The sequence below is a fragment of the Burkholderia puraquae genome, from assembly GCF_002099195.1.
GTDB classification, from domain to species: Bacteria; Pseudomonadota; Gammaproteobacteria; order Burkholderiales; family Burkholderiaceae; genus Burkholderia; species Burkholderia puraquae.
This window is the reverse complement of record NZ_NBYX01000005.1, coordinates 1-57,671: the sequence shown is the minus strand read 5'-3', so window position 1 is coordinate 57,671 and position 57,671 is coordinate 1. Positions and strand designations below refer to the sequence as shown.

Genomic DNA, 57,671 nt, shown 5'->3' with positions numbered 1-57,671 from the left:
CGGACTGCGCCGTGATGGCCGCCATGCACGTTCGCCGCAAGCGTCACGCGCTTGCGCGATGCCTTCGCACGCGGCGCATCGGCCGCGGCGACCTTGGCGGATTTGTCGGAGGTGGCCTTGGCCGACTTCTTCTTCGCGGACGAAGCAGGAGCCACGGCCTTTTTCTTGGCGGCTTGTTGGGTCTTCGCAGTGGCGGCAAAGGCGTCAGCGGGCGCGACGGACGCAGTGGTCGCCAGCAAGGCGACAGCGACCGACACAGCCGTGCCGAGCGTCATGCTCTGCAACAATCTGCGCGGTGAAAACGATTCGGCTTTCATTGGGGTCTGGACAAAGCGGGCGGGAGGTTTCCGCAAGTGTAGTTAAAGCTGAAAAAAAGAGCAATATTAGGCACTTACCGATCGTCGTTAAACCGGAGTGTAAGGGTCGGCCAACCTCTGACCAATGAACCCTCCCGCTCCCATCGAAAAAATTCATGGGATGCGCTGCCCGACAGTACCCGTCTCCCGATTACCACACGGTTAATTGAGATAACGTCACTTCGGAGGCAATTTAAAGCGGGGAAACTACGTATCCGGCGCTCGGGGTGCCAGGGGCGCCGGTCTCGGCCGTGGCGGCGGCACGTCGCCACGGTAACGCGCATCGAAACGGCGCGTTTTCGACAGGAACAGAAGGATAACGTTCCATAGGCCTGTCAGGTTTACCTGTGCATGATCATGGTGCGCCGCGCCTGCCCCGCAGCCGTGCGCACCATGTGGGAACCTCGCCTGAAACCGATTCCGAACAGCCACGATAACTCATTGTTTTATCGATAATTTGTCGCAATTGTGCAACGCACAAAAAATACTTGACATCCGTTTTCTCTGCCCTAAAATAAGCCTCATTGCTGCGTTGCACAAAGCACGCGCATCCGAGGTTCCCCAGCGTAGTGCCCTTTATCCTGCGATCGACGCGATCGCTTTTCAGGAGCTTGACATGTCCTTGCTGACCCCCGAGCAAATCGCCGCCGCACAGAAAGCCAACCTCGAAAGCCTGTTCGGTCTGACGACCAAGGCGTTCGAAGGCGTCGAAAAGCTGATCGAACTCAACCTGCAGGTCGTGAAGTCGACGCTGGCCGAGGGCCAGGAAAACGCCCAGCGCCTGCTGTCGGTGAAGGACGCACAGGAACTGATCGCGCTGCAAGCCAGCCTGTCGCAGCCGGTCGCGGAAAAGGTGCTGTCGTACGGCCGTCACCTGTACGAAATCGCATCGTCGACGCAAGCCGAGTTCGCGAAGGTTGCCGAAGCGCAATTCGAAGAGCAGAACAAGAAGGTCCAGGCACTCGTCGACAACGTCGCGAAGAACGCCCCGGCCGGTTCGGAAACGGCTGTCGCCGCACTGAAGTCGGCACTGAACGCTGCGAACACCACGTACGAAACGGTTCAGAAGGCAGCGAAGCAAGCCGTCGAAATCGCCGAAACGAACTTCAACGCTGCTGCTGCCGTCGCCACGAAGGCTGCGACCGCCGCCGCCGCACGCCGTACGAGCAAGCCGGCCGCGTAAGCGTCCCCTGCTCCTGAAAGAGCCGCGCACAGCGCGGCTTTTTCGTTTTCTGGCGCCGGAACACGCGCGAACCGGCACCGCTGCTCGCCCGTCTCGAACGGTTGTTTGACCGCCGCGCGGGCCGCGAACAAAAGAAAACGCCGCCACCCGGATACCCGAGTGGCGGCGCTTTTTCATGGCCGGCGCGAGACCGGCCGTGCACGCTGCGTTACTTCTTGCGCTGCGGCGGCAGGTCCGTACAGACGCCTTCGTACAGCTCGGCGGCCATGCCGACCGATTCGCCGAGCGTCGGGTGCGGATGGATCGTCTTGCCGATGTCTTCCGCGTCCGCGCCCATTTCGACGGCGAGGCACACTTCGCTGATCAGGTCGCCCGCGTTCAGGCCGACGATGCCGCCGCCGATCACGCGATGGGTTTCCTCGTCGAAGATCAGCTTCGTGAAGCCTTCGTCGCGGCCGTTCGCGATCGCGCGGCCCGAAGCGGCCCACGGGAACACGGCCTTGCCGTACTTGATGCCTTCGGCCTTGCACTGGTCTTCCGTCTTGCCGGCCCAGGCCACTTCCGGATCGGTGTAGGCCACCGACGGAATCTGCAGCGCGTCGAAGTACGACTTCTCGCCGTGCGCGGCTTCCGCTGCGACGTGGCCTTCGTGCACGGCCTTGTGCGCGAGCATCGGCTGGCCGACGATATCGCCGATCGCGAAGATATGCGGCACGTTCGTGCGCATCTGCTTGTCGACGTCGATGAAGCCGCGATCCGTCACGGCCACACCGGCCTTGTCGGCGCCGATCTTCTTGCCGTTCGGGCTGCGGCCCACCGCGACGAGCACGAGGTCGTAGCGCTGCGGCTCCGCCGGCGCCTTCTCGCCCTCGAACGTCACGTAGATGCCGTCTTCCTTCGCTTCCGCGCCGACCGTCTTGGTCTTCAGCATCACGTTGCCGAAGCGCTTCGCGTTGTACTTTTCCCAGACCTTCACGAGATCGCGGTCCGCGCCGTTCATCAGGACGTCGAGCATTTCGACGACGTCGATCTCGGCGCCGAGCGTCGCGTACACCGTCGCCATTTCGAGACCGATGATGCCGCCGCCGATCACGAGCATCCGCTTCGGCTGCTGGCGCAGTTCGAGCGCGCCGGTCGAATCGACGATGCGCGGGTCTTCCGGCAGGAACGGCAGCTTCACCGATTGCGAACCGGCCGCGATGATCGCCTGCTTGAAGCGGACGACCTTCTTGCCGTTCTCGCCCTGCACTTCCATGTGATACGGATCGACGAACGACCCGACACCCGTGACGACTTCGACCTTGCGTGCCTTCGCCATGCCGGCGAGGCCCGTCGTCAGTTTCTTGACGACGCCGCCCTTGAAGTCGCGCAGCTTGTCGAGATCGACCTCCGGCTTGCCGAACGTGATGCCGTGAGACGCGAGCGCCGCGGCTTCGTCGATGACGAGTGCCGTGTGCAGCAGCGCCTTCGACGGAATGCAACCGACGTTCAGGCACACGCCGCCGAGCGTCGAGTAGCGTTCGACCAGCACCGTCTTCATGCCGAGGTCGGCTGAGCGGAACGCGGCCGAGTAGCCGCCGGGGCCGGCGCCGAGCACGAGCATGTCGCATTCGATGTCGGCGGCACCTGCGTAGCTGCCGGCTTGCGGCGCGGGCGCCGGAGCGGCTGCGGCCGGTGCCGGCGCAGCTGCTGCGGGCTTGGCCGGTTCCGCTGCTTTCGCGGGAGCGGCGGCGCCTGCTGCTGCTTCGACGATAGCGATGACGGTGCCTTGCGAGACTTTCTCGCCGGCCTTGACCTTGACTTCCTTGACGGTGCCGGCGACGTCGCTGGGCACTTCCATGGAGGCTTTATCGGATTCGAGCGTGATGAGCGTTTGCTCTTTTTCGATCACGTCGCCCGGCTTCACGTTGACTTCGATGACATCGACGCCGCTGAAATCGCCGATATCCGGAACCTTGACTTCGATGAGACTCATTACTGTCCCCTTCTTGATTGACTGCAGACAGAGGGGGAGGAACTCGCAGAAGAAACCCGCAACGACGGCCTGGCAAAAGAACGCGAACCTGGGCAGGACCACCTTTGCCGTCCGCCCAAGGACGCGCCTTTCTTTTGGTTACTTTTCTTTGGAAGACGACCCGAAGGTAGCCCCCGTGGGACAAAGAAAAGTGACCGCCGCCCCACGCAGGGGCGACGCTAATAGACCGTTAGCGCAACAGGTTCAACGAAAAGGCGTGGACAACCGAACAGAAACCCACGCCCCCGCGAGCCATCTCCCCGCTCATCAAAGAATGATGCGACGGAAATCGGCGAGCAACGCGCCGAGATACGCATTGAACCGCGCAGCTTCCGCGCCATCGATCACGCGATGGTCGTACGACAGCGACAGCGGCAGCGTGAGCCGCGGCACGAACTGCTTGCCGTCCCACACCGGCTTCATCTGGCCGCGCGACAACCCGAGGATCGCCACTTCCGGCGCGTTGATGATCGGCGTGAAGTTCGTGCCGCCGATCCCGCCGAGCGACGAGATCGAGAAGCAACCGCCCTGCATCTGGTCCGGCTTCAGCTTGCCGTCGCGTGCGGCCTTCGACAGCTCGGCCATTTCCTTCGCGATATCGACGAGCCCCTTCTTGTCCGCATCGCGGATCACCGGCACGACGAGGCCGTTCGGCGTGTCCGCGGCAAAACCGACGTGGTAGTACTGCTTGAACACCAGGTTGTCGCCGTCGAGGCTCGCGTTGAAGGTCGGGAATTTCTTCAGCGCAGCGACGACCGCCTTGATCACGAACGCAAGCATCGTGAACTTCACGCCCGCCTTCTCGTGCTCCTTGTTCAACTGCACGCGCAGTGCTTCGAGCTCGGTGATGTCCGCTTCGTCGTTGTTCGTGACGTGCGGGATCATCACCCAGTTGCGATGCAGGTTCGCGCCCGAGATCTTCTTGATGCGCGACAGCGGCTTCGCCTCGAACGGGCCAAACTTCGAGAAGTCGACCTTCGGCCACGGCAGCAGGTTCAGCTCGCCGCCGCCTGCCGGCGCGGCTGCCGCGGCCGGTGCTGCGCGCTGGCCGGTCATCACGCCCTTCACGAAACCCGTGACGTCTTCCTTCGTAATGCGGCCCTTCGGACCCGAGCCCTGCACGCGTGCCACTTCGACGCCGAGTTCGCGCGCGAACTTGCGCACCGACGGCGATGCGTGGCTGGCGCGGTATTCGCCCGACGGTGCAGCGGCCGGAGCCGGCGCAGCAGCAGCCGGTGCCGGTGCGGCCTTCGCGGGTGCGGCGGCGGGTGCCGGCGCCGGAGCGGCAGCGGCCGGAGCCGGTGCGCTCGCCTGCGGTGCGGCAGCCGCTGCGCCTGCAGCGTCGAGCAGCACGATCAGCGTGCCTTCCGACACCGAATCGCCCACCTTGACCTTGATTTCCTTCACGACGCCGGCTGCCGGGCTCGGCACGTCCATCGTCGCCTTGTCCGACTCGAGCGTGACGAGCGACTGCTCCTTCTCGACCGTGTCGCCGACCTTCACGCCGATCTCGATCACCGGCACGTCCTTGTAGTCGCCGATGTCGGGGACCTTCACCTCGAGCGTGCCACCGGTAGCTGCCGGTGCGGCCGCCGGTGCAGCAGCAGCCGGTGCCGGCGCTGCCGCCGGAGCCGGTGCGGCGGCGGGCGCTGCCGCGCCGTTCGCCTGCGCCGCGGCGCCGCCTTCGAGCAGGATGATCAGCGAGCCTTCCGACACGGAATCGCCCACCTTGACCTTGATTTCCTTCACGACGCCCGCTACCGGGCTCGGCACGTCCATCGTCGCCTTGTCCGACTCGAGCGTGACGAGCGACTGCTCGGGTTCGACGGTATCGCCGACCTTCACGCCGATCTCGATCACCGGCACGTCCTTGTAATCGCCGATATCCGGCACCTTCACTTCGATCGCTTGACTCATCTGTTTCTGTCTCCATGGCCGCGCGCGCTCCTCGCGGGAGCGACGCGCGGCATCACACGGCGTGTGCGTTAAACGGTCATCGGGTTGGGCTTCGACGGATCGAGGTTGTACTTGGCGATCGCGTCCGCGACCACCTTGCGCTCGATCGTGCCCTCGTCGGCCAGCGCGTTGAGCGCGGCGACGGTAACCCAGTGACGGTCGACTTCGAAGAAGTGACGCAGCTTCTCGCGGGTATCCGAGCGGCCGAAGCCGTCGGTGCCCAGCACGACGAAGCGGCGATCGATCTGGCCGCGGATCTGGTCGACCAGCGCACGGACATAGTCGGTCGATGCGATGACCGGGCCCTGCGTGTCCTTCAGGCACTTCTGCACGTGCGACAGACGACGCTCCTCGGTCGGATGGAGCAGGTTCCAGCGCTCGACCTGGTGGCCTTCGCGCGCGAGCTCGGTGAAGCTCGGCACGCTCCACAGGTCGGCGGCGACGCCCCAGTCGTTCTTCAGCAGGTCGGCGGCAGCGATCACTTCGTTGAAGATCGTGCCTGCGCCGAGCAGCTGGACGCGCGGCGCCTTCTTGTCGGCGTCGGCCTTCTTGAACGCGTACATGCCCTTGATGATGTCGGCCGCCACGTGCTCGCCCTGCGGAATCGCCGGGTGCTCGTAGTTCTCGTTCATCACCGTGATGTAGTAGTACACGTCTTCCTGGTCCGCCACCATGCGGCGCAGGCCATCCTGGACGATCACGGCGAGCTCGTAGCCGAAGGTCGGGTCGTAGCTCACGCAGTTCGGTACCGATGCCGCCCACAGCAGCGAGTGGCCGTCTTCGTGCTGCAGGCCTTCGCCGTTCAGCGTCGTGCGGCCCGCGGTGCCGCCGAGCAGGAAGCCGCGCGAACGCATGTCGCCCGCGGCCCATGCCAGGTCGCCGATCCGCTGGAAGCCGAACATCGAATAGAAGATGTAGAACGGCACCATGATCTCGCCGTGCGTCGAGTACGACGTCGCCGCTGCGATCCAGTCGCACATGCCGCCCGCTTCGTTGATGCCTTCCTGCAGGATCTGGCCGGTTTCCGATTCCTTGTAGAACATCAGCTGGTCGGAATCTTCCGGCACGTACTTCTGGCCCTGCTGGTTCCAGATGCCGATCTGGCGGAACAGGCCTTCCATGCCGAACGTACGCGATTCGTCCGGGACGATCGGCACGACGCGCTTGCCCAGCGCCTTGTCCTTCAGCAGGATGTTCAGGATCCGCACGAACGCCATCGTCGTCGAGATCTCGCGGCCTTCGCCCGTGCCCTTCAGCAGCGGCTCGAACGCGTCGAGCGCCGGCACCGGCAGCGATGTCGCCTTCTCGCGGCGGTGCGGCAGGTAGCCGCCGAGGTCCATGCGCTGCTTGCGCATGTATTCGAGCTCCTTCGAGCCTTCCTCGAACTTCAGGTACGGCACGTCGGCGATCTGCTCGTCGGTGATCGGCAGGCGGAACTGGTCACGGAACTTCTTCAGTTGCTCGACCGGCAGCTTCTTCTGCTGGTGCGTGATGTTCATCGCCTGGCCCGACTCGCCCATCCCGTAGCCCTTGATGGTCTTCGCGAGGATGACGGTCGGCGCGCCCTTCGTGTTGCTGGCTTCGTGGAACGCCGCGTAGATCTTGTGCGGATCGTGGCCGCCGCGGTTCAGCGCCCAGATGTCGTCGTCCGACCAGTCGGCGACGAGCGCCTTCAGTTCAGGCGTGTTGAAGAAGTGCTCGCGCACGAACGCGCCCGACTCCGACTTGTACGTCTGGTATTCGCCGTCGACGACTTCCATCATGCGGCGCATCAGCGCGCCCGACTTGTCGCGTGCGAACAGCGCATCCCAGCGGCTGCCCCAGATGACCTTGATCACGTTCCAGCCGGCGCCGCGGAATTCCGATTCGAGTTCCTGGATGATCTTGCCGTTGCCGCGCACCGGGCCGTCGAGACGCTGCAGGTTGCAGTTGATCACGAACACGAGGTTGTCGAGCTTCTCGCGGCTCGCCATCCCGATCGCGCCGAGCGATTCCGGTTCGTCCGTCTCGCCGTCGCCGAGGAATGCCCACACCTTGCGGCCTTCCGTCTTCGTGATGCCGCGTGCCTCCAGGTACTTCATGAAGCGCGCCTGGTAGATCGCCATGATCGGGCCGAGACCCATCGACACGGTCGGGAACTGCCAGAAGTCCGGCATCAGCCACGGGTGCGGGTACGACGAGATGCCCTTGCCGTCGACTTCCTGGCGGAAGTTGTCGAGCTGCTCTTCCTTCAGGCGGCCGAGCAGGAACGCGCGCGAATACACGCCCGGCGACGAGTGGCCCTGCACGAACACGAGATCGCCGCCGTGCTGGTCGGACGCTGCGTGCCAGAAGTGGTTGTAGCCGACGTCATAGAGCGTCGCGGCCGATGCAAACGATGCGATGTGGCCGCCGACGTTCGTGTCCTTGCCTGCGCGCAGCACCATCGCCAGCGCGTTCCAGCGCGTGTACGAACGGATGCGGTGCTCGATGTCCTGGTCGCCCGGAATCTTCGCCTGGGCTTCGACCGGAATCGTGTTGATGTACGGGGTATTGGCGGAGAACGGCAGGTGTTCGCCGTGCATGCGGGCGAACTCGATCTGCTTTTCGATCAGGTAATGCGCGCGGCCGGTGCCCACGGAGGAGATCACGCCATCGAGCGACTCCAGCCACTCGACGGTTTCTTGCGGGTCGTCGTCACGTTCGGCGGCGACATATTTCATCACTTCGTTCGGTACAGCGGACATTCTCGTCTCCTGGGTCCTGGAATGTGAGGATCGCTCTCGTGCAGACGACGCGACGCGACCGGCTGCGGGCAAGCTCCGACGGATTGTAATGAGCGTGCGCGGGCATGCGCAACAATATTTTCGAATTGTGAGATCTTTTCTCGCAATATGAAATATTGCTGCGCTGCACCCATATTGCGGGGCTCTCCGGCGCGTCCCGGCTGAACAAATCCGTTTCCGTTCAACATATCCGGTATAGGTTTTCCATGTATTGCGCTGCGCTACAATCCTGCCATGTTGACCGATCGGCTTTTCGCACGCTCGGCGCGACCGTCGGGCCCGCCGGCGGAGTCGCAGCCGTCCCGTTGGCACCACGGACCGTGGTGGTCCAATTCCTATTTGCTGACGCCGCTGCTGTCGATCCTCGTGTTCCTGGTGGTGATGAGCCTCATCCTGTGGAGCCTCAACCGCCGCGAACAGCAGCAGCAGGAAGACACCCTCTTCCGTAACGTCGCGTGGGCGCAGCAGCAGATCCGCCTGTCGATGACGGGCGCGCAGGAGCAGCTCCAGGCGCTGTCGCGCGATCTCGCGTCGGGCCGCCTCGACCAGAACGCGTTCCAGATGGCCGTCGCGGATGTCATGCAGACGCATCCGGAAATCCTCTACCTGAACTGGTACACGTCACCCGGCGTGCAGCGCTGGCCGACCGTGCATCCGCCGCTGCTCGGCCAGCGGCTCGCGAAGCCCGGCGAAGCGCAGATGCAGGACGCCGTGCGCGGCGCGTACGACGAGGCGCGCAGCACGCGCCGCCAGGCCTATTCGCCGCTGATCTACGACGACTTCGGCAACGGCTTCATCACGCTGCAGACGCCCGTGATGCGCGGCGACCGCGAATACCTCGGCGCGATCGCCGCGGTGTTCTCGGTCGAAGGCATCCTGAAGCACGACATCCCGCAGGAACTGTCGTCGAAGTACAAGATCTCGATCACCGACGCGAACAACCGCGAGCTGTCGTCCACATCGACGCGCCCGCGCCTGCCGCGCGACTCGCACTACGACCTGCCGCTCGATCCGCCCGGCCAGGGGCTGACGGTGCGCGTGTACGCGTTCCCGCAGCTCACGAACCTGACCAACAACACGCTCGTGTGGCTCGTGGCAGGCCTGTCGTGCTTCGTGCTGTGGAGCCTCTGGAGCCTGTGGAAGCACACGCGCCAGCGCTTCGAGGCGCAGCAGGCACTGTACGCGGAAGCGTTCTTCCGCCGCGCGATGGAAAATTCGGTGCTGATCGGCATGCGCGTGCTCGACATGCATGGCCGCATCACGCACGTGAACCCCGCGTTCTGCCGGATGACGGGCTGGGATGAAACCGACCTCGTCGGCAAGGTCGCGCCGTTCCCGTACTGGCCGCGCGACTCGTATCCGGAAATGCAGCGCCAGCTCGACATGACGCTGCGCGGCAAGGCGCCGAGCTCGGGCTTCGAGCTGCGCGTGCGGCGCAAGAACGGCACGCTGTTCCATGCGCGCCTGTACGTGTCGCCACTGATCGACAGCTCGGGCCGCCAGACCGGCTGGATGTCGTCGATGACCGACATCACCGAGCCGAAGCGTGCGCGCGAGGAACTCGCGGCTGCGCACGAGCGCTTCACGACGGTGCTCGAAAGCCTCGACGCCGCGGTGTCGGTGCTGGCCGCCGACGAGGCCGAGCTGCTGTTCGCGAACCGCTACTACCGCCACCTGTTCGGCATTCGCCCGGACGGCCATCTCGAGCTGTCGGGCGGCGGCTTCGACCGCGCGCAGGCATCGTCCGACTCGATCGACATGGTCGACGCGTTCGCGGGCCTGCCGGCCGCCGCGCTGACGAGCAGCACCGCCGATGCGCAGGAGGTGTACGTCGAAAGCATCCAGAAGTGGTTCGAGGTGCGCCGCCAGTACATCCAGTGGGTGGACGGCCACCTCGCGCAGATGCAGATCGCGACCGACATCACGACCCGCAAGAAAGCGCAGGAACTCGCGCACCAGCAGGAAGAGAAACTGCAGTTCACGAGCCGATTGATGACGATGGGCGAAATGGCGTCGTCGATTGCTCACGAATTGAATCAGCCGCTCGCCGCGATCAACAACTACTGCTCGGGCACGCTCGCGCTCGTCAAGAGCGGCCGCGGCACGCCGGAGACGCTGCAGCCCGCGCTGGAAAAGACCGCGCAGCAGGCGCTGCGCGCGGGGATGATCGTCAAGCGGATCCGCGAATTCGTGAAGCGCAGCGAGCCGAAGCGCCAGCCGGCGCGGGTTGCGGACATCGTCGCCGACGCCGTCGGGCTCGCCGAAATCGAGGCCAGGAAGCGCAGGATCCGGATCGTCACGGAAATCCTCGCAAGAATGCCTATTATTTATGTCGACCCCGTGCTGATCGAGCAGGTGCTCGTGAACCTGATGAAGAACGCGGCCGAGGCGATGGCTGACGTGAAGCCGGCGTCGGTGGACGGCGTGATCCGCGTCGTCGCCGACATCGATGCGGGATTCGTCGACATCCGCGTGATCGACCAGGGCCCAGGCGTCGACGAAGCAACCGCCGAGCGCCTGTTTGAACCGTTTTACAGCACCAAGTCCGATGGCATGGGCATGGGGCTGAACATCTGCCGTTCGATCATCGAATCGCATCGGGGGCGTCTGTGGGTGGTCAACAACGTCGAGCCGGATGGCCGCATTTCCGGCGCGACGTTCCACTGCAGCCTGCCCATTGGGGAACCCGCTGATCTCGGCCAAGGGGGGCGCGAGGCATCGGCATCACATACCGTTACGGGAGAACTATGAATAGCCCTGTCACCACCACTCAGGAAACCGTCTTTGTCGTCGACGATGACGAGGCCGTACGGGACTCGCTGCGCTGGCTGCTGGAGGCGAACGGCTATCGCGTGCAATGCTTCTCGAGCGCGGAGCAGTTCCTCGATGCCTACCAGCCTGCCCAGCAGGCCGGCCAGATCGCATGCCTGATCCTCGACGTACGGATGTCGGGCATGAGCGGCCTCGAACTGCAGGAGCGCCTGATTGCCGACAATGCCGCGCTGCCGATCATCTTCGTCACGGGTCACGGCGACGTGCCGATGGCTGTCTCGACGATGAAAAAGGGTGCGATGGACTTTATCGAGAAACCGTTCGACGAAGCCGAGTTGCGCAAGCTCGTCGAGCGGATGCTCGACAAGGCCCGAAGCGAAAGCAAGAGCGTCCAGGAACAGCGTGCCGCGACCGAACGCCTGTCGAAGCTGACCGCGCGTGAGCAGCAGGTGCTCGAACGGATCATCGCGGGCCGCCTGAACAAGCAGATCGCCGACGACCTCGGCATCAGCATCAAGACGGTCGAGGCGCACCGCGCGAACATCATGGAAAAGCTCAACGTCAACACGGTGGCCGACCTGCTGCGCCTCGCGCTGTCGAAGAAGCAGGCCTGAGCGAACGCCGGCCGCGGCGGCACTGCCCGCCCGGCCCGCCCCGGCCGCCCTGCGCAATGCGGCCCACCCGCGCGGCGGCGGCCTTTCTCCCGGCGCGCGCGCCGCGGCCTTGACGCTTCCTGCTTATTCGCTGTCGGACGGCAGCAGGCGAACGGTATAATCGCGTGCTTTGCTGCGACGCTTCGAGCGCCGCACGCCCGCATTCCAACTTCCCGGCAGGACCACCACCATGACAGCCCTCCTCATCGACGGCAACGCCCTTTCGAAGACCCTGCGCGCACAGGCCGCCGAGCGCGCCGCCGCCCTGACCGCTCGCGGCCACCAGCCCGGTCTCGCGGTGATCCTCGTCGGCGCCAACCCGGCGAGCGAAGTCTACGTGCGCAACAAGATCAAGGCGTGCGAGGACAACGGTTTCTTCTCGCTGAAGAATGCGTACCCGGCCACGCTGTCGGAAGCCGACCTGCTTGCGCGCATCGACGCGCTGAACCGCGACCCGAAGATCCACGGCATCCTCGTCCAGTTGCCGCTGCCCGCACACATCGACAGCCACAAGGTGATCGAGGCGATCGCGCCGGAGAAGGACGTCGACGGCTTCCACATTGCGAACGCCGGCGCGCTGATGACCGGCAAGCCGCTGTTCCGCCCGTGCACGCCGTACGGCGTGATGAAGATGTTCGAGGCACACGGCATCCCGCTGCAGGGTGCGAACGCGGTCGTGATCGGCCGCTCGAACATCGTCGGCAAGCCGATGGCGATGATGCTGCTCGACGCCGGCGCGACCGTGACGATCTGCCACAGCAAGACCCGTGACCTCGCCGCGCACACGCGGCAGGCCGACGTCGTGGTCGCCGCGGTCGGCAAGCGCAACATCCTGACCGCCGACATGGTGAAGCCCGGCGCGACGGTGATCGACGTCGGCATGAACCGCGACGACGCCGGCAAGCTGTGCGGCGACGTCGACTTCGCGGGCGTGAAGGAAGTAGCCGGCCACATCACGCCGGTGCCGGGCGGTGTCGGCCCGATGACCATCACGATGCTGCTGATCAACACGATCGAAGCCGCCGAGCGCGCCGCCGACGCGGCCGCCTGACCCCCTGCCCGTTCAGCCGGCGCGCGGTTCCGCGCGCCGGCGCCTCGCCGGTCGCACCGCACCGGTCGCGCCACCCGCGCCCCCGCCCCGCATTCGACCCCGCGTCAATCGCGTCGTTAGAAACTAACGATTGGAAAGCGCGCGATGCGCCCCAATAATGTCGATATCGGGCGCCGCGTTGCGCGCCTTACCCTTTTCACTCCGGTTCATCCGGCAACAGACAGGGAGTCTTATGTCCGCCAGCGCCAACACCAACCCGCTTCTCGATTTCTCGGGCCTGCCCCGCTTCGGCGAGATCCGTCCGGAACACGTGACGCCCGCGCTCGACACGCTGCTCGATGCCGCCAACCGCGCGGTCGAGACGGCAAGCGCGGCGGCAACGCCGGCAACCTGGGCAGAAGTCGTCGAGACGGTCGAGCACGCGACGGAGCCGCTCGGCCGCGCCTGGGGCATCGTCGGCCACCTGAACGCGGTCGCCGATACGCCCGAACTGCGGGCCGCCTACGGCGAGAACCTGCCGCGCGTGACCGAATTCTGGTCGAGCGTCGGCCAGAACCTCGCGCTGTACGAGAAGTACAAGGCAATCGCCGCGAGCGCCGCATACGCGACACTGTCCACCGAACGCAAGAAGATCCTCGACAACGCGCTGCGCGATTTCCGCCTGTCGGGCGCCGAGCTGCCCGAGGACCAGAAGCCGCGCTTCGCCGAACTGCAGGAACAGCAGGCCGCACTGTCGAAGGCATTCTCCGATCACGTACTCGACGCGACCAACGCGTACGCGTACTTCGTGCAGGACGACGCCGAACTGGCCGGCCTGCCCGGCGACGCGATCGAGGCCGCCCGTGAAGCCGCGCAGAAGGATGCCAAGGAAGGCTGGAAATTCACGCTGCACTTCCCGTCGTACTTTCCGGTGCTGCAATACGCCGACAACCGCGCGCTGCGCGAGACGCTCTACCGCGCCTATGCGACGCGCGCGTCGGAACTCGGGCCGCAGTACGGCGACGGCAAGGCCGAATGGGACAACACGGCGATCGTCGCCGATGCGCTGAAGCTGCGCCGCGAAGAAGCGCTGATGCTCGGCTATCGCAACTTCGCCGAAGTGTCGCTCGCGCCGAAGATGGCCGAATCGCCGCAGCAGGTGATCGCGTTCCTCGAGGATCTCGCGACGCGCGCGCGCCCGCACGCGGACAAGGACTGGGACGAGCTGCGCACGTTCGCCGCGAAGGAACTCGGCCTCGCCGAACTCGCGCCGTGGGATGTCGCGTACGCGGCCGAAAAGCTGCGCCAGCAGCGCTACGCGTTCTCGGAAAACGAGGTCAAGCAATACTTCCCGGAGCCGGCCGCACTGAAGGGCCTGTTCACCGTCACCGAGGCGCTGTTCGGCGTGCAGATCAAGCCGGACGACGCGCCGGTATGGCACAAGGACGTGCGGTTCTTCCGCGTCGAGAACCGCGACGGCTCGCTCGTCGCGCAGTTCTATCTCGACCTGTACGCACGCGAAGGCAAGCGCGGCGGCGCATGGATGGACGACGCGCGTTCGCGCGCGAAGCGCGGCAGCAGCGTGCAAACGCCGGTCGCCTATCTCACCTGCAACTTCTCGGCACCGGTCGGCGGCAAGCCCGCATGCTTCACGCACGACGAAGTCATCACGCTGTTCCATGAGTTCGGCCACGGGCTGCACCATATGCTCACGCGCGTCGACGAGCTCGGCGTGTCGGGCATCAACGGCGTCGAATGGGATGCCGTCGAGCTGCCGTCGCAGTTCATGGAAAACTTCTGCTGGGAATGGGACGTGCTGTCGTCGATGTCGTCGCACGTCGACACGGGCGCCACATTGCCGCGCGAACTGTTCGACAAGATGATCGCCGCGAAGAACTTCCAGAGCGGGCTCGGCACGCTGCGCCAGATCGTGTTCTCGATGTTCGACATGCTGCTGCACGTCGACTTCGACCCGGCCGGCGCCACCGGCGTGACCGCGTTCGCGCGCGAGATCAACGAACGCTATCACGTGATCCCGCAAGCCGCGTTCTCGCGCTGGCCGAACACGTTCAGCCACATCTTCGCGGGCGGCTATGCGGCCGGCTACTACAGCTACAAGTGGGCCGAGGTGCTGTCGGCCGACGCGTACGCGGCGTTCGAGGAAGCGGCCGCCAAGAGCGGCAGCGTGCTCGACGCGGCCACCGGCACGCGCTATCGCCGCGAGATTCTCGAGGTCGGCGGCAGCCGCCCGGCGATGGATTCGTTCAAGGCGTTCCGCGGCCGCGAGCCGCAGATCGATGCGCTGCTGCGCCACAACGGGATGGCTACGCCCGCGCACTGAGCGGGCCGCTTGGCCCTTTCCGCTGCATGGAAACCAAGGCACCGCTTCGGCGGTGCTTTTTTCATGGCGCGGGCGCTTCGTCGTCGAACAACGAGAACTGCCCGTGGCGCTCGGCCGTATCCTCGTCGATGCGCACGCCGACGCCGAGCAGCCGCACCGCCTGCGCACGCCGTTGCAGCCCCTTCGCGAGCAGCGTGACGGCCGTGTCCGCATTCGTCGCGTCGGCCACGCACTCGACCGTCGTGCGCTGGAAATCGGCGAAGCGGATCTTCACGTACAGCTTGCGGATCGACCGCGCGGCACCCGCCCGCGCGATCCGCGCATCGAGTTGCACGACGAGGCGGCGGATTTCCTCCGCACACTGCTCGAGCGTCGTCAGGTCGGTCACGTAGGTCGTCTCGACGCTGACCGACTTGCGCTCCTGGTCGGCCTGCACGGGCCGCTCGTCGATTCCGCGCGACAGTTCGTACAGCCGCCGCCCGAACGCGCCGAATTCGCGGTGCAGGTCGATCAGCGGCCAGTCGCGCAATTGCGCGCAAGTCTGGATGCCGAGCCGGTCGAGCCGCGTGGCCGTGACCTTGCCGACGCCGTGCAGCTTGCGCACCGGCAGCGCCGCGACGAACGCGTCGATCTCGTGCGGCCGCACGACGAACAGCCCGTCGGGCTTGTTCCAGTCGGACGCGATCTTCGCGATGAACTTGTTCGGCGCGACGCCCGCCGACACGGTGACGCCGACCGTGTCGTGCACGCGCTGACGGATCTCCCGTGCGATCAGCGTCGCACTGCCCTGGCACCGCTCCGACCCGCTGACGTCGAGGTATGCCTCGTCGAGCGACAGCGGCTCGACGTCGGGCGTGTAGTCGCGGTAGATCGCCATGATCTGCCGCGACGCCGCACGGTACTTGTCCATCGCCGATGGCAGGATCAGCAGGTCCGGGCACTTGCGCATCGCCAGCGCCGACGACATCGCCGAGTGCACGCCGTAGCGCCGCGCCTCGTAGTTGCAGGTCGCGATCACGCCACGCTGGTCGGGCCGGCCGCCGACCGCGAGCGGCCGGTTGCGCAGCGACGGGTCGTCGCGCATCTCGACCGACGCGTAGAAGCAGTCGCAGTCGCAGTGAATGATCTTGCGCATGCGCGGCGGCGCGTCGCCCGGCGGCGGCGCGTACGGTTCGGCAGGCAGAATGATGGTCGGGTTCACGGTGCCGATACTGTACAAAAACACAGTGCCGGTTTCAACTGCCGCGTGCGGCCGCGCCCGGCGGCGCCGTACCGGCCCGCTTTGCGCGGATCGTACCGGCCGGGCGCGGACAGCGCCGCCTATACTCGTCTGCCGCAATACACGAAACGCAAAGGTGACGGATGAAGACGATCGGACTGATCGGCGGGATGAGCTGGGAATCGTCGGCCGAGTATTACCGGATGATCAATCGCCATTCGAAGGCGTTGCACGGCGGGCACCACAACGCGAAGAGCGTGCTGGTCACGGTCGATTTCGCGGAGATCGAAGCGCTGCAGCGCACGCACGACTGGGCCGCGCTCGGCGAACGGATGGCCGGCGCCGCGCGGCAGCTCGAAGCGGCCGGCGCCGATCTCGTCGTGCTGACGACCAATACGATGCATCGCGTATGCGATGCGATCGAAGCCGCGGTGTCGCTGCCGTTCCTGCACATCGCCGACCCGACCGGCGCCGCGCTGCGCGACGCGGGCGTCGAGCGCGTCGCGCTGCTGGGCACGCGCTACACGATGGAGTTGCCGTTCTACGCGGAGCGGTTGCGCGGCAAATTCGGGATGGAGGTGCTCGTGCCGGACGAACGCGGGCGCGACGACGTGCACCGGATCATCTACGACGAGCTGTGCCACGGCATCATCTCGCCGGAATCGCGCGCGACGTACGTGACGATCATCGAGGAGCTGGCACAACGCGGCGCGCAGGCCGTGATCCTCGGCTGCACGGAAATCACGCTGCTGATCGGCGCGGACGACTCGCCGCTGCCGGTGTTCGATACGACCGCCCTGCATGCGAAGGCGGCGGTCGAGTGGGCGGCGCGCTGACCCCCGCACGCCATCGCGCGGCGGTTCGACCGGATGCCACCACACTCGCCGGCAACCATCACCGCATTTTCGTCGGCGGATTATTCCGTGTGGCAGGAATCACCATTCCGGGGGTCTCGTCGCGCTGCTCGCAACACCTTGCTCTCGCCCGCTGCACGGGGCTCGGCGGGAACAGCCCGCGAATCGGGCGGCGCACGCCATGCGGCCTCGCCAACGCGACCGGTTATCCATTGGTCATAAAGTGAACGCAAATTGGTATGCGAGCGGAGTCGCTGCAATCGACGCTGCTCGTGCGATCTCTTTTTCCACCAACAGGAACCTGAACATGAATGGATTCAGCTCCGTGGTCGGTGTGCTGCTCGCCGTGTCGACCATGCTCGACGCGCACGCCGATCCCAACATCACCGCGTCGGCCACGCAGACGCCCAACGGCGGGTTCGACCGCATGACATGGGATATCACGCCCGAGGTCGTGCCGGCCAACGTCAATGCCAGTTACTACTGGGCCAACCAGCTGTCGTCCGAGCACGGCGGGCACGCGATCTACACCGGCATCCAGCCGCGCACCCAAGGCAGCAACCTCGTGATCTTCAGCGCATTCGGCACTGGCACGACGCCGCTGTCCGCGAATTGCCGCGGTGGCGCCGACGGCGGCGCGGGAACATCATGCTCGCTCGCCTACGCATGGACCCCGGGTCATGCGTACCGGCTGCAAGTCGTCCATGCGCCGGCCGATCGCAACGACGGGCGCTCGACCGTCGAAGGCTTCATCACGGACGTCGCCACCGGCGTCACGACGCCGACCGGCAGCATCGCCGTACCGGCGGACTGGGGCGGCCTGTCGAGTTCGGCTTACCTGTTCGATGAGTACTTCCCGTTCAATGGTGCATCAAGCGACCCGATGAAGCGGCCGTGCGTGCCGTATGCACGGCACACGACGTCACTGCCGCATTTCTATATGAAGGACGTGGACTATCCGACGACCGAACGGTCGATCCGGCTGAATACGGGCAAGGACAAGTGCGCGGTGCTGGCCGGTACGCCGAATGCACGGGCTACGCTCGTCAACACGTCGACTTATCGGCTCGAGAACGGCCTCCTGCCCGGGAGCCCGGGCGCGCCGAAATAACATTCGGACGCAGAAAACAAAAAACCCGGCACGGAGCCGGGTTCTTGTCGACGAAGCGCGCATCGGTCATATGCGCTGCACATCGTCAGGTGTGCTTGGTTGCGGGGGTAGGATTTGAACCTACGACCTTCGGGTTATGAGCCCGACGAGCTGCCAGACTGCTCCACCCCGCGTCAGAGAAATAAATTATAGGGTGAGGGAGTACTCACGTCAACACCTTTGTCACAATTTCTTCTCGGTTCATCGAAGCAGCGGCGCGCGGCGCCTCCCCTGCCCCGCACGACGTGCGCGTTCGCACCGCGTGCTCGCGGTAAGATGGCGGCCTTCGTATTCACCCCGCACGCACACCTCCGTTCATGAAAATCGCCACCTGGAACGTCAACTCGCTCAACGTCCGCAAGCAGCACGTGCTCGACTGGCTCGCGCAAAGCGGAACCGACGTGCTGTGCCTGCAGGAACTGAAACTGCCGGACGAGAAATTCCCGCGCGCCGAGCTTGAAGCCGCCGGCTACCGCAGCTGGTTCACGGGCCAGAAGACCTACAACGGTGTCGCGATCCTCGTGCGTGACACGCTGTCCGTCGACGAATCGGACATCGTGCGCAACATCCCCGGCTTCGACGATCCGCAGCAGCGCGTGGTCGCCGCGACGGTCGACGGCGTGCGCATCGTGTCCGCCTATTTCCCGAACGGCCAGGCGCTCGACTCCGACAAGTTCGTCTACAAGATGCAATGGCTCGACGCGCTGCAGGCATGGCTGCGCACCGAACTGCAGCGCCACCCGAAGCTCGCGCTGCTCGGCGACTACAACATCGCGCCGGAAGACCGCGACGTGCACGACCCCGCGAAATGGGAAGGCCAGAACCTCGTGTCGCCGCAGGAGCGCGCGCACTTCACGCAACTGATCGAGCTCGGCTTCGTCGACGCGTTCCGCCGCTTCGAACAGCCCGAGAAAACCTTCACGTGGTGGGACTACCGGATGATGGCGTTTCGCCGCAACGCGGGGCTGCGCATCGACCACGTGCTGCTGTCGCCGGCGCTCGCCGAAACCTGTACGTCATGCGAAGTCGACCGCACGCCGCGCACGTGGGAACAGCCGTCCGACCACACGCCCGTCGTCGCGGTCGTCGGCTGATCGGGCAGCCCGCGCGCTCATTGCCGCGCGGGCGCCGGCCCGAGATGGGCCCACAGGAACCCGAATTCGGCCGCATCGGCTTCCGCGCGTTCCAGATCGTCGGCGCTGCCGTGGCCGCCGTCAGTGTTCTCCCAGTACCACACCCGTTCGTGACCGAGCGCATGCATGCGTGCGGCCATCTTGCGCGCATGCGCGGGATGTACACGATCGTCGCGCGTCGACGTCGTCAGCAGCAGCGGCGGATACGCGACGCCTTCGCGCACGCGGTGATACGGCGAGTACGCGGCCAGCGCCGCGCCTTCGTGCGGATCGTCCGGGTCGCCGTATTCGTCGAGCCACGCAGCACCCGCGTGCAGCTTCGGATAGCGCCGCATGTCGAGCAGCGGTACGCGGCAGAGCACCGCGCCGAACAGCTCCGGCCGCTGCACCATGCACGCGGCGACCAGCAGGCCGCCGTTGCTGCCCCCCTCGATGCCGAGCTGCGCGGCGGTCGTCACGCCGGTCGCGGCCAGATCCTCGGCCACCGCGATGAAATCGTCGAATGAGCGCTGGCGGTGTTCGCGCTGCGCATCGACGTGCCAGCGCGGCCCGAACTCGCCGCCGCCGCGAATGTGCGCGAACGCCATCACGCCGCCACGCTCGAGCCACCCGATACCGAACGCATCGCTATAGCCCGGCAGGTTCGGAATCGCAAACCCGCCATAGCCCGACAGCAAACACGGCCGCGCGACACGTGGGGCGCCATCGGTCACGTCGAGCGCATCGCGCGGCCCGATCAGCGTGTACGGCACCATCGTGCCGTCCTTCGAGCGCGCGCTCGCGCGGCGCACGACAAGCCCGGCCGCGTCGAACTGCACCGGCGGCCGGTCGAGCAGCACACGGCGCGACGGCGCATCGTCCGCGCGGTCCGCAAGATCGGCCAGCCAGCATTCGGGCGGATCGAGACAGGTGTCGACGTCCACGTAAATCTCGTCGTTCAGCGTCGCCTCGACGGGCTCGACGTCGATCTGCGCGTCGCCCGGCCCCGGCCACTCGAACGGCCGCGCGTCCCAGGCCCACGTGCCGTCGTCGGCCTGCCGCGGCTGCCACAGCATCGTGCGGTTGTGCACGTCGTCGAGCCAGCTTGCAATCAGCGTCGTGCGCGTGTGCGTCCACGTGCACGCAGACGTCGACGGTTGCGGCGCGAACAGCGTCGTGAGTTCGCGCGACCCGGCCAGGAACGCCTGCTCGCGGATCGCGAGCAGCGAGCCGCCCGCATGGCGCACGCCGTCGCAATCCCAGTCGAGGCGCGGTTCCAGCACGAGCCAGCCTTCCCAGAACCCGACCTCGACATGGGTCGGCACGTCGTAGCGCGCCCACTCGCCCGCTTCCGTCAGCCGGTACGCATGCGCATCGAAAAAGTCGACGCTGCGCCACGCGACGTGGCGGTTGTCGATCGGATCGAACCCCGCGCCCGCGCTGATGTCGTCGGGTTCGCCGCTGAAGACGACGGGCGCATCGGCGAGCGCCGTGCCGCGCACCCAGCGCCGCGCTTCGTACGGATAGCCGGCCGCGGTCGCATGTGCGTCGCCGCGATCCCAGCTCACGTAGACGGTATCGCGATCGATCCAGCCGACCGTGTGATGCCCCGGCTCGTCGATCGTGAAGCCGCCGTCGACGAACCGCCGTTCGACGAGATCGAATTCGCGCACGACGACCGCGTCGGCACCGCCCGGCGACAGCGACAGCAACGCGCGATCGCCGTCCGGGTACAGGATCGCGTCCTGCTCGAACACCCACGACTCGCCCTCCTCCGCACCGAGCGCGTCGACGTCGAGCAGCGTGTCCCACGCCGGTTTTCCCGCGCGCCAGTCGTCCCAGCGCGTGCGGCGCCACAGCCCCTTCGGATGGAGATCGTCCTGCCACAGGTCATAGGCCCAGTCGCGCCAGCGGGTTGGAATCACCGGGCGCTCGCGCGGCAGGTACGCTTTGGCAAGGCGCGCCGTCAGTGCGCGATACGCGTCGTCGTCACGCAGTGCGGCGCGCGTGCGCGCATTTTGCTCGTCGACCCACGTGCGGGCGCGCTTGCTGTCGAGCGCTTCGAGGAAACGGAACGGGTCGGCCCCGGCGGGCCAGCGGAAAGAATCGGACATTGCGGATTGGCGGAATGGCAAGCTGCGTGCAAACCGCGATTATGTCCGATCGCGGCATGCGCGATGCCTGCGCATGCCGCAAATCGTGCTCAGGGCTCCAGATGGAGTTCCTGGATCTTGCGTGTGATCGTGTTGCGGCCGATGCCGAGACGCTCCGCAGCCTCGACCTTGCGGCCGCGCGTGAAGTCGAGCGCCTCGCGGATCACGGCCGCCTCGAAGCGGCGTGCGAGCTCGTCCATCACGTCGGCCGAGTTCTCGCGTAACAGCCGCGCAACCTCGGTGCGCAGGCCGTGCTCCCAGATCGGATAGCCAGCCGGCGCGCCGCCGTTCGGTGCGGCCGCAACGGGCGCGGGCGCCGCCGGCGCCGTACCGAACGCCGGTTGCGCGAGCGCCGCATCGGCACCGCTGCCGTGCGCATCCGCGCCGTCGCCCGTCGTGCCGACCGGCGCACCGGACGGCACGAGGTCGGGCGGCAGGTCCTTGATCTCGACCGTCTGTGCGGGTGCCATCACGGTCAGCCAGTTCGCGAGGTTCTCGAGCTGGCGCACGTTGCCGGGAAACGCCAGCGACGAGAGGTAAGCCAGCGCATCGTCGGACACGCGCTTCGGCTCGACGCCGAGATCGCGCGCGCTCTTCTGCAGGAAGTGGCGCGTGAGCAGCGCAATGTCCTCGCTGCGTTCGCGCAGCGGCGGCAGGCGCAGCCGGATCACATTGAGCCGGTGGTAAAGGTCCTCGCGGAACAGCCCCTGCCGCACGCGCGATTCGAGATTCTGGTGCGTCGCGGCGATCACGCGCACGTTCGCACGCAGCGGGTTGTGCCCGCCAACGCGGTAGAACTGCCCGTCCGACAGCACGCGCAACAGGCGCGTCTGCAGGTCGAACGGCATGTCGCCGATTTCGTCGAGGAACAACGTGCCGTTCTCGGCCTGCTCGAAGCGGCCCTGCCGCGTCGTCTGCGCGCCGGTGAACGCGCCGCGCTCATGGCCGAACAGTTCGGATTCGAGCAGGTCCTTCGGAATCGCCGCCGTGTTCAGCGCGATGAAGGGCCCGTTCGCGCGCGGGCTGTGACGGTGCAGCGCACGCGCGACGAGCTCCTTGCCGGTGCCCGATTCGCCGGTGATCAGCACGGTCGCGGCCGAGTGCGACAGGCGGCCGATCGCACGGAACATGTCCTGCATCGCGGGCGCCTGGCCGAGCATCTCGGGCGCCTCGGCCACGCGCTCGTCCTGCGGCGCGCCGCCGCGCAGGCTTTCCTCGACCGCGCGGCGAATCAGCTCGACCGCCTTGTCGACGTCGAACGGCTTCGCGAGATATTCGAACGCGCCGCCCTGGAACGCCGCGACGGCACTGTCGAGATCGGAGAATGCCGTCATGATGATGACGGGCAGGCCCGGCAGGCGCTCGTGCATCGCCTGCAGCAACTCGAGGCCCGAGCCGCCCGGCATCCGGATGTCGGATACGAGCACCTGCGGTGTCTCGTGGTCGAGCGCGGCCAGCGCGTCACGCACGTTCGCGAAGCTCTTCGTCGCGAAGCTGTCGCGGGCGAGCGCCTTTTCGAGCACCCAGCGGATCGATTGGTCGTCGTCTACTATCCAGATCGGCTTCATAGGTCGGTCAGATATTGGTAAATCTGGTGAATCGCCATGCCGCCGCTCAATGGTCGAGCGGCAGCAGGATCTGAAATTCGGTACGTCCGGGCCGGCTTTCGACCTCGATCATCCCGTCGTGCTGCTGCACGAACGTCTGCGCGAGCGTGAGGCCGAGGCCGCTGCCGTCGTCGCGCCCGGACACGAGCGGGTAGAAGATCCGGTCGCGGATTTCTTCCGGAATGCCGGGCCCGTTGTCGATCACGTGCAAGTCCAGTGCCAGCCGGTACAGGCGCTTCGCGATCGTCACCTTGCGCGCGATGCGCGTGCGCAGCTCGATCTTCGCGTCGCCCTGCGCGATCCGTTCGCGCAGCGCCTGCGCGGCGTTGCGCACGATGTTGAGCAGCGCCTGGATCAGTTGCTCCTTGTCGCCGCGCAGGTCCGGCACGCTCACGTCGTAGTCGCGCTCGATCGTGAGCCCGCGCGGGAATTCCGCGAGCATCACCGCGCGCACGCGCTCGCACACTTCATGAATGTTCACGTCGCCGACGATGTGCGGATGCCGGTGCGGCTCCAGCAACCGGTCGACGAGCGTCTGCAGGCGGTCGGACTCCTTGATGATCACCTGCGTGTATTCGCGCAACTCGCCGCGTTCGCGCTCGCCGAGCTCGAATTCGAGCAACTGGGCTGCGCCGCGAATGCCGCCGAGCGGGTTCTTGATCTCGTGCGCGAGGTTGCGGATCAACTGCTTGTTGACCGCGGTCAGGTCGTGGATGCGCTCCTCGCGATCGGTACGCGACTGCCGCTCGTTCTCGAACAGCTCGACGAGCACGAAATCGGGCGCGGTCTCGAGGAAGCCGACGATCGCATGCACGTGCAGCGGTTCGCGGCCGGGCCGGTCGAGCACGGTATCGAGGTGCGTCGCGTGAAAGCGTTCCTCGCCGATCGCGGTGATCGTCGATGCAAGCTCGTTCGCGTTCGGAAAAATCTCGCCCCACGGCCGCTGCGCGAGCTGCCGGCGCGAGATGTCGAGCATCGCCTCCGCGGACGGGTTCGCGAACGCGATCCGCAGCGTCTTGCGGTCGAGCACGATCACGACCGTCGGCAGTGCTTCCAGCCCCGCCAGCAGGCCCGAGCGTGCGAGCCGCTCGTCGTCCGTCAGTCGCTCGGGCTGCCCCGTTCTCGCCTTGATCAGATTCTTCAGAACCATCTGCGTGCTTGTCGCGCCTCACCGGGCCAGAAAATGAAAATCGTCGGAACAAAAAAGGGACGGCTGGACGCCGCCCCTTTCAGACTCCGCTGTTCCCGCCGCGGGCCGCGCGACGGGAACGAACCGGCATGACGGCGCTGAATCGAAGCGCCATCGCCGATTAGAGCGAGTAGTACATCTCGAACTCGATCGGGTGCGTCGTCATGCGGAACTTCGCCAGCTCCTGCTCCTTCAGCGCGAGGTATGCATCGAGCATGCTGTCCGTGAACACGCCGCCACGGGTCAGGAACTCGCGATCCTTGTCGAGCGCTTCCAGTGCCTGGTCGAGGCCTGCGCAGACGGTCGGGATCTTCGCATCCTCTTCCGGCGGCAGGTCGTACAGGTTCTTGTCCGCAGCTTCGCCCGGATGGATCTTGTTCTGGATCCCGTCGAGGCCCGCCATCATCAGTGCCGAGAACAGCAGGTACGGGTTCGCCATCGGATCCGGGAAGCGCGTTTCGATACGGCGGCCCTTCGGGTTCGACACGTGCGGAATGCGGATCGATGCCGAACGGTTACGCGCCGAGTAAGCGAGCTTGACCGGTGCTTCGAAGTGCGGAACCAGACGCTTGTACGAGTTCGTCGTCGGGTTCGTGATCGCGTTCAGCGCACGGGCGTGCTTGATGATGCCGCCGATGTAGAACAGCGCCAGTTCCGACAGGCCGGCGTAGCCGTTGCCCGCGAACAGGTTCTGGCCGTCCTTCCAGATCGACTGGTGAACGTGCATGCCCGAACCGTTGTCGCCGACGACCGGCTTCGGCATGAACGTCGCCGTCTTGCCGTACGAGTGCGCGACGTTATGGATGATGTACTTCGACCATTGCGTCCAGTCGGCGCGCTGAACCAGCGTCGAGAACTTCGTGCCGATTTCGTTCTGGCCCTGGCCCGCCACTTCGTGGTGGTGCACTTCGACCGGAATGCCGAGCTGTTCGAGCAGCAGGCACATTTCCGAACGCATGTCCTGGAACGTGTCGACCGGTGCGACCGGGAAGTAGCCGCCCTTCGTGCCCGGACGGTGGCCCGTGTTGCCGCCTTCGAATTCCTTGGCCGAAGACCACGGCGCTTCTTCCGAGTTGATCTTCACGAAGCAGCCCGACATGTCCGTGTTCCACTGGACCGAGTCGAAAATGAAGAATTCCGGTTCCGGACCGAAGTAAGCCGTGTCGCCGATGCCCGTGCTCTTCAGGTACGCTTCGGCGCGCTTCGCGAGCGAGCGCGGATCGCGCTCGTAGCCCTTGCCGTCGGCCGGCTCGACCACGTCGCAGGTCAGCACGAGGGTCGACTCTTCGTAGAACGGGTCGACGAACGCTGCGTTCGGGTCCGGCATGAGCAGCATGTCCGACGCCTCGATGCCCTTCCAGCCCGCGATCGACGAACCGTCGAATGCATGACCGCTTTCGAACTTGTCTTCGTCGAACGCCGAAACCGGCACCGACACGTGCTGTTCCTTGCCGCGCGTGTCCGTGAAGCGGAAATCGACAAACTTGCAGTCCTCGTCCTTCACGAGTTGCATGACGTCGGCGACGGTTTTACTCATAACCTCTTCTCCTGATTAGAACAATTCCGGCGGACTGGGAACCGCCTCGTTTATCGAGCTGACCGGGGTCTTGCTTTGGCGCAGCGCGCCCCGATTCGACCGAATTCTATATAGCAGCTTCCGTGCCACCTATGCGCATGACTGGCGCGAATCGCGCCAGCGCTCGTCGCGACGGGGCTGTGCTGCGCAATTCCGGGGCTCGGCTCCGCACCGCCCACCGACCGGAAGCACCTCGATGGTGCAATCGCCGCAGCACACCGCACCGACAGCATCATTCTGGTGCATTCGCGCCATTCTGCACGCTTTTGGTGAGCGCGTGTGTGGTGCGCGCACCGTCCCTCACACGACCATCCGTGCCGCGACGCCGCGCTAGAATGTTCGTTTGACCGATAGGAGACTCCCTGCCATGAGTACGCTCGACCAGCTTTACACGAAGGCCGACGAACGCCGCGCACAAGGCGCGCTGAACTATGCCGGGGCGCTGCTGCCGGCCGAGGCCTTCGAACTGCTGCAGCTCGATCCGTCGGCGCGCCTCGTCGACGTGCGCACCCGCGCCGAACTCGACTGGATCGGCCGCCCGCTCGTCGGCGACGGCCAGTACCTGCACCTCGAATGGACGCGCTATCCGGGCGGCGTGCCGAACGCCGAATTCGTCAACGAACTGAAGGCGGCCCTCCCGGCCGATACGCCCATCCTGTTCCTGTGCCGCAGCGCCGCGCGCTCGAAGCTCGCCGCGGTCGCCTCCACGCAGGCCGGCTTCACGAAGGCGTTCGACCTGCTCGAAGGCTTCGAGGGCGCGAAGGACGCCGAAGGCCACCGCAAGACGGTCGACGGCTGGTGCTTCCGGAAACTGCCGTGGATCGGCGCCTGACGGCGCGCCGCGCCCGCCGGTGACGACAACCTCATCGTCGAGCCGGGCGATGACATGCCGATGACGGGCCGCATTGCGCGGCCCGTGGCTTTTGTGCGGCCGGTCGAGAGGCCGAGGGGCCGCTCAGGCGCGCGGCGTATCGGGCTCGACGACATCGCCGCCGAGCAAGTGCACGCCTTCGCGCAGCTTCACGTACGCGGCCGCGACCGCTTCCGGCTCGCCCTTCACGCCGAGGTCGATGTGACGGCGCGCGTAGATCCCGCCGCGCTCCGCATCGCCGACGCTCGGCAGGCTGAACACGCGCACGCCCGGGAAATCGCGCTCGATGCGCTCCATCAGCGGCGTGAGCGTCGATTCCGGCAGTTCGAACACGTAAAGCGAGCGTTCCGCATGCGGCGTCGCGTGATGCAGGTGCGCGTACTTCGTATCGAGCACCCATTCGATCATCGGCCACGCCATTACCGGAAAGCCCGGCACGAAGTGCAGGTCGCCGACCGAGAAACCGGGAATCCGGTTGTAGCCGTTCGGGATGATCGTCGCGCCCACCGGGAACACGCCCATGTTGAAGCGGTGCTGGTTCTCCGGCGAATCGAAGTCGACCGGCGTGGCCGGATCGGTGTGCGTTTCGCGGATCCGCTCCGCAATCAGCACCTTCGCTTCCGGATGCAGCGCGAGCGGCACGCCGAGCGCGGCGGCCGCGCACTGGCGCGTATGGTCGTCCGGCGTCGCGCCGATCCCGCCCGTCGAGAACACGATGTCGCCCGACGCGATCGCGCGTGCGAGAGTCGCCGTGATGCGCGCCGGATCGTCGCCGACGTATTCGGCCCAGTCGAGCGCGAGGCCGCGCGCGCCGAGCAGCTCGACGACCTTCGCCAGATGCTTGTCCTGCCGGCGGCCCGAAAGGATTTCGTCGCCGATGATGATGATGCCGATGCTCATGCCTGCCCCATGTCGATTGCGGTGGCGCGCGAACTCGCACGCAGGTCCTCCAGCGCGCGCAGGCAGTAATGCCCGAACCACAGCGCCGAGAAGACGAGGATGAAAGCGTAAACCCAGATCATGGCCGCCGCGACAAACGGAAACAGCACCATCATCCAGACCGACGATACCCACACGAAGGTCGGCACGGTGCCGAGCAGCCCGGTCGCGACGCCGATGCCGATCAGCGGCCAGCGGTGCTGCCGCACGAGCGCCCGGCGCTCATCGCGGCTCGCATGCAGCGCGAGCGCGTCGTAGGTCATCACGCGGTACGTGAGCCAGCCCCAGATCACGGGCGGCAGCAGCGCGAAGAACGGCGGAATCAGCCACAGCGGGATCGTGACGACCAGCACGACGACACCGGCCAGCGCCGCCCACAGCGAATTGAACACGCTGCCGAAGAAGGTGCCACCCCGCTTCGGCTCGAGCGCCGCGAACTGCCGGTTCGACAGGTGCTTGATCACGACCGGCATCGAAATCGTCGCGATCAGCAGCAGCACGGTCAGCACGATCAGCGGGATCGCGAGCGACACCACCACGAACGGCGCGACGACCGCATGCAGCTGCGACATGCCGATCGCGTCGAACGCGCGATACAGCGCGGCCGTCAGCACGAAGCCGTCGAGCGCGCCGCGTGCGAGGTCCAGCAGCGTCTGCCACGAGAACCACAGCACGACGCCCCACAGGACGGCCGACACGAGAAACGGCATCAGGGTGAGCCAGAGCATGCGCGGATGCAGAGCACTCGCCAATGCCCGGACGAAGGAACGCAGCAAGTCGTTCATGCGAGCCTGTATCGACGGAGAAAAACGGGGAAAGGATAAACCACGCGGCCCGCATGCGCCAAAGCACATGCGGGCCGCGTGGGAGAGCCGCTCAATGCGGGAATGGCCGGATCAGGCCGACGCCGCGCCGCGCTTGGCGGGGAACAGGCGCCGGAAGATCCGTACGAACGCGAGACCGTGCTGCGCCCAGAAACCTTCACCGTAGGACACGCCCTCGACCTGGTCGCGGATGCCGGTCGGCTCGACCGTGCGGTTCCACGACGCGGTGCCGAACATCATGTCCCACCACGGGAACAGCACGCCGAAGTTGCAGCCGTACTTCGTGCCTTCGTGGCCATAGCCGACCGCGTGGTGGCGACGGTGGAAGATCGGGCTCACGAACAGGCGCTCGCCGAGCCAGCCGAACGACAGCCGCGCATTCGTGTGCTGAATGCTCTGCATGAAGTTGGTGAACGCGGTCAGCACGACGAACTGCGACGGCGTCACGCCGATCACGAGCGCGATCGCTGCGAAGAAGCACGACTGGATCACGTCGTCGAGCACGTGGTTGCGGTCGTCGCACCACAGCGACATCTGGCGCTGGCTGTGATGCACGGCATGCAGCTCCCACCAGATGCCGAACTTGTGCTGCCAGCGGTGATACCAGTAGCCGGCGAAATCGAGCACGACGAGATAGATCGCGAACGCGACGATCGGCTTCGAGGTCACGCCCGGCCACAGGTAGTCGAGGTTGACGTTCGCGATGCCATGCAGCCGCAGCCATGCCTGGAAGTTGTCGAATACCGGCTGCAGCGCGAAGAAGAAGAACACCGAATAGATGCCGAGCTTCGCAATCGCCGTATAGATCACGTCGACCCGCACGGCACGGCGGTTCGTCCAGCGCTCGACGGGCGCGAGCGCCTCGAGCGGGCGCAGGAGCACGAACATCAGCACCATCTGCAGCGCGCCGACGATCACCCAGTACAGCGCGTCGTAGGTGTCCTCGTCATAGTCCATCAGGTTGAACTTGAAGAGGAGCGGCTGCACGACGTCGACGTACAGCCAGGTCTGGATGTCCGATACGAACGCATCGATCAGGTGCAGCATCGTTCTCCCCCGCCCGTTACGCGCCGTTCGCGGCGCGCCACGGCGCGCGGTCGTAGAAGTAGATGCCGTGCGGCGAACGGCCGACGGCGATCGTCTGCACCAGCTTGCGCGACGCCAGGTCGATGATCCCGACCTTCTTCGCGAAGCGGAACGTCACCCACAGCGTCTTCTTGTCGGCGGACAGTTCCATGTCGTCGGGGCCCGGCAGCAGGCCGGTGATGTCGCCGACGTTGGTGAGCGTGTTCTCGTCGATGATGCTGATCGTGTTCGCGACCCGGTTCGTCACCGCGACGTGCGTGCCGTCGGCGAGCGAGCGGAAGTTGTGTGCGCCCTTGCCGGTGTAGATCTGCTTGACGACCTTCTGGTTGCGCCAGTCGACCACCGCGACGTAATCCGCGCCGGTCATCCCGACGAGCAGGTACTTGTCGTCAGGCGTGAGCCACAGGCCGGCCGGCACCTTGCCGACCTTCATCTTCCACTTGACCGTCTGCGTCGGCAGGTCGATTGCCGCGATCTCGCCGGAGACCTGCAGCGACACGAGCAGCGTCTTGTTGTCCTTCGTGAACGCGAGGTGGCTCGGCATCACCGCGAGCGGCACGCGCTTCACGAGCTTCAGGTCGCGGCCGTCGTAACCGTAGATGTCGACGCGGTCGAGGCGCAGGCCGGCGGCCGCGAACCACTTGCGGTCGGGCGAGAAGCCGAGCTGGTAAGGATCGTCGATCCCTTCGACGGTGTGCTGCAGCTTGCCCGTCTTCGGATCGAGGAACATCAGGCTGTTCGAGACCGAATTTGCGACGATCAGCGACGAATTGTCGGGCGTCGCCATCAGGTGGTGCGGTTCCTTGCCGGTCGGCATCGTGCCGACGACCTCGCGGGTCTGCTGGTCGATCAGGGAAAGCGTCGCTTCGGCCGAATTGAGGACGATCACGTTATTCGCGTGTGCGGCGGGCGCCAGCACGGCGGCGGCCAGCGCGAGCGTGCGGCCGAGGGAGAGGAAAGTGGGCATGAAGACTCACGTCGTGGAACAACCGTCATTGTAAAACGTTCAACCGGCCCGGCCGGTTGACGCAAGCCGGCATTGCGCCACTTCGACGCACGCCGCGGCGGCCCGGTCGGCCGGCGCGGCAGGCGCCGCGCGGCCGGCCGGGGCCGGCCGCCGGTGCGGGCCCGGGAAACCGATGTTGCGCTAGCGCTGCATCGACTCCCAGACCTTGTGCAGACGCTTGACAGAGACAGGCATCGGCGTGCGCAGTTCCTGCGCGAACAGCGAAATCCGCAGTTCCTCGAGCAACCAGCGGAATTCCGCGAGCCGCGCGTCGGCGACACCGCCGCGCTGCGACACCGCGCGCTGGTACTGCTGGGCGAGCGGCAACAAGTCGGCCGACTGCTTCGCGTCGCGCGCCGGATCGGCCTTCAGCTTGTCGATCCGCAGCGCGATGCCCTTCAGGTAGCGCGGGAAGTGAGCAAGCTGCGCGTAAGGCGTATCGATCACGAAGCGCTTGCCGACCAGCGCGGCGAGCTGCTGCTGCAAGTCCGCATGCGCCTGCGCGAACGGCTTCGCCTGCGCGAGCTTCTTCACGAGCCCTGCGTATTCGGCCAGGATCTGGCCGACCAGCCGCGCGATTTCCTGCGCGAGCAGGTTCAGGCGGCTCCGGCCCTCGTCACGGCGCGCGTGGAAGCTCGCGTCGTCGTCGGGCAGCGGGTCCTGCAGGCACGCGCGGTCGAGCGCCGTGTCGATCAGCTGGTCGCGCAGCTCGTCCTGCGTGCCGAGCGACATGTACTGCATCGCCATCTCGCGCAGGCCCGGCAGGTTCTTCTCGAGGAACTTGATCGGCTCCTTCAGCTGCAGCGCGAACAGCCGCCGCAGGCCGGCCCGGTGGATGCGCGCCGCCTCCTCCGGCGAATCGAACACCTCGACGTCGCAATGCGTGCCGCGATCGACGAGCGCCGGGTAGCCGTACAGCGTCTGGCCGCGCCGGCGGATCTCCAGCAGCTCGGGCAGCTTGCCGAAATTCCACGTCGTCAGGTTCTCGTACAGCGCCGTCGCGCCGGCTTCCGCCGGAGCGGCCGTCTGCGGGGCCGCGCCCTTGCCGGCCTTCGCGCCGCGACCGGCAGCACCGGGCGCGGCAATCGTCGCCGGCGCCTGGCTGGTTGCCTGGCCGGCATCGGCATCGCCGCCGGCCGCGATCGTCGACGCCGCCGCGATCTTCTGGAACTGCTGCTGCGCCTGCGCGCCCAGCTCCTGGCGAAGCTGCGCGAGATTGCGCCCCATCGCGAGCTGGCGGCCGTGCTCGTCGATCACCTTGAAATTCATGAACAGATGGGCGGGCAGCGTCTCGAGCTTGAAGTCGGCCGTCTTCATCGCGACCTGCGTCTCGCCGCGCACGTCGGCAATCAGCGCCTCGACGAGCCCGCCCGCGCCGAAGCGCTCGCGGCCCATCCGCTCGATGAAGCCGGCCGCATACTCGGGCAGCGGCACGCAATGCCGGCGCAGCTTCTGCGGCAGCGACTTCAGCAGCAACTGCACCTTTTCCTTCAGCATCCCCGGCACGAGCCACTCGCAGCGGCGTGCATCGACCTGGTTCAGCGCGTACAGCGGCACCGCGAGCGTCACGCCGTCGCGCGGCGTGCCGGGCTCGAAGTGGTACGTGAGCGCCATCTCGACGCCGGCCATCGTCGCGCGCTTCGGGAACAGCTCAGTCGTCACGCCGGCTGCCTCGTGGCGCATCAGGTCGTCGCGCGACAGGTACAGCAGGCGCTGCTTGTCCTCCGCCTGGCCACCCTTCTTCACCTCGTCGCGATACCAGCGCTCGAATGCCGCGCCCGTGTGGATCCCTTCCGGGATCGCCTGGTCGTAGTACGCGTAGATCAGCTCGTCGTCGACCAGCACGTCCTGGCGGCGCGACTTGTGCTCGAGCTGCTCGATGTCGGCGAGCAGCTTGCGGTTGTGCGCGAAGAACGCGAGCTTCGTGTCGAACTCGCCATCGACCAGCGCGCCGCGGATGAACAGCTCGCGCGCCCGCGACGGATCCTGCTTGCCGAACGCGACGCGCCGGCGGTGGTAGATCGGCAGCCCGTACAGCGTCGCGCGCTCGTACGCGCTGACCTGCGCCGGGCGCTTTTCCCAGTGCGGCTCCGACAGCGATTTCTTCAGCAGGTGCGCGCCGATCTTCTCGACCCATTCGGGCTCGATCTTCGCGAGGCAGCGCGCGTACAGCCGGCTCGTCTCGACGAGCTCGGCCGCCATCACCCAGCGGCCGGCCTTCTTCGCGAGCACGGAGCCCGGCCACAGGTAGAACTTGATCCCGCGCGCGCCGAGATAGTGCGGATCGTCGTCGGCCTTCAGGCCGAGGTTGCCGAGCAGCCCGGTCAACAGGGCCAGATGGACCTGTTCGTAAGTCGCCTCGACTTCGTTGAGCCGCCAGCCGTGCTCGCGCACGACCGTCAGCAGCTGCGAATGGACGTCGCGCCACTCGCGCAGCCGCAGGTGCGACAGGAAGTTCTGCCGGCACGCGTCAATGAGCTGGCGATTCGACTTCTTGTGCGCGACCGCCTCTTCGAACCACGCCCAGATCTTCAGCCACTGCAGGAATTCGGAACGCTCGTCGGCGAACCGGCGGTGCGCCTGGTCGGCCTGCTCCTGCGCTTCGATCGGGCGGTCGCGCGGATCCTGCACGGACAGCGCGCTCGCGATGATCAGCACCTCGCGCAGCGACTGCTGGTCGCGCGCGGCAAGAATCATCCGGCCGACACGCGGGTCGAGCGGCAGCCGCGCGAGCTCGCGGCCGAGCGGCGTCAGCGCGTTGTCGTCGTCGACCGCGCCGAGTTCGTTGAGCAACTGGTAGCCGTCCGCGATCGCGCGGCCGGGCGGCGGCTCGAGGAACGGGAACGATTCGATCGCGGTCAGGTGCAGCGACTTCATCCGCAGGATCACCGACGCGAGCGACGAGCGCAGGATTTCCGGATCGGTGAAGCGCGCGCGCGCCTGGTAGTCGCTTTCCTCGTACAAGCGGATGCAGACGCCGTCGGCCACGCGGCCGCAGCGGCCCGCGCGCTGGTTCGCGGCCGCCTGCGAGATCGACTCGACCTGCAGTTGCTCGACCTTGTTCCGGTACGAATAGCGCTTCACGCGCGCGAGCCCCGTATCGACGACGTAGCGGATGCCCGGCACCGTCAGCGAGGTTTCGGCCACGTTGGTCGCGAGCACGATCCGGCGCGCGTTCGACGCCTTGAACACCTTGTCCTGGTCGGCCGCCGACAGCCGCGCGAACAGCGGCAGGATCTCCGTGTGCGGCGGGTGGTGCTTGCGCAGCGCCTCGGCCGCTTCGCGGATCTCGCGCTCGCCGGGCAGGAACACCAGCACGTCGCCGGGACCTTCGCGGCACAGCTCGTCGACCGCGTCGACGATCGCGTCCATCAGGTCGCGCTCGGCCTCGCGCGCGGTCTTCACGCGGTCGCGGCCGCCCGTGCCTTCGGCGTTCTTCACCGCAGGACGATCCTCGGCCACCGGGCGATAGCGCATCTCGACCGGATACAGCCGCCCGCTCACCTCGATCACGGGCGCCGGGCGCTCGTCGGTGCCGAAATGGCGCGCGAAGCGATCGGCGTCGATCGTCGCGGACGTGACGATCAGCTTCAGGTCCGGCCGCCTCGGCAGGATTTCCTTCAGGTAGCCGAGCAGGAAATCGATGTTCAGGCTGCGCTCGTGCGCCTCGTCGATGATCAGCGTGTCGTACGCCTTCAGCAACGGGTCGGTCTGCGTCTCGGCGAGCAGGATCCCGTCCGTCATCAGCTTCACGGACGCGCCCGGCGCGAGATTGTCGGTAAAGCGCACCTTGTAGCCGACCACTTCGCCGAACGGCGTGCCGAGTTCCTCGGCGATCCGGCGGCCGGTGGACGACGCGGCGAGGCGGCGCGGCTGCGTATGGCCGATCAGGCCCGTGCCGCCGGCGCCGAGGCCGCGGCCGAGATCGAGACAGATCTTCGGCAGCTGCGTGGTCTTGCCCGAGCCGGTTTCGCCGCAGACGATGACAACCTGATGACCGGCGATCGCGCGCGCGATTTCGTCGCGCTTGCCCGACACGGGCAGGCTTTCCGGGTACGTGATCGGGGGGACCGGGTTCGGCGCGACGACGGCGCGCGACGGACGCTCGCGGCGCGGTGCTCGCTCGCCCGTTGCCGGGGACGCGTCCTTCGCGGCCGGCTGGCGCGCCTCGCCGCGCGGTTCGTCGCCGCGCGGCCCGCGCGGCGCGTGTGCAGGCTTGCCCGCCTGCTGTTCCTGCTGCCGGCGCGGCGGCTGGCCCTGCTGCTGGCGTGCATCGGCCGCACCATCCGGGTGCCGGGCCGACGGCGCTTTGGCCCGCGTCGGCGCGGGACTTTTAGGTACATTCGACATGGGGGCGCATTATAATCCCGGCCATGAATTCCCAAACCGACCTCCCTCCCGCCCAGACCGGTGCCACGACGACGCCGGCCGCCGACGATTCGGCCGCCAGTCACGCGCAGTTCGTCGACTGGATGCGCTCCGTCGCGCCCTATATCCACAAGTTCCGCAACAGCACGTTCGTCGTGGGGTTCGGCGGCGAGGTGGTGCAGCAGGGGCTCCTGAACGCACTCGTGTCCGACATCGCGCTGCTGCAGGCGATGGGCATCCAGATCGTGCTGGTCCACGGCTCGCGCCCGCAGGTCGAGGAGCAGCTGAGCCTGCACGGTGTCGAATCCGAGTTTTCGCACGGGCTGCGCATCACCGATGCGCGCGCGCTCGAATCCGCGAAGGAAGCGGCCGGCGAAGTGCGTCTCGACATCGAGGCCGCGATCAGCCAGGGTCTGCCGAACTCGCCGATGGCGCACGCGCACATCAGCGTCGTGTCGGGCAACTTCGTGACCGCACGGCCGGTGGGGATTCTCGACGGGGTCGATTTCGCGCACACGGGCATCGTGCGCAAGATCGACGCCGAATCGATCCGTCATTCGCTCGCGAGCCGCAAGCTCGTGCTGCTGTCGCCGCTCGGTTTCTCGCCCACCGGCGAAGCGTTCAACCTGTCGATGGAAGACGTCGCGTCGGCGGCCGCGATCGCGCTGCGCGCCGACAAGATCATCTTCCTGACCGAGGCGCCCGGCATCGTCGGCGACGAAGGCGAGCTGGTCCGTGAAATGTCGCTCGACGCGGCCGCCGAGCTGCTCGATTCGGGCAACGTCCAGGGCGACGACGCGTTCTTCCTGAAGCACTCGATCCGCGCGTGCCGCGGCGGCGTGACCCGTGCCCACCTGATCCCGCAATCGCTCGACGGCAGCATGCTGCTCGAACTGTTCCTGCACGACGGCGTCGGCACGATGATCTCGTACGAGAATCTCGAGAGCCTGCGCGAAGCGACGCCGGACGACGTCGGCGGCATCCTGTCGCTGATCGAGCCGCTCGAGTCGGACGGCACGCTGGTGCGGCGCGGCCGCCACCAGATCGAACGCGACATCGACCACTTCTCGGTGATCGAGCACGATGGCGTGCTGTTCGGCTGCGCGGCGCTGTATCCGTACCAGCAGGAAAAGATCGGCGAGATGGCGTGCCTGACGGTCGCGCCGGAAGCGCAGGGCTCGGGCGACGGCGAACGCCTGCTCAAGCGCATCGAGCAGCGCGCCCGCGCGCGCGGCCTCACGCATATCTTCGTGCTCACGACGCGCACCGAGCACTGGTTCCTCAAGCGCGGTTTCGTCAAGGTCAGCGTCGACGACCTGCCGGAAGACCGCCGCAAACTCTATAACTGGCAGCGCAAGTCGCTCGTGCTGATGAAGCAGCTCTGAGCGCAGGCACGCCCGCCCTCCCCCAGTCCGATTACAGGAGAAGTACACGATGGCTCGAATGATCCAATGCGCGAAGCTCGGCAAGGAAGCCGAAGGCCTCGATTTCCCGCCGCTGCCGGGCGAACTCGGCAAGCGCATTTACGAGAGCGTCTCGAAGGAAGCGTGGCAAGGCTGGCTCAAGCAGCAGACGATGCTGATCAACGAAAACCGCCTGAACATGGCCGACCCGCGTGCGCGCCAGTACCTGATGAAGCAGACCGAGAAGTACTTCTTCGGCGACGGCGCCGACCAGGCGTCCGGCTACGTGCCGCCGACGGAAGGCTGATGGCGCGATGCACGCGGCCGGCAGCCTGCCGGCCGCGTGCTCCGGGAAAAACGGCACCGTGTTTCGCACGGTGCCGTTTTCTTTTGGAGACACGCGTTCGGTGCGTTCCAGCCTCGCGTGCGGCAGCGTTGCGCACGGCTCAACCGGCCGGCTTCAGCGCGCCGCCGTCGCCCGGCTGCGCGTTCCCGTCGGCCGCGGGTTCCGCGCCACCGCCTTCGGTGCCCCATTCTGCAGCATCGCTGCGTTCGGCCGTCGACAGTTCGTCCGCGCGATACCCGGTGCGATTCAGCAGCGCCAGCATGCACGCGAGCGACACGAACGCGTAAATCCCCGATGCGACCGCGACGCCGACGATGCTGCCGGTCGCATTGAGGATCGCCTGCGCGAGCACGGGCGTGCCGCCGCCGACGACGAGCGCGCTCAGTTGATACGCGAGCGACAGGCCCGTGTAGCGGATGTTCGCCGGGAACACCCGCGCGAGCACGCCGCCGACCGCGCCATAGAACATCGCCGACGGAATCGTCGAGATGCACATGCCCGCAACGGCCACCCAGTACGAACGCGTCGCGAGCGCATGGAACATCACGGGCATCAGCACGATCTCCGGAATCAGGATCCAGCACATCGCGCGGCGCATGTCGACCTTCGACACGAACCACGCGCCGACCGGCTGCATCAGGAACTGCACGACGAGCGAGATCGACAGGATGCCGAGAAACGTGCCCTGCGCGTAGCCGAGCTCCTTGGTCGCCCACGACAGCGCGAACGTGCTGCGGAAGTACGTGACGTTGATCACCGGCAGCGTGCCGGCCGCGAGCAGCACGACGACCCAGTGGTCGCGCACGACGTCCCGCAGCGGCAACTTCACGGTGCGCTTGCGCGCGAGCACGCGCTGCATGTCGGCCGACTCCTCGAGCTTCAGCCGGATCACCATGCCGATGATCACGAGCACGGCCGACAGCAGGAACGGAATGCGCCAGCCCCACATCAGGAACGACGGGGTCGGCAGCACGCTCAGCGCGAAGAACGCGGCCGTGGCCAGCAGGTTGCCGGTGGGCGAGCCCTGCTGCGCGAACGCTGCATACAGGATGCTGCGATGCTTCGGCGCATTCTCGCTCGCGATCAGCACCGCGCCGCCCCACTCGCCGCCGACCGCGATGCCCTGCAGCACGCGCAGCACGACGAGGCCGGCCGGCGCCCATACGCCGATCTGCGCGTAGCCGGGCAACAGCCCGATGCCGGTCGTGGCCAGCCCCATCATCACCAGCGTGATCACGAGCGCGGTCTTGCGGCCGACACGATCGCCGAGATGCCCGAACACGATGCCGCCGAGCGGCCGCGCGGCGAAGCCGGCCCAGAACGTGACGAACGCAAGCAGCGTCGCGACGCCGGGATCCATCGTGCTCGAAAAGAACACCTTGCCGAACACGAGCGCAGCGGCCGTGCCGTAGATGTAGAAGTCGTACCACTCGATCGTGGTGCCGACGAACGCCGCGAAGGCGGCGCGGCCGGGCCGCGGCTGCTGCGCGGCGGTCGGGGATTGCGGACGGCTCATCGATGTCTCCATGTTTGTGATCGGCGGCGCGACTGGCGCGCGCCTTGCCGGATGGCCGGCCTTGCGCCGCCGGCTGGCGGTGTTGCTTGACGTTGCGTTGCTTGACGTTCCGTTTCGTCGGCCGGCCATGCTCACCGGCGCGCGCACCGGTCGGTCATGTCTGGTCGGGTACGGTCTTCAGCACACCGGCGTCGAGCAGTTGCTGCTGGAGCGCGGGATCGACGCCGAGGCGATCGAGCACCGCGCGCGTGTCGCCGCCCAGCGCGGGCGGCGGCGAACGATAGGTGGCCGGCGTGCGCGACAGCTTCACCGGCGACGCCGTGCCGCGATACGCGCCGATCTCGACGAACAGGTTCCGGTGCAGCGCATGCGGATCGCGCGCGACGTCGGCCACCGTTCGCACCGGCCCGCACGGCACGCCGGCCGCCATCAGGTCGTGCGCGAGCGGCTCGCATGCGTGCGCGGCGAGCCGTGCTTCCAGTGCGGCCTTCAGCTCGGGCCGGTGCGCACAGCGGCTGCGGTTGTCGACAAAGCGCGGATCGCTTGCGAGCGCCGGCACGCCGAGATGCGCGACGAGCCGCGCGAACTGCCGGTCGTTGCCGACCGCGAGGAAGATCGGCACGCTCGCCGTGCGGTAGCTGTCGTACGGCGCGATGTTCGGATGTGCGTTGCCGCTGCGTTCGGGCACACGCCCCGAGCCGAAGAAGTTCGGCAGGTGCGGATGCAGCAGCGACACGCCGCAGTCGTACAGCGCAATGTCGATCGACTGCCCGCGCCCGCTCTTCTCGCGCTCCGCGAGCGCCAGCAGGATGCCGGCGAGCGCGTTGAGGCCCGTGACCATGTCGACGATCGGCAGGCCGATGCGCGTCGCGTCGCCGTCGCGCTCGCCGTTCACGCTCATCAGTCCTGCCATCGCCTGGATCACCGCGTCGTAGCCGGGCAGCCCGCCGAGCGGGCCGACTTCGCCGAAACCCGTCACCGCGCAGTGGATCAGGCGTGGGAAGCGCGGCTGCAGGTCGCGCGCGTAGTCCATCCCCCAGCGCGCGAGCGTGCCGGGCTTGAAGTTCTCGACGAGCACGTCGGCCTCTTCAAGCAGGCGCCACAGGATCGCGCGCCCCTCGTCGCGCGACAGGTCGAGCGCGAGCCCTTCCTTGTTGCGATTGACGCCCATGAAATACCAGGCGGTATCGCCGAGGAACGGCGGCCCCCAGCCGCGCGTCTCGTCGCCGTCCGGCGGCTCGATCTTGACCACCGTCGCGCCGTGGTCGGCGAGCGCCTGCGTGCAGTACGGGCCGCCGAGCACACGGCTGAGGTCGACGACCTTCAGGCCTTCCAGTGCGCCACGCGTCGTGCTCATCGTTCGACCTCCGGCAGCAGGTCGAGCGCGGTATCGAGTGCGATCGGCGTGCCGCGCAGCAGCGCGCCGTATGCGGCCGGCTCGTCGTCGCGCGAGGCCGGCGCGAGTGGATCGACCGGCAGCAGCTTGTGGCGCACGATCAGGTGCGCGAGCGCGAGCCGCCGGAAATCCGGCGCGAGCCGTGCGCCTTCGCACGCCATCAGCACGGCCGCGCTTGCGTAGTACAGCGCGGACGCGGCCTGCCGCACGCGCGCGTCGTCGCCGTCGGCCGCGACCCGAGCGAGCGCGTCGCAGGCCCGCGCGAAGATGCGTCGCAGCGCCGCGCGGCTCGCGTCGGGCAGCGGCGCCGCGCCGAGCCGGTCGCCGAGGAACGCGCGCAGCGCGTCGAGCGCCTGCTCGCGCTGCGCGGCGCGCGCGACGTCGAGCGCGACGATGTTGCTGGTACCTTCCCAGATCGAGCCGAGATGCGCGTCGCGCACGATACGCGCATCGCTCCACTCCTCGATATAGCCGGTGCCGCCGCGCACCTCCATCGCGTCGCCCGTCACGCGGCGCGCATCGCGGCACGCGCGGAACTTGATCAGCGGCGTCAGGATCCGCACGCAGCGCGCCGCCTGCTCGTCGCCGGCTTCGGCCTGCGGCAGCAGCAACGCGATCTGCATGAACATCGCGCGTGCGGCCTCGGCCGGCAACAGCATCTTGATCAACTGCCGCTGCATCAGCGGCATGTCGATCAGCTTGCGGCCGAACGCCTCGCGATGCGTGGCGACGTGCAGCGCCTCGTTCAGCGCGCGCCGCATCAGCCCCGCCGCGCGCACGCCGTTCGACAGGCGCGACAGGTTGATCATGTCGGCCATCTGGTGGAAGCCGCGGCCGATCTCGCCGATCAGGAACGCCTGCGCGCCTTCGAGCGTGATCTCGCCGCTCGCCATCGAGCGGCTGCCGAGCTTGTCCTTCAGCCGTACGATCCGGTAGCGGTTGCGCGTGCCGTCCGGCAGCGTCTTCGGCAACAGGAACAGCCCCAGGCCCTTGATGCCGTCCGGCGCGCCGTCGGGACGCGCGAGCACCATCGCGAGATCGGCGTCCGCGTTCGAGCAAAACCACTTGTCGCCATGCAGGTGCCACACGGTCTCGCCGTGCGCGTCCGTCTCCCGCGTCGCCCGCGTCGTGATGCGGCCGACGTCGGACCCGGCCGCCTGCTCGGTCATGAACATCGCGCCCTGGTACAGCGTGTCGAAATCGCGCGACGCGAGCATCGGCAGGTAACGCGCGACCAGCGCCGGATCGCCGTGGCGGCGCAACGTGTGCGTCAGCGAATCGGTCATGCTGACCGGGCAGCAGAGCCCGAATTCGGCTTGCACGAACAGGAACGTCAGCGCGTACTTGACGAGCGGCGGCACGGCATCCGGCTGGTGGCTCAGCGACGCGAGCCCGAGTTCCGAATACGCGACGCGCTCGAGCGCGACGTAGGCGGGATCCTTGTCGATCCGCTGCACGGCTTCGCCGCGCCGGTTGCGGTACTCGAGCACGGGCGGATGCTTGTCCGCACGCGACGCCCATTCGTCGAGCTCGCCCGACACGCGCGCGCCGAGCGCGCGCAGCTGCGGTTCGAGCTCGGCGTAACGCGCGCCGCCCAGGTGCAGCTTCAGGAGCGCGCCGAGATCGGGATCGGCGGTGAAGAAATTGATGCCCCGGCTGTCGGGGATGTTGGACGCGCCGGCGGCCGGCGTGCGATCGGTGTCATGCATGCTTGCGTCTCCGTTGCGGAGCGGAGTGGACGCCGTGCGCCTGCCCCGCTCCCGTGCTTCGCGGCCGGATCGCATCGGCATGTCGATACCGTCCGGTCCCGCGTCAATCTTTCGGAAGAGCGTAGGCTTGCGATCGATAAGCGTCCAATACAGGATTTGTCCGGTACGATAGACAACACTTATCGATGCCGGCGCCGGGAGGCAACATCATGGAACTGAGGCAGTTGCGCTATTTCGTGGCGGTCGCCGAGGAGTTGCATTTCGGGCGCGCGGCGAAACGCCTGTTCATCTCGCAGCCGGCGCTGAGTTTCGATATCCGCAAGTTCGAGGAAGCGCTCGGCGTGCAGCTGTTCTCGCGCACCAACAAGACCGTCGCGCTGACCAACGCGGGCGAGGTGCTGCTCGGCGAAGCGCGCCGGCTGCTGCTGCAGGCGGCCGAGGCCGAGCGCCTGACGGTGCGCTCCGCGTCGGGCCTCGCGGGCCGGCTGCGGATCGGCTTCGTTCATTCGATGCTGTATCGCGGGCTGCCGGATGCCGTGCGGCGCTTCGAGGCCGACTATCCGGGCGTCGAGGTCGTGCTGAGTGAAATGAACACGCAGGCCCAGGTGCAGGCGATCCAGCGCGGCCAGATCGATCTCGGCTACGCGCACTGGGGCCACTTCCCGCCCGAGGTCGAATCGGCGCCCGTCTATGCGGAACCGTTCGTGTGCTGCCTGCCGGCCGCGCATCCGCTCGCGCGGTGCAAGCAGGTCGCACTCCCCGCACTAGCCGCAGAACCGTTCATCCTGTTCCCGCGCGAAGCGGCGCCGCATTATCACGACCTGATCATCGCGCAATGCGTGAACGCCGGCTTCAGCCCGCTGATCCGTCACGAGGCACGGCTGTGGCAGACCATCCTGTCGATGATCGAGTTCGGGATGGGTATCGCGCTCGTACCACGCGTGCTGCAGCAGGTGAAGAGCGACCGGCTCGCGTTCCGGCCGCTGAAGGATGCGTCGCTCGAATCGCGCACGCTCGCGCTGAAGCGCAGCGGCACCGCCGAACCGGTCGCGCTGCGGTTCGCGGATTACGTGCGCGCGTCGATCGACGCGCTGCCCGCGCTCGCGGGCTGAGCGCACGGCCGGCCGGCAAGTATGTGCGCGTATCTGAAAAATATTTGCAGAAAGTACTTTACAGACCCTCAAAGCCCTGACATAATTTCAGCTTCTTTGGGCGGTTAGCTCAGCGGTAGAGCACTGCCTTCACACGGCAGGGGTCACTGGTTCGATCCCAGTACCGCCCACCAAAGAATTCGCCGCTTGTGGCGACGCGTCAAACGCTGGATCGAGCAGTTCTCTCCGGCACCAGCGCAAAGCCACTAGGCAAAGAAAAAGCCCTGCACTCGCAGGGCTTTTTTTTTTCGTCTCGGATTTCCGGGGAAAACGCAGGGCTGACTGTCGACGTTCGGCCATACGCGGCCATCTGGTCGCTACGACTTTACGACGCCTCACCGTCAGCTTCGGGCCGGTCAGCGAACATTCCCTCTTCTGGTTCGGGGACCTTGCGGCACCACATCACCCAAATTTCGCCAGGCAGTTGCAGCGCCGACAATCAGAAGCAGCGCCGAAACGGTCAACGCTCGCTCCACCCCGTGAATAAAGGACGCCACCTCTGCCTGCCGAACGAAGAAACCGAATAAAGCGACACCGATCACGCCGCCGATCTGACGTGCGGCATTCAACAATCCCGACGCAATTCCCGACTGTGCGCCGCTCACAGCGGCCAGCGTCGCAGCAGTGATAGTTGGAATGGTCAGAGCAATTCCACTACCCGCGAACAGCATGGGTAGCGCGAGCAGCCAGAAGGACTGTGCTGCTATGGCCGGCCACATCGCGAGATAGCCGCCTGCGGAAATCAGCAAACCGACCGTTGCCAGTGCGCGCGCGCCGACCCGGCTCGCCAGTCGTCCCGCAGCGATATTCACGATTACCAGGATGCCCATCATCGGCAGGAATGCCACGCCCGTATGGACCGGCGTCATATGCCAGACCGACTGAAAGAGCAGGCTCAACGTGAAGACGATGCCGTAGAAAACCAGATTCGCAAGCATGCCGATCAGGGTCGCGCAGCGGACAACGCGGTTCTGCCACAACGCGGCAGGCAGCATCGCAGCAGGATTGCGCGATTCCAGCCAGACGAACGCGATACTCATTCCGACGCATAGGGCGAACGCACCCTCGACAAAAGCACTGCGCCAGCCTAGCGCGCTCACTTCGGTCGATGCGAACGTGAGTGCTGCTAGCGCGACCGCGCCAGTTAGTTGCCCCGGGAGATCCAGACTCCGGCCATCTTGCGCGTTCGTATCGGGCGCGAACCGCCATGTCAGCCAAATGCCTGCGATGCCCACGGGCACATTGACCAGAAAGATGCTTCGCCAGCCGGCCGCAGCGATCAGCAGGCCACCTGCCAGGGGGCCAGCGGCCAAAGCGATGCCCCCGCCCGCGCCCCACCAGCCGATCGCACGGCTGCGCTCCGTCGCGTCCTCGAACGCCACCCGCAGAACGGCCAATGAGTTCGGCACGAGCAGCGCGGCCCCCGCCCCCTGAACGAGACGCCAGCCAATTAACGCAGGCACGGATTGCGCCATCCCGCAGCCGATCGACGAAATCGTGAATATCGCGTAGCCAGCCATGAACACACGCTTTGCACCCCACCTGTCGCCGAGCGCGCCCGCAATGAGCAGCAACGAAGCAAAGACCAGCGCATACGCGTTGACGACCCATTGGAGGTCTGTGATGTCTGCATCGAAGACCGATCTCAAAGCATCAAGCGCAACATTGACGACGCTGACATCGATCAGTACGACCACAAAGCCAAGGCATGCTGCTGTTTGAACCAGTAACGGGTGACGTCTGGACGGTGTCTGCATGGTCGATCCTTCGAGTTCAAAGGACCGAAGCGTAAAGGATTGCGTTCTGTGCGAATATTCCGCAAAGCCGCATAGCACCCTTGAGAAAATGCACAGATGTTCGACTGGGAAAACCTTCGCTATTTCGTCACCGTGGCGCAGACTGGCAGCCTCTCCGCGGCGGCACGACGTCTGAATGTCGATCATGCGACAGTGAGCCGTCGACTGAGCGCGCTCGAAGCCGAACTGAAGGTACGCCTGGTCGACCGATTGCCGCGTGCGTGCCGGCCGACATCGACAGGCAAGCTCATTCTGGAATTCGCGGAGCAAATGGAGGAGCGCGCGTTTTCGATCGAGCGCCTCGTGCTCGCGGAACAGACGCCCTTGCACGGCGTGGTTACAGTCAGCGTGCCGCCGGTGCTCGCACACAACCTCTTCGCGAATCACTTTCATGAATTCGCGCAACTACATCCCGGAATTCGCTTGGCGATCGCCAGCCAGGCACAGCGCATTTCCCTCGGACGTCGCGAAGCGGATCTCGCGGTGCGCCTCGTTCGCCCCGAGGAACCGCAGAATGTCACGCGCAAACTTGGGGAAATGCCTTTCGGCCTGTATGCGAGCCGCGAATATGCGCATGCGTCGTCACCCGACGACTGGGCATTCATTGCTTACGAAGCGCAATTCGCAGAAATGCCGCATCAGCAATGGCTCGTGTCGATCGCTCAAGGCCGCCGCATCGTCTGCGAAGTCAGCGATATCACGACGCAGCAGGTGGCGGCCCGCACGGGAGTGGGTGTCGCAGGGCTACCCATCTTTATGGGTGACGGCGATCCTGAATTGCAACGGCTGCCGTTCGATGGGGCGTCGTTCTCTCGTGAGATCTGGCTTGTAGTGCATGCCGATCTCAGACATTCGCCGGCGATTCGTGCCGTGATCGACTTTATCTCAGGCGTGGCAAGCAGAACCTTCGCCCATAATTCCGCGGTGTAGCGACGACTTCGACGTTGGCTTGACACGCCGGAAACAGGCGTCCGATTGTCACTTCAAAGTGGCCCTTGACGGCGCTGATTGGCGAACGGCTGCTTGGGGTCGGCAAGCGACATCCACGAAGAATCTTTCTTTGGTTCATCGATGAGACTCAGGTTCAGTGGGCGCTAATGCTTCTGCGCGAGGGCCAACGGCATGCTCGGTGAGGCGCTCTAGGATCTGCTTAAAGTCGCCCATCATTTCCCTCTGGTTCTGGACCAGTTCGGCCTGCGTGTTGCGCTGCTGTTCAGCGACGGCGGCATCGACGGGCCATGCCTTGACCTCCATCGGTAGATTCTTGTTGCCGGCGAGCACCTCGATTGCCAGATGGCGTATGGCCTGCTGCTGTAGAGCGACCGTGCCATGTGCTTCGGGCGAATAGCTACCGCCTTTCAGCGCGGCGAGTTCAAACTTGTAGCTCATGACTACGGCGAGCCGGTCGAGCAGATTAGTGAACAGTTCGTCACAGCGACCGTTCCAGTCGAGTTGCTCGCCTTCGTTTGCCGGTCGATTTTGCGGAGAAACCGTCAGGTGAGCGTGGTAGTCGTGCCACGCGTCGAGAACCGCTTGCGATCCCTTACTGCGCCATACCTTGCCAAGCACACGCGTACCGTAGAACGCGAGGTCGATCATGTTCAGCGCACGCACGTGCTCCATTGAAACGCGGTCCTGTCGAGTCGCCATCAGGGTGCTGAAGATCCAGTCCCGGCGTTGTGCGGATGCACGGGCGCGCTCCACCCACTTCTGCGCCTGCACCGCGAGGATCGGCCCGGCAACCGTTGCTGCAACCGTCATCCAGTCTCTCGTTTCCATTCCCCACATTTTCTTCACCCCGTTATTGGCAAGCTCAAGCCGAATCCAGCTTCAGTCCGGCCACTGTTGCCGGGCATGCTTCACGCTCAGAATCTCCACCACGTCCGCATCAATGCTGTACACGACGATGTAGTTGTGATGCACCACCATCTCCCTCGTTCCGGAGACGCGCCCTGCTCGATACAGCTTCGGACGAGCCTTCAACCCCTCCACCTTTTCACGGATCAGCTCTACCAACGCTAATGCAGCATCCGGATCGTCCTCCCCGATAAACTCCAAGATACCCAACAGGTCTGCCTCGGCCATCGGCCGCCACTTAAGTCTTAGCACGCTTCCCCTTTCTCATCGCTTCGACGCGGGCCAGAGCATTTTTCATTACGTCCTCATGCTCGATGCTCGGGCGCGGATCGTCGATCGACGCCTGCACCTGCTCGCGCAACCATTTGTCATAGGCCGCCGCATTCGCGTGCGTCTGCTTCATCGCCTCTGCGCGATCCGGACGGCTAGAACGTTCGATTTCGACCTCATCCGGCCGCCATGCTTCGAGCGAGAATCGCCCCGACTGCAACCCAAGCTCGCGGATTACCTCAAGCGCCTTGACGGGGTTCCGGAACGCACGCGGCCGACGATTGTTCGACGTGACCAGCACAGCCGTGCCGGCCGTCCGCGTCTCCAGCTCGACGTAAAATGAACCGCCCTCGGCTTTGAGGACAGCCGACAGGACACCGCCCGCGTGTGCTGCCGCAGCAGCCTGAGACACATCTAACGTTTTCATGGCACAACCTTTAGAAGATAACGGCACGATCTATAATACATCGTGCCACTGTCAATAGCATTCCGCCCCCATTATTTGACGTAAAACCTCATCTGGCAGTCACCGCCCCGCGCCTAGGCATGCAGCGTCCGTACCGCCTCGCGCCCCATGTGCGGCGCCAGATGCGCGTACCGCTCCGTCACCGTGATCGACGAGTGCCCCAGCAAATCCTTCACCACGTACAGCGACACGCCCGCCATGACGAGCCATGAAGCGAAGGTATGGCGCAAGTCGTGCACCCTGAAATCATCGATTCCCGCGCGAAGACACGCGGCGCGAAAACCCTTCTGAATCGTCGTCATCCGATCCCCTGACGCCACCGCGAACACCCACGGCGAACGAGGCACTGTCACCCGCACCCACTCGCGCTGATGTCTTAACGCCGCCATTGCCTCATCGTTCAGCGGCACAACGCGACGCTTACCGTTCTTTGTATCGCTCGGCTCCAGCGACAAAACCGCTCGATCAAAATCCACCCGCGACCATTCGAGCTTCAGCAGTTCGTTTTTCCGGCAACCGGTATGCAAAGCAAGACGAATGAAGTTTGGCAAATGCGGCCGACGTGCGAAGCGTGACGCACATATCACCAGTGCGTCAGCGTCCTGCCGACTGATCCACCGAACCCGAGCCGCCCCAGACGACATAGCCAGCCTAATAACCGGATTCGGTAAATCGGGCCGATCATATTCCAATCGCACAAAATTTATGGCCGCAGAAAAAACCCTCAATTCACGCTGTATTGTCGATTCCTGAACACCATCCGCCTGCCGAACTGCAATGTACCGCCTCACGTCGGCCCGCTTCAGCACGCACAAATCCCTGTCAGAAAAGTACGGCCTGAGCCGCTTCAATGCGTACAGATCACGTTGCCTGCTTCGATTCTTTTTCGACGCGAGGTATACGTCTATTACTTCTTCGAATGTCATTCACCAGCCCTCTCACGCCGTTGAATCCGAATAATATCGACGTTTAAACCCACAGCGCGAATCAATAATTAATTACCAATATTGATTCTAATTTTCTCGCGTCGATAACCAGAACACCCCTAACTCTTGCCGCCAAAATGCCTGACAACGATCTAATGTCGCACCCGCTCGCAATGCCGCCTTAAATGCAGTCTTCAATGCCTCGGCAGGATCATTCGCCGTGATGTGATCGATCGGCATGACTTCCGGGACGACCACGCCGCGGCTCGTCCAGTACCGCTTTTCGTTCAGCGCGTGCTCCGCGAAATCCTTGGTGATGTACTTCGCGAGATAAGCTGCGAGCTTGTGCCGGAGCCCCTTCTCCTTGAACGGATTCCGCACGTTGACCTGGCCGTTGCCTACGCCGACGATGCTTTGCCAGATCGAGCGCAGCACGCGATAGTTCTGGCGCCCACGCACCGCGACGTGGAGGTGCCATGCACCGCGCTTCTGACGTTCCGGCGTCGCCACATATTGGAAGCTAGAGAGCTTCGACAGGCGACGGCGCAGCGCGTCGAAATCACGCTTCAGCCGGTCTTTGTCCTGCATGTTCTCGCGGTACGTCAACGTGATCATTCGATCCGCCCCAATCGCTTTACAGCGGAGCCGCACCTGTTGCTTGGCGCGTTTCGCGGCGTCCATCAGGTTCGACTCGCTGTTCTCCGACTCGCCGCGCTTCGCCTTGGGCATCGCATTCAACGACAGCGCGCCCATGTAGCGATCGAACCGCGTCGCCGTCACTTCGACCTGACCGTCGCCAAAATTCCGACCACGGATCACCCACTCTCTACGGAACGGCGAGAAGTCGCCTATACTTGCGTCGTGCATTGCAATCACCTTTGTAATGCGCTGTTTCACCAAGCCCTGACCGTTGCCGCGTTCAGGGCTTTTCTTTTTTCTGAACCGCCTTTCTGTCCTTGCTCCGCCTCGCTCTATGCTGGCGTCCGTGTCCCGTATCCGTTAAGTGTCCCTGATACAAGTTTAGGGGCCGCGCTGCGCGCGGCCCGCCCGGCGCGCTCTGCTGCGCTGGGCGAGCCGCCCGCAGCGATAACCCCACCCTCTACCCGCAACCGCATACGCCCTCTCCTATCGCGCCGGAACCACAACGGCCGCAGCGGGCTTTCAGGAGGGAGGGCGTTTCCCTGCCGTGCCTTCGACACCGGCCATCGCGAGTACCCGCTACTCGGCCCGGCTGGCCGCGCTGAGCCGCGCGATAACCGCCACAACTTCGCAACCAAGCCGCCGCCCTACGTCGCTGCGATCCCGGCCGGACACTCCTGACGCTGGACGCCACCCGTCGCGCCGCACCGCCTTACAATCTCCCCCACAAAACTACCGAGAGGCCACAGATGAGCATGTACGACCGAGACTGGTATCGCGAGGAATACAAGGAGAAGGAGAAGCGTGCGCAGCAGGGCCATATGTCGTACAGCGCGCCCACGCCAACCGCACCACCCGCACAGCCCGCCCCCACAGCCGCCGTCGCCATATCCACGCTTTCGCCACTCAAAATCGCGGCAATCGCGCTGGGGGCCGGGGCATGCTCGTACCTTCTGGTATCGGCGTTCCTCGACCGCATCGATCCGCCGACCGCGATCAAATCCGTTGCACCTGCAGAACCAACAGAACCTCCGTCCGCTGCTTCGAGCTTGACCGACCATCGAGAAAGCTCGGAAGCCACGCGTAACCGCTTCGCGCCGTCGCATTCCGATCCTGAATCAGCCCGCCCAGCACCACGACCTCGCCGTCCGCCAGCCGTGTGACGGTCTGCAACTGGCGCGTATTCTTCGTCGGTGACGTATCGACGCCGGTTTTCGTCGTAACAAAATCGGAGATTTCCTCATGCACGCGCAGCTCGATCACGTCACGCATCACGGTTGGCTCGACATCGAAAATCAACCCTGCGTCCTGATACGTGATCGACTGAACCGGCGTGCCGCTCGACCCTTGATAGCTCACGCTGGATTGCGTCGGCACCTGCTGCCCGACGTTCAGGCGCACACGCTCACCTGATGCGATCCGCACGTGTGGCGAGCTGATGACCTTGAACCGTGAATCCGCATTGAGCGCCGATATCGCCGCATCGATGCCCGGCCCGGTGAATCGCACAGCGCTCTTGTCGGATGACGTGTCACCGCTCGAGATGCGAAGCTGGCCGCCCAGCACCTTCGCCGCGATACTCCACGCCGAGTTCGTTGAATCGGTGTTGGTCACTTCGTACGCCCAGCCACGCACCACGACCTCGCCCGGGGCCGTGTCCAGCTCCGGAACCACCTTGCGCAACATGGCGACCTCATCGCGCGAACCGACGACGACCAGCTCACCGCCGCGCGCCTGAACGCCACCTGCGACCGGTTGAGCCACAGGCAAGCTATTCGGCACCGCAACTGGTGCGCCCGGCACTTGCACGGCACCCGCCGCGTCGCCAACAACCGGCGCGATGGACACAGGCGGCAGCATCGAGCGCGTACCAATCAGCGGCTCAACCAGCTCGCGTAATTCGCTGGCCTTCCGGTATCGCGGCTTGTACACGTACACATCGCGATCCGCTTTCGCGAGCACAGCGCCCGGCTTCTTCATCACGTAATCGACGCCGCTTTTGGTGACCACCTGAAAGCCGAGCGAGTCGAGGAAATCCACCATCACTTCGCGCACGTCGCGACTCTGGTCGTCCAGGCGGAATGACACAAGGCGGGTGTCGGTCAGCACATCGGGGCCGAGCACGTAAGGCGTGCGCATCGCGTCCTGATAGATCAGGTCAACCACCTGCGCCACCGTGACGAACCGCAGATCGAACGCCGTCCCGCGAACATGCTTAAGCGGCGTGAGCGGCTGCTGCGCAGGCAGCGGCGACGCAGATGCAGCAGCGGTCAAACCCGGATCAGCCGGCAGAGTCGGCAACGGCGGAACCGTGCCGGCCGCATGCACCCAACCACTCGACAGCATCAACGCGCCAAACAGCGCAACACATCGCGTCATCGCACACCCCCGTTTTGTTCTGTTTTTCCACCTTGCACGCCTGTCCACCCGCTTGCCGTCTTGCCGTCCACATCGCCAACCAGCCGCACCCCCTCGCCGCGAAATTCGGACGACGGAACCGCACGCAACCGGCCGTCCGCCGCGACCACCACGACATACGCCGCCCCGGACACCGCGTAGCGCCCTGCTACCCGCCATTCAGCCGACTTGTTCACATCAGCGGGGCGCGGCGCAGTCGCAGGTTGTGACGCCGCAACCGGCCCAGCTACCGCTGCTTCAGGCGCGGCGCCGAAGCCCTCATGCGCCCGGTGATAAATCTTCACGGCCAACACAAGGAACACGACCAGAGCGACCGGGATAGCGAACAACGCTTTCGGAACAACTGCCTGCTTCTTCGTATGCACTTCCGCACTGGTATAGAGCTTGAAAACCTCGCGCGGATAGGACCATTGGCGCTTCACTGCATCTTTCAGGCTGCTTGGGTTGTGACAGTGATCCCATTCGTACAGCATCGCGCGCTTGAGGCCGAACAGGTTGCGCACATGAACGTGTCGGCCGACGAGGTCGCGCACCGTCTTGCTGATGCGCTGCGGATGCTGCGTGATGATGATGAAGTCAACGCCCATATGCCGATGGACGTGCAGTTGCTCAACGTCCGGCGTCGGCTTCTGGCTCGCGGTCGTCGGCGGGTAGATGCGCTGCGCCTCATCGATGACGATCAAGTCGTGCGCCTGCGCGTTCACGTGCCATTGCCGCAACCACGGCTCGTCAATCTCGACGTGCTCGACGGCGAGGTCGCGAATGCCATCAACCAGCACGCGACGCCCTTTCGCAAGCTTCGTCAGCAGCCACACCGCATACAGCGTCTTGCCGCTACCCGGCACCCCCGTAATCAGCGTGATCATTTGCTGAACACCATTTTCGTTGTGGACGTGAGCAGGTAGAACGACACGCGGGCGGACAAGCCGCCGAGCACATAAGCGATGCCGTCACCGACGCCACCGAGCGCAAGCACGTTCGCGATATCGGCGGCCAGCCCGCCCACGCTCGCAGTCATCCACTGAATGACCTGATTCAGCGCCAAATCGATACCGGTCACGGTCAAGAAGCCGATGCCGAGCGCTACCAATACGCGCGTAACGATCGGCCCAACCAGCGATACAAGCAGGGTCGCCCAACTCATGCCGTTAGCCCCATAACAAAGATCAGACCCGCGCCGAGCGCCGACAACATGAGCACCAGCGGCCGCAACCTGACCGCTAGATCGCAGATCGGTTGATAGCTAAACGAAAGATGCGAGTCGAACACGACGACTTCATAAGGCTTTGGGCAAACGCCGTTATTCAGACCGATCGAGATCGGCGACAACGACACGCCTTGCGAATCACGTTTCACGCCAACATCATTCGCACTACCGAGCGGTGCGCAACCGGACGCGTCAGGATGCAAGGCGCACAGATCGGGTGACGGTTGCGGCTTCCCACCGTCTCCCGGATTCGTGCCAGTGCCGGGATTCGTGCCAGTGCCCGGGTTGGTGCCGGTGCCGGGGTCTGTTCCCGTGCCCGGGTTGGTGCCGGTACCGGGATTCGTACCTGTGCCGGGGTTCGTGCCGGTGCCGGGGTTCGTGCCGGTGCCGGGGTTCGTGCCGGTGCCGGGGTTCGTGCCGGTGCCGGGGTTCGTGCCGGTGCCGGGGTTCGTGCCGGTGCCGGGGTTCGTGCCGGTGCCGGGATTCGTGCCGGTGCCGGGGCTGGTAGGAGCGCCCGGATTGCCGTTCGGCACCGGAAATCGCATCGACCCACCGTCAGCGCCCGGGCTCACGGACGAGAACTCACCCACGTTCGGAACCCACCCGGGATTCTGCCGATTCCAGTCACTCACGTCGTCCGCGCTAATCGGATAGGCCGGATCGTATGGCACGCCCTGATAGCCGGGCTGGGCGCTTGCCTGCTTCCACAGCTCGTTAGCCAGCGCCGCGACAATCTTCGGGTTCACCGGCGCAGCGAGATCGCTTTTAGGCAATTGCTCGACCGCCGACCTTACGGAAATCTGCTCCGTAGGTCCCGTAGGACCCGGCGAGATACATGAGTCCGAGACTGCCATTCCAGAATCGCACGAAACGGTAGAAGCCCTCGGAAGGACACCAAACGTGTATTCCAACGGATCGGGATCCGACACACCGTAGCGCCGAACCGTGCAAGTGCCCTGCACCTCATCACAACCGAGGTCCTGATAGTGCACATTCGGCAGTCCAGAATTCGCAAAGCTCTTATAGCTATTCTGCATGCATGCCTGCACCACCAACTTAATGGTGGCGCCCTGAACCTTAACCCCACCACTGCAATTACTCGCAACCCACGCAGGCTGTCCTTTGACGAGCTTTCCAGCCTGGGGGTCCGAAGACGTCGACACGTCCGTCGACGGCGTGGTCGGGAACAACCAGCGAATCAAGCCATCAAGCGCAATCTGTACGGACGCGCCAACAGCAGCGCCGATAGCCGAGCACGCGGCAACGCCCAAAAATCCACCTCTAAATGCGCAAGCGGCTGTCGCCACACCACCCGCCATCGTTCCGCCGACGCCGGTGATTGTGTTCATATGCTTCACCGTCGCTTCAGCTACTGCGCCCAGGACGTCATAGCCCCGCTTCGCCTCAGTCGCAGCAATCACGCCCGACAACTGCACCGACGAACGCGATTCCGTCTGAACCACGACGCGATCAAGCGGCGTAGTCGCATCAGTAGCCTCAACAACGCGATCGAGTGGCCCAGCTGGCTTGGCAGTCGTGCCCGGCTCCATAACGACATTTCCGCGCGCGTCGAATCGGACAAGCGCCTTAGGTGCCGGGGCCGGACTTGCCGCATTCGCCGTCGATAACGAAGCGAGCAGCAGCGCCACGATGAGAAGGTGTATCAGCCTCATGACAGCAGAATCATTCCGGCCGAATAGATGGTCCCAACGACCACGACGAACTCAATGCAGTACAAAAGCATGGTCAACTCTCCGAAGCCGATTCAAGAAACCGGCGCACCGCACGCAGGCCGAACGCAATCGCCAACACCAGAAACACCGCACTGCCGACGACCAACCCCGCCTCGACGCCGCCCGGGATCGGCGCATCACTCGTCGCCCCATCGTTGACTAGCGTGAGGTGCGCGACCTGCTGCACCCCCGGCGAACCGTCCGACAACGTGCATGGAACTTGAGCACCAGTCGCGGTAGCACCGGAGGCAGCGCCACATACCACTACATCGATGCCCTGCGCCATACCCAACCTCCAATGAAAAAGCCCCCGGCGCACCGTGGCATACCGGGGGCTTAGCGTGCTGCGCGATCAGCGGCCGATGAAGCTGCGCACCGTGCGGTAGCCGAACGTCACTGCCGCCAGTGCGAGCACCGCACCGCCGACGAGAACGATGTTCGGGCCGATGCCATTGATAGCGCTCACGACCGACGAAACGTCCATCGTCGGCGCAGCCTCGCCTGCTGCAAATGCGCCCGCGCTTGCGACTGCCGTAGCTGCTGCTGCAATCAGTTTCTTCATGTTGTTTCTCTCTCAGGTTCCGGCCCAATCAGAAAAAGCCGTTCGCGCGGGCCAGATGCGAACAGCCCGAATTCCTTGACGGATTACGAAGCGGCGGACGCAGCAGCCTTGGCAGTCGGTCGACCGAACGGCACAAGCGATACGATGCGCGGCTCAAGCTTGCCCTCCATCGACTGCTGCAGCGCGAATTCCGCGAGATACTCGCCAGTCGGGGAGTCTTTCAGCGCAGCCGGCAGATTGATCGTGCCGACGAGGATTTGCTTGCCCTCAGTGCTCTCCTGCTCCAGCACGCATTGCGCCGTGTGGATTTCCCACGGCTGGCCGGTGCGCTTCGAAATGCCACCGCGCTGGATCACTTGGAGAATGGTCAACTTTTGCTTGTTCATTTCGGTTCCTTGAATTTAGGACTACTACTTGTGATGAATAGAGCCGTTCAGGCTCGGGCCATATGCGCGACGGACGCGCTACAACTTGAAAAAGGTGGACGCTGGGTCAGCCGTCCACAAAACACCGCACTATCCGAGGGTGAGTTGCGGTGCGGTGGGTTACAGGGGAAACGGGTTGCGAGGCTGGGAGACTTCCACCGGAACCAGTGTGCAAAGATCCGGCTTGCGCCCTGCCCGACGCAGAGCAGCGCGGGCCTTTTCGCGAGCACCCTCAACGCCCCGGGCGCTTACATCGATGACGGCAACGCGGTTGTGACCGCACTGCGTGTAGGCATGAACGTGGTATTTCGGCAACACCTACCCCCGCTTGGCTGTGATCTGGCCCCGTCAACGCGGGGTTTACCTTTCTCGTCAGACTGATAGACTGCGCGAATTCACGAATTGCGTAAATTTACGACATGCGTAAATTGTATTTACGGCAGTCGTAAATTGTCAAGGGCTATCGTATGAACATTTCTGACTTGATTGAGCAAGCGCGGTCGTCGACCGGTTCGCTAGGCGCACTAGCGGAAGTTATCGGCAAGCCTCAGAGCCGCATCAGCGAGTGGAAGAAGGGGACGGGCAAACCGTCCGCGACGGACATCATGTTGATGGCCGAGGTGGCCGGTTTGCCGCCGCTGGAAACGCTCGCGGAAGTGGAAAGTCAATTGGACGCAGACCGCGCTTCGGTCTGGCAACGAGCGCTTAGCAGTCTGCGCGCAGCCAGCGTCACCGGGGCGCTCGCCCTCTTGATCTGGACGGGTTTGGGGATGGGGCCCGACCACGCACAGGCCTCCATCGCCTATCCAGATAGCTCGCTGCCTTCACACGGCAGGGGTCACTGGTTCGATCCCAGTACCGCCCACCAAAGAATTCAAGGGCCTGCGTCTCACGACGCAGGCCCTTTTCGTTTTGATGCGCCGAATACACGGCCCACCCGCGCAGACTCGCCGTGACCGGCAGCCATCGCCTCCTCCACGAATTCGTCGTCTCGACTTCGATCAACACGCCCTTCGTGACCGGCGCGTCAATTTGCCCCTGACGTCAATCAATGTCGGTCCGGCTAATCCGCTGGCGCGCTGTGCGGTTTTCCAACAATAACGCCACGCTGCGAATCGGAAGCGAAAGCGGATGCAGGAGCACCGTCCTCAAACATTGTCTGGCCATTGACGTGCGTCGATTCGCCAAACACCATTCGCTTCTATTGGCTGATGCAAATCAGGTAAATCCACTATCAGTGGAAAATTCTCCGATTTCTTCGCGCATCGAGCCCCGCCGGATCAACGCCGGCCCCAGGCCCGGCGTACGAACAAAGTTCAGACATTTCAACCAGGTCATTAGCAATCTTTCGACACGAAAGAAAGAAAATTGCCAGTGTAATTTTTGGTAATTATTCTGTAACATTTGAAGAAATCCGGATGCATAGAATCCTTACACCAAATAACAGCCAGCCGAATCGGCATCGCATTTAGGCACGAAATCATCACTTGCGATGACGAGAGTTGGCGACAGAGATTGCACACCCATGGCACAAGAGAAGAACGACTACACCCTGTGGCTTACCGGTCTGAGCGGCGCCGGCAAGTCAACCCTCTCGCGGGAAATTGCGGCGCAGTTGCGCGCACGCAATATTCCGACCTGCATCCTTGACGGGGATGAATTGCGGGCAGGCGTTTCTCCCGATCTCGGCTTCACGCGGGAAGACCGCACCGAAAACTGCCGCCGCACCGCCGAGATCGCAAAGTTGCTCAATAGCCAGGGTTTCATGGTGATCGTCGCCCTGATCTCGCCTTACAACGCCGACCGGCAACGGGCACGACAGATCGTTGGTGCAGATCGGTTCGTCGAGGTCTACCTGAAAACCGATATCGCCACATGCTCCGCACGAGACCCGAAGCAGCTTTACGCCAAGGCGATCACCGGCCAGACAACGCAATTCACCGGCATCTCGGATCCATACGAAGTACCGACCGCGCCTGATCTCGTCGTCGAAACGGGATCGATGGATATCGCGTCGTCGGTAGCACTCGTGATGAATTTCGAGCGGCAGCGATTCGCACACGCATAATCCCCCCTCGTTACCGCGCATCCGAACGACAATGCGCTGCGTTCCGTTAGTCGTGCCCCCAAAGGTCAGCACGATTAACGAACATACGCCGTGCAGGGAACATCAAGCCCTGTCGCACGAAAACCGTCCCCCGGTCCGGTAGAACACGTCGAATCCCGATCGGGACAAATTCGACATGCCGCTCGCGTGACGGCACCCGCATGCATGCAGGGTCGCGCGTTACGCGACTACCCCACCCGCGCCGCCGTCGCATCGAACGCACGCTTCGCCTTGTCGACGATCTCGTCGACCTCCGCCTCGCGAATCACGAGGGGTGGCGACAGCAGCATCCGATCGCCGGTCGCGCGCATGATCAGATTGCCGTTGAAGCAGAAGTCGCGGCAGATCGTGCCGATATCGACGTTCGCACCGAACCGCTCGCGCCGGTCCCAGTCGCGTGCAAGCTGAACGCCCGCGACCAGCCCCGTTCCCGCGATCTCCCCGACGATCGGATGGTCGCCCAGCGCATCGCGCAGCCGGCGCTGGAAGTACGGCCCGATGTCGTTCTTCACGCGCTCGACGATCCCTTCGTCGCGCAGCAGCTTCAGGTTCGCGACCGCGACGGCCGCTGCAACCGGGTGCCCCGAGTACGTGAGGCCGTGGTTGAATTCGCCGTTGTCGATGATCGGCCGCGCCACGCGCTCGTGAATGCCGACGGCACCCATCGGCACGTAGCCCGACGTGAGGCCCTTCGCCATCGTGATCAGATCGGGCTCGAAG

Annotated in this window: 46 protein-coding genes and 2 tRNA genes (1 of these 48 running past the window's edge); 16 read left to right on the top strand and 32 right to left on the bottom strand. The window is 65.2% G+C overall.

The features are described from left to right. A protein-coding gene (pbpG, locus tag B7G54_RS11620) for a D-alanyl-D-alanine endopeptidase (RefSeq protein WP_085039250.1) crosses the window boundary here: on the bottom strand, positions 1 to 317 show its beginning. Its footprint begins 850 nt before the window's first position; the window shows 317 of its 1,167 coding nt (coding positions 1–317); its start codon is at positions 315 to 317; the stop codon falls past the left edge of the window. A 655-nt stretch (positions 318 to 972) separates the two neighbouring features. Between pbpG and B7G54_RS11615 the strand changes: the two genes are divergently transcribed. Then, on the top strand, positions 973 to 1,539 hold the full coding sequence (locus B7G54_RS11615; RefSeq protein WP_048248776.1) for a phasin family protein: 567 nt from the start codon (positions 973 to 975) through the stop codon (positions 1,537 to 1,539). A gap of 208 nt (positions 1,540 to 1,747) precedes the next feature. On the opposite strand, the gene lpdA is transcribed toward B7G54_RS11615, so the two are convergent. The 3 genes from lpdA to aceE form a co-directional block, all read right to left on the bottom strand. Further along, positions 1,748 to 3,514 carry a dihydrolipoyl dehydrogenase gene (gene lpdA / locus B7G54_RS11610; RefSeq protein WP_085039249.1) on the bottom strand — a complete coding sequence of 589 codons (1,767 nt, stop codon included), beginning with the start codon at positions 3,512 to 3,514 and terminating at the stop codon, positions 1,748 to 1,750. 306 nt (positions 3,515 to 3,820) lie between these two features. Continuing rightward, a complete protein-coding gene (gene aceF, locus B7G54_RS11605) occupies positions 3,821 to 5,470 on the bottom strand; it encodes a dihydrolipoyllysine-residue acetyltransferase (protein WP_085039248.1) in 1,650 nt (549 codons plus the stop codon). Positions 5,471 to 5,538: 68 nt separating this feature from the next. Beyond that, the gene (gene aceE, locus B7G54_RS11600; protein WP_085039247.1) at positions 5,539 to 8,235 is read right to left on the bottom strand and encodes a pyruvate dehydrogenase (acetyl-transferring), homodimeric type; all 2,697 of its coding nucleotides are present in this window, start codon (positions 8,233 to 8,235) and stop codon (positions 5,539 to 5,541) included. A 273-nt stretch (positions 8,236 to 8,508) separates the two neighbouring features. On the opposite strand from aceE, the gene fixL reads away from it, so the two are divergent. The 4 genes from fixL to B7G54_RS11580 all read left to right on the top strand — a co-directional run bounded on the left by fixL (position 8,509) and on the right by B7G54_RS11580 (position 15,070). Then, a complete protein-coding gene (gene fixL, locus B7G54_RS11595) occupies positions 8,509 to 11,025 on the top strand; it encodes an oxygen sensor histidine kinase FixL (protein ID WP_085039246.1) in 2,517 nt (838 codons plus the stop codon). Beyond that, the gene (gene fixJ, locus B7G54_RS11590) at positions 11,022 to 11,660 is read left to right on the top strand and encodes an oxygen response regulator transcription factor FixJ (RefSeq protein ID WP_085039245.1); all 639 of its coding nucleotides are present in this window, start codon (positions 11,022 to 11,024) and stop codon (positions 11,658 to 11,660) included. Before fixL ends, fixJ begins: the two co-directional genes overlap by 4 nt. Before the next feature lie 229 nt (positions 11,661 to 11,889). Beyond that, on the top strand, positions 11,890 to 12,750 hold the full coding sequence (gene folD / locus B7G54_RS11585) for a bifunctional methylenetetrahydrofolate dehydrogenase/methenyltetrahydrofolate cyclohydrolase FolD (protein WP_085039244.1): 861 nt from the start codon (positions 11,890 to 11,892) through the stop codon (positions 12,748 to 12,750). A gap of 232 nt (positions 12,751 to 12,982) precedes the next feature. Beyond that, entirely contained in the window at positions 12,983 to 15,070 is a 2,088-nt protein-coding gene (locus B7G54_RS11580; RefSeq protein ID WP_085039243.1) for a M3 family metallopeptidase, read from the top strand. A gap of 61 nt (positions 15,071 to 15,131) precedes the next feature. Here B7G54_RS11580 and dinB read toward each other — a convergent pair whose 3' ends face one another. Then, positions 15,132 to 16,295 (bottom strand): DNA polymerase IV, encoded by a 1,164-nt coding sequence (gene dinB / locus B7G54_RS11575; RefSeq protein WP_085039242.1) that lies wholly within the window; start codon positions 16,293 to 16,295, stop codon positions 15,132 to 15,134. Positions 16,296 to 16,432: 137 nt separating this feature from the next. On the opposite strand from dinB, the gene B7G54_RS11570 reads away from it, so the two are divergent. Together B7G54_RS11570 and B7G54_RS11565 are read left to right on the top strand one after the other, a co-directional pair. Next, positions 16,433 to 17,125, top strand: coding sequence for an aspartate/glutamate racemase family protein (locus B7G54_RS11570; RefSeq protein ID WP_085039241.1), 693 nt, complete (start codon positions 16,433 to 16,435; stop codon positions 17,123 to 17,125). A gap of 325 nt (positions 17,126 to 17,450) precedes the next feature. Continuing rightward, positions 17,451 to 18,254, top strand: coding sequence for a DUF3472 domain-containing protein (locus tag B7G54_RS11565; protein ID WP_085039240.1), 804 nt, complete (start codon positions 17,451 to 17,453; stop codon positions 18,252 to 18,254). 96 nt (positions 18,255 to 18,350) lie between these two features. Here B7G54_RS11565 and B7G54_RS11560 read toward each other — a convergent pair. After that, positions 18,351 to 18,427: transfer RNA gene (locus B7G54_RS11560), tRNA-Met, on the bottom strand. Positions 18,428 to 18,610: 183 nt separating this feature from the next. Here B7G54_RS11560 and xth point away from each other — a divergent pair. Then, positions 18,611 to 19,387 carry an exodeoxyribonuclease III gene (gene xth / locus B7G54_RS11555; RefSeq protein ID WP_085039239.1) on the top strand — a complete coding sequence of 259 codons (777 nt, stop codon included), beginning with the start codon at positions 18,611 to 18,613 and terminating at the stop codon, positions 19,385 to 19,387. A gap of 17 nt (positions 19,388 to 19,404) precedes the next feature. On the opposite strand, the gene B7G54_RS11550 is transcribed toward xth, so the two are convergent. From B7G54_RS11550 to glnA, 4 genes are all read right to left on the bottom strand, one after another. Next, complete coding sequence (locus B7G54_RS11550; RefSeq protein WP_085039238.1) at positions 19,405 to 21,519, bottom strand: prolyl oligopeptidase family serine peptidase; 2,115 nt, start codon at positions 21,517 to 21,519, stop codon at positions 19,405 to 19,407. Positions 21,520 to 21,608: 89 nt separating this feature from the next. Further along, on the bottom strand, positions 21,609 to 23,126 hold the full coding sequence (ntrC, locus tag B7G54_RS11545; RefSeq protein ID WP_085039237.1) for a nitrogen regulation protein NR(I): 1,518 nt from the start codon (positions 23,124 to 23,126) through the stop codon (positions 21,609 to 21,611). A gap of 46 nt (positions 23,127 to 23,172) precedes the next feature. Beyond that, a complete protein-coding gene (gene glnL, locus B7G54_RS11540; protein WP_069248373.1) occupies positions 23,173 to 24,315 on the bottom strand; it encodes a nitrogen regulation protein NR(II) in 1,143 nt (380 codons plus the stop codon). 160 nt (positions 24,316 to 24,475) lie between these two features. Beyond that, the gene (gene glnA / locus B7G54_RS11535; protein ID WP_085039236.1) at positions 24,476 to 25,891 is read right to left on the bottom strand and encodes a type I glutamate--ammonia ligase; all 1,416 of its coding nucleotides are present in this window, start codon (positions 25,889 to 25,891) and stop codon (positions 24,476 to 24,478) included. 406 nt (positions 25,892 to 26,297) lie between these two features. On the opposite strand from glnA, the gene B7G54_RS11530 reads away from it, so the two are divergent. Next, a complete protein-coding gene (locus B7G54_RS11530; RefSeq protein ID WP_085039235.1) occupies positions 26,298 to 26,762 on the top strand; it encodes a rhodanese-like domain-containing protein in 465 nt (154 codons plus the stop codon). A 123-nt stretch (positions 26,763 to 26,885) separates the two neighbouring features. On the opposite strand, the gene B7G54_RS11525 is transcribed toward B7G54_RS11530, so the two are convergent. From B7G54_RS11525 to hrpA, 5 genes are all read right to left on the bottom strand, one after another. Next, entirely contained in the window at positions 26,886 to 27,701 is an 816-nt protein-coding gene (locus B7G54_RS11525; RefSeq protein WP_085039234.1) for a competence/damage-inducible protein A, read from the bottom strand. Continuing rightward, complete coding sequence (locus B7G54_RS11520) at positions 27,698 to 28,525, bottom strand: EI24 domain-containing protein (RefSeq protein ID WP_085039233.1); 828 nt, start codon at positions 28,523 to 28,525, stop codon at positions 27,698 to 27,700. Before B7G54_RS11520 ends, B7G54_RS11525 begins: the two co-directional genes overlap by 4 nt. 111 nt (positions 28,526 to 28,636) lie before the next feature. After that, positions 28,637 to 29,611, bottom strand: a complete 975-nt coding sequence (locus B7G54_RS11515) for a sterol desaturase family protein (RefSeq protein WP_085039232.1) — start codon at positions 29,609 to 29,611, stop codon at positions 28,637 to 28,639. A gap of 16 nt (positions 29,612 to 29,627) precedes the next feature. Further along, positions 29,628 to 30,617 (bottom strand): YVTN family beta-propeller repeat protein, encoded by a 990-nt coding sequence (locus B7G54_RS11510; RefSeq protein WP_085039231.1) that lies wholly within the window; start codon positions 30,615 to 30,617, stop codon positions 29,628 to 29,630. Positions 30,618 to 30,797: 180 nt separating this feature from the next. Beyond that, entirely contained in the window at positions 30,798 to 35,006 is a 4,209-nt protein-coding gene (gene hrpA / locus B7G54_RS11505) for an ATP-dependent RNA helicase HrpA (protein ID WP_085039230.1), read from the bottom strand. 23 nt (positions 35,007 to 35,029) lie between these two features. On the opposite strand from hrpA, the gene argA reads away from it, so the two are divergent. Continuing rightward, complete coding sequence (gene argA / locus B7G54_RS11500) at positions 35,030 to 36,409, top strand: amino-acid N-acetyltransferase (RefSeq protein ID WP_085039229.1); 1,380 nt, start codon at positions 35,030 to 35,032, stop codon at positions 36,407 to 36,409. A 49-nt stretch (positions 36,410 to 36,458) separates the two neighbouring features. Beyond that, a complete protein-coding gene (locus B7G54_RS11495; protein WP_006478357.1) occupies positions 36,459 to 36,734 on the top strand; it encodes an oxidative damage protection protein in 276 nt (91 codons plus the stop codon). 139 nt (positions 36,735 to 36,873) lie between these two features. Here the strand turns inward: B7G54_RS11495 and B7G54_RS11490 are convergent, their stop codons facing one another. The 3 genes from B7G54_RS11490 to B7G54_RS11480 all read right to left on the bottom strand — a co-directional run bounded on the left by B7G54_RS11490 (position 36,874) and on the right by B7G54_RS11480 (position 41,394). Beyond that, complete coding sequence (locus B7G54_RS11490) at positions 36,874 to 38,289, bottom strand: MFS transporter (protein ID WP_085039537.1); 1,416 nt, start codon at positions 38,287 to 38,289, stop codon at positions 36,874 to 36,876. Between the two features lie 154 nt (positions 38,290 to 38,443). Next, on the bottom strand, positions 38,444 to 39,646 hold the full coding sequence (locus B7G54_RS11485; protein WP_085039228.1) for a CaiB/BaiF CoA transferase family protein: 1,203 nt from the start codon (positions 39,644 to 39,646) through the stop codon (positions 38,444 to 38,446). Then, positions 39,643 to 41,394, bottom strand: coding sequence for an acyl-CoA dehydrogenase family protein (locus B7G54_RS11480; protein ID WP_085039227.1), 1,752 nt, complete (start codon positions 41,392 to 41,394; stop codon positions 39,643 to 39,645). The genes B7G54_RS11485 and B7G54_RS11480 overlap by 4 nt, the downstream gene beginning before the upstream one ends. Before the next feature lie 209 nt (positions 41,395 to 41,603). On the opposite strand from B7G54_RS11480, the gene B7G54_RS11475 reads away from it, so the two are divergent. Together B7G54_RS11475 and B7G54_RS11470 are read left to right on the top strand one after the other, a co-directional pair. Beyond that, positions 41,604 to 42,506, top strand: a complete 903-nt coding sequence (locus B7G54_RS11475; protein WP_085039226.1) for a LysR family transcriptional regulator — start codon at positions 41,604 to 41,606, stop codon at positions 42,504 to 42,506. 98 nt (positions 42,507 to 42,604) lie between these two features. Beyond that, positions 42,605 to 42,679: transfer RNA gene (locus B7G54_RS11470), tRNA-Val, on the top strand. A 222-nt stretch (positions 42,680 to 42,901) separates the two neighbouring features. Here B7G54_RS11470 and B7G54_RS11465 read toward each other — a convergent pair. Then, positions 42,902 to 44,302 (bottom strand): MFS transporter, encoded by a 1,401-nt coding sequence (locus tag B7G54_RS11465; protein ID WP_085039225.1) that lies wholly within the window; start codon positions 44,300 to 44,302, stop codon positions 42,902 to 42,904. 96 nt (positions 44,303 to 44,398) lie between these two features. On the opposite strand from B7G54_RS11465, the gene B7G54_RS11460 reads away from it, so the two are divergent. Beyond that, on the top strand, positions 44,399 to 45,271 hold the full coding sequence (locus B7G54_RS11460; protein WP_085039224.1) for a LysR family transcriptional regulator: 873 nt from the start codon (positions 44,399 to 44,401) through the stop codon (positions 45,269 to 45,271). A gap of 135 nt (positions 45,272 to 45,406) precedes the next feature. On the opposite strand, the gene B7G54_RS11455 is transcribed toward B7G54_RS11460, so the two are convergent. From B7G54_RS11455 to B7G54_RS11395, 12 genes are all read right to left on the bottom strand, one after another. Next, a complete protein-coding gene (locus B7G54_RS11455; RefSeq protein ID WP_244289328.1) occupies positions 45,407 to 46,120 on the bottom strand; it encodes a DUF6680 family protein in 714 nt (237 codons plus the stop codon). 51 nt (positions 46,121 to 46,171) lie between these two features. After that, entirely contained in the window at positions 46,172 to 46,426 is a 255-nt protein-coding gene (locus B7G54_RS11450) for a type II toxin-antitoxin system RelE/ParE family toxin (RefSeq protein ID WP_085039223.1), read from the bottom strand. Between the two features lie 10 nt (positions 46,427 to 46,436). Beyond that, positions 46,437 to 46,895, bottom strand: a complete 459-nt coding sequence (relB, locus tag B7G54_RS11445; protein ID WP_085039222.1) for a type II toxin-antitoxin system RelB family antitoxin — start codon at positions 46,893 to 46,895, stop codon at positions 46,437 to 46,439. Between the two features lie 113 nt (positions 46,896 to 47,008). Next, positions 47,009 to 47,860: a tyrosine-type recombinase/integrase gene (locus B7G54_RS11440; protein WP_085039221.1), complete on the bottom strand. Its 852-nt coding sequence runs from the start codon at positions 47,858 to 47,860 to the stop codon at positions 47,009 to 47,011. Positions 47,861 to 47,947: 87 nt separating this feature from the next. After that, on the bottom strand, positions 47,948 to 48,727 hold the full coding sequence (locus B7G54_RS11435; RefSeq protein ID WP_085039220.1) for a rolling circle replication-associated protein: 780 nt from the start codon (positions 48,725 to 48,727) through the stop codon (positions 47,948 to 47,950). Positions 48,728 to 49,495: 768 nt separating this feature from the next. Continuing rightward, complete coding sequence (locus tag B7G54_RS11425) at positions 49,496 to 50,878, bottom strand: type II secretion system protein GspD (protein WP_085039219.1); 1,383 nt, start codon at positions 50,876 to 50,878, stop codon at positions 49,496 to 49,498. Next, positions 50,875 to 51,783 (bottom strand): zonular occludens toxin domain-containing protein, encoded by a 909-nt coding sequence (locus tag B7G54_RS11420; RefSeq protein ID WP_085039218.1) that lies wholly within the window; start codon positions 51,781 to 51,783, stop codon positions 50,875 to 50,877. The genes B7G54_RS11425 and B7G54_RS11420 overlap by 4 nt, the downstream gene beginning before the upstream one ends. Further along, positions 51,780 to 52,061: a DUF2523 domain-containing protein gene (locus B7G54_RS11415; protein WP_045600462.1), complete on the bottom strand. Its 282-nt coding sequence runs from the start codon at positions 52,059 to 52,061 to the stop codon at positions 51,780 to 51,782. The genes B7G54_RS11420 and B7G54_RS11415 overlap by 4 nt, the downstream gene beginning before the upstream one ends. Beyond that, positions 52,058 to 53,797 (bottom strand): virulence factor TspB C-terminal domain-related protein, encoded by a 1,740-nt coding sequence (locus B7G54_RS11410; protein WP_085039217.1) that lies wholly within the window; start codon positions 53,795 to 53,797, stop codon positions 52,058 to 52,060. Before B7G54_RS11410 ends, B7G54_RS11415 begins: the two co-directional genes overlap by 4 nt. A gap of 73 nt (positions 53,798 to 53,870) precedes the next feature. Next, a complete protein-coding gene (locus B7G54_RS11405) occupies positions 53,871 to 54,143 on the bottom strand; it encodes a hypothetical protein (protein WP_085039216.1) in 273 nt (90 codons plus the stop codon). Positions 54,144 to 54,209: 66 nt separating this feature from the next. Then, positions 54,210 to 54,419, bottom strand: a complete 210-nt coding sequence (locus B7G54_RS11400) for a major capsid protein (protein ID WP_085039215.1) — start codon at positions 54,417 to 54,419, stop codon at positions 54,210 to 54,212. A gap of 83 nt (positions 54,420 to 54,502) precedes the next feature. Beyond that, positions 54,503 to 54,805, bottom strand: coding sequence for a cellulose synthase (locus tag B7G54_RS11395; protein WP_085039214.1), 303 nt, complete (start codon positions 54,803 to 54,805; stop codon positions 54,503 to 54,505). Positions 54,806 to 55,311: 506 nt separating this feature from the next. Between B7G54_RS11395 and B7G54_RS11390 the strand changes: the two genes are divergently transcribed. Further along, positions 55,312 to 55,800, top strand: coding sequence for a helix-turn-helix domain-containing protein (locus tag B7G54_RS11390; RefSeq protein ID WP_085039213.1), 489 nt, complete (start codon positions 55,312 to 55,314; stop codon positions 55,798 to 55,800). A gap of 569 nt (positions 55,801 to 56,369) precedes the next feature. After that, complete coding sequence (gene cysC, locus B7G54_RS11385; RefSeq protein ID WP_244289326.1) at positions 56,370 to 56,912, top strand: adenylyl-sulfate kinase; 543 nt, start codon at positions 56,370 to 56,372, stop codon at positions 56,910 to 56,912. 227 nt (positions 56,913 to 57,139) lie between these two features. Here the strand turns inward: cysC and B7G54_RS11380 are convergent. Further along, positions 57,140 to 57,671 (bottom strand): aminotransferase class III-fold pyridoxal phosphate-dependent enzyme (locus B7G54_RS11380; RefSeq protein ID WP_133059154.1); only part of this gene is annotated, 532 nt, incomplete at its 5' end.

Excerpts from the sequence above, each read along its gene's own strand:
- B7G54_RS11615 (WP_048248776.1), top strand. The coding sequence starts at position 973 with ATGTCCTTGCTGACCCCCGAGCAAATCGCCGCCGCACAGAAAGCCAAC.
- lpdA (WP_085039249.1), bottom strand. The coding sequence starts at position 3,514 with ATGAGTCTCATCGAAGTCAAGGTTCCGGATATCGGCGATTTCAGCGGC.
- aceF (WP_085039248.1), bottom strand. The coding sequence starts at position 5,470 with ATGAGTCAAGCGATCGAAGTGAAGGTGCCGGATATCGGCGATTACAAG.
- aceE (WP_085039247.1), bottom strand. The coding sequence starts at position 8,235 with ATGTCCGCTGTACCGAACGAAGTGATGAAATATGTCGCCGCCGAACGT.
- fixL (WP_085039246.1), top strand. The coding sequence starts at position 8,509 with ATGTTGACCGATCGGCTTTTCGCACGCTCGGCGCGACCGTCGGGCCCG.
- fixJ (WP_085039245.1), top strand. The coding sequence starts at position 11,022 with ATGAATAGCCCTGTCACCACCACTCAGGAAACCGTCTTTGTCGTCGAC.
- folD (WP_085039244.1), top strand. The coding sequence starts at position 11,890 with ATGACAGCCCTCCTCATCGACGGCAACGCCCTTTCGAAGACCCTGCGC.
- B7G54_RS11580 (WP_085039243.1), top strand. The coding sequence starts at position 12,983 with ATGTCCGCCAGCGCCAACACCAACCCGCTTCTCGATTTCTCGGGCCTG.
- B7G54_RS11570 (WP_085039241.1), top strand. The coding sequence starts at position 16,433 with ATGAAGACGATCGGACTGATCGGCGGGATGAGCTGGGAATCGTCGGCC.
- B7G54_RS11565 (WP_085039240.1), top strand. The coding sequence starts at position 17,451 with ATGAATGGATTCAGCTCCGTGGTCGGTGTGCTGCTCGCCGTGTCGACC.
- xth (WP_085039239.1), top strand. The coding sequence starts at position 18,611 with ATGAAAATCGCCACCTGGAACGTCAACTCGCTCAACGTCCGCAAGCAG.
- B7G54_RS11550 (WP_085039238.1), bottom strand. The coding sequence starts at position 21,519 with ATGTCCGATTCTTTCCGCTGGCCCGCCGGGGCCGACCCGTTCCGTTTC.
- ntrC (WP_085039237.1), bottom strand. The coding sequence starts at position 23,126 with ATGAAGCCGATCTGGATAGTAGACGACGACCAATCGATCCGCTGGGTG.
- glnL (WP_069248373.1), bottom strand. The coding sequence starts at position 24,315 with ATGGTTCTGAAGAATCTGATCAAGGCGAGAACGGGGCAGCCCGAGCGA.
- glnA (WP_085039236.1), bottom strand. The coding sequence starts at position 25,891 with ATGAGTAAAACCGTCGCCGACGTCATGCAACTCGTGAAGGACGAGGAC.
- B7G54_RS11530 (WP_085039235.1), top strand. The coding sequence starts at position 26,298 with ATGAGTACGCTCGACCAGCTTTACACGAAGGCCGACGAACGCCGCGCA.
- B7G54_RS11525 (WP_085039234.1), bottom strand. The coding sequence starts at position 27,701 with ATGAGCATCGGCATCATCATCATCGGCGACGAAATCCTTTCGGGCCGC.
- B7G54_RS11520 (WP_085039233.1), bottom strand. The coding sequence starts at position 28,525 with ATGAACGACTTGCTGCGTTCCTTCGTCCGGGCATTGGCGAGTGCTCTG.
- B7G54_RS11515 (WP_085039232.1), bottom strand. The coding sequence starts at position 29,611 with ATGCTGCACCTGATCGATGCGTTCGTATCGGACATCCAGACCTGGCTG.
- B7G54_RS11510 (WP_085039231.1), bottom strand. The coding sequence starts at position 30,617 with ATGCCCACTTTCCTCTCCCTCGGCCGCACGCTCGCGCTGGCCGCCGCC.
- hrpA (WP_085039230.1), bottom strand. The coding sequence starts at position 35,006 with ATGTCGAATGTACCTAAAAGTCCCGCGCCGACGCGGGCCAAAGCGCCG.
- argA (WP_085039229.1), top strand. The coding sequence starts at position 35,030 with ATGAATTCCCAAACCGACCTCCCTCCCGCCCAGACCGGTGCCACGACG.
- B7G54_RS11495 (WP_006478357.1), top strand. The coding sequence starts at position 36,459 with ATGGCTCGAATGATCCAATGCGCGAAGCTCGGCAAGGAAGCCGAAGGC.
- B7G54_RS11490 (WP_085039537.1), bottom strand. The coding sequence starts at position 38,289 with ATGAGCCGTCCGCAATCCCCGACCGCCGCGCAGCAGCCGCGGCCCGGC.
- B7G54_RS11485 (WP_085039228.1), bottom strand. The coding sequence starts at position 39,646 with ATGAGCACGACGCGTGGCGCACTGGAAGGCCTGAAGGTCGTCGACCTC.
- B7G54_RS11480 (WP_085039227.1), bottom strand. The coding sequence starts at position 41,394 with ATGCATGACACCGATCGCACGCCGGCCGCCGGCGCGTCCAACATCCCC.
- B7G54_RS11475 (WP_085039226.1), top strand. The coding sequence starts at position 41,604 with ATGGAACTGAGGCAGTTGCGCTATTTCGTGGCGGTCGCCGAGGAGTTG.
- B7G54_RS11465 (WP_085039225.1), bottom strand. The coding sequence starts at position 44,302 with ATGCAGACACCGTCCAGACGTCACCCGTTACTGGTTCAAACAGCAGCA.
- B7G54_RS11460 (WP_085039224.1), top strand. The coding sequence starts at position 44,399 with ATGTTCGACTGGGAAAACCTTCGCTATTTCGTCACCGTGGCGCAGACT.
- B7G54_RS11455 (WP_244289328.1), bottom strand. The coding sequence starts at position 46,120 with ATGGAAACGAGAGACTGGATGACGGTTGCAGCAACGGTTGCCGGGCCG.
- B7G54_RS11450 (WP_085039223.1), bottom strand. The coding sequence starts at position 46,426 with ATGGCCGAGGCAGACCTGTTGGGTATCTTGGAGTTTATCGGGGAGGAC.
- relB (WP_085039222.1), bottom strand. The coding sequence starts at position 46,895 with ATGAAAACGTTAGATGTGTCTCAGGCTGCTGCGGCAGCACACGCGGGC.
- B7G54_RS11440 (WP_085039221.1), bottom strand. The coding sequence starts at position 47,860 with ATGACATTCGAAGAAGTAATAGACGTATACCTCGCGTCGAAAAAGAAT.
- B7G54_RS11435 (WP_085039220.1), bottom strand. The coding sequence starts at position 48,727 with ATGCACGACGCAAGTATAGGCGACTTCTCGCCGTTCCGTAGAGAGTGG.
- B7G54_RS11425 (WP_085039219.1), bottom strand. The coding sequence starts at position 50,878 with ATGACGCGATGTGTTGCGCTGTTTGGCGCGTTGATGCTGTCGAGTGGT.
- B7G54_RS11420 (WP_085039218.1), bottom strand. The coding sequence starts at position 51,783 with ATGATCACGCTGATTACGGGGGTGCCGGGTAGCGGCAAGACGCTGTAT.
- B7G54_RS11415 (WP_045600462.1), bottom strand. The coding sequence starts at position 52,061 with ATGAGTTGGGCGACCCTGCTTGTATCGCTGGTTGGGCCGATCGTTACG.
- B7G54_RS11410 (WP_085039217.1), bottom strand. The coding sequence starts at position 53,797 with ATGAGGCTGATACACCTTCTCATCGTGGCGCTGCTGCTCGCTTCGTTA.
- B7G54_RS11405 (WP_085039216.1), bottom strand. The coding sequence starts at position 54,143 with ATGGCGCAGGGCATCGATGTAGTGGTATGTGGCGCTGCCTCCGGTGCT.
- B7G54_RS11400 (WP_085039215.1), bottom strand. The coding sequence starts at position 54,419 with ATGAAGAAACTGATTGCAGCAGCAGCTACGGCAGTCGCAAGCGCGGGC.
- B7G54_RS11395 (WP_085039214.1), bottom strand. The coding sequence starts at position 54,805 with ATGAACAAGCAAAAGTTGACCATTCTCCAAGTGATCCAGCGCGGTGGC.
- B7G54_RS11390 (WP_085039213.1), top strand. The coding sequence starts at position 55,312 with ATGAACATTTCTGACTTGATTGAGCAAGCGCGGTCGTCGACCGGTTCG.
- cysC (WP_244289326.1), top strand. The coding sequence starts at position 56,370 with ATGGCACAAGAGAAGAACGACTACACCCTGTGGCTTACCGGTCTGAGC.